The following is a 57,671-nucleotide window of genomic DNA, read 5'->3' on the forward strand; positions in this document are numbered from 1 at the left end:
CAGTTTCTGGGTTTAAGTACTTATTAAGCACCCTCTTTCATCACCATTAATTTTAATACCAGGCAAAGATCCGTTTATTGAGATAGGTTATGAAATTAAACGTTTGTTGTATTTAAAGGTGTATTTAAAGCTTTTTTTTTGATGTGTTTTTCTGAAAAATTCATCCGTTTGAAAATAGTGAATACAAGAAAAGAAAGATAAAGAAATGAAAGGCACCACCCTACTTTGAATGATATTAGGTTTTTGTTTTCTAAAAACCTAAATAGAGCCGAGCTTGCGAGACAAAAGCTTTAGCTGACCCTTTAGGGTGAGGCGTAGCCGAATAATTTATGCAGAGCTAGGGCCTTTTTATTTCGCCGTTTGAAATAACCAAAAGAACTTATTAAGAGGCTACTGCTTGGCTGAAGCCATACGGAATCCATGCCAAAGTATCACAAAATATGATCAAACAACCCTGTTTCATATCGATCAAATTACCTCAGCCTTATTCGCAAAATACGTAACTACATACGCACATCTACGGATTAAAAACGGCTGGATTTAACCTTACAATCTCTACTGAAAGTAACTTAGAGATATAAGGAAATAACATGAAAAAGTTAGCAATAGCGGTATGTGTTTTGGCGGCAGTTAATCTCACTGCGTGTACACAATACAAAAGCATGAAACATGAGAAGCAAAAAGAGTATCTGATTGAGGATACAATTAATGCGACAGATCCAAGCGATCGAGCAGCGATCATCACCAGTAAAATGGTTGAAGCGCTCGGACTGAATGAAGCGCAAAGAGTTAAAGTGGCACTGCTCAACGAAGACTTTTCAAATCGTTATAGTGTTCTTGCGGCGTCTAACAACCCCAAAATCAACAAACGTAAAGAATTTATTAAACTCACCGATGAGAAGAACCAAGAACTTAAAAAGGTTTTCAATAATGCTCAGGTGACAAAGTGGAATGAAATCCGAAAAGAATTTTGGGATGAATATCGCATGCTTTAACTAATCGAATTCTTACAGTAATAGCAATCAGCACACACCAAGATATTTGGTGTGTGCTGATTTTTTATAGGTGAAAGCTTTTTTAATCAGTACTTTTTTAATTAATACTATGTGTAATTAATAAAAAGACAAATAAGTAATAACGCTAAACTATGCTTTCTTCTTTTTTTTCTTGTTACCTGACATCGCTTCAAAGCTTGCAATAATATCGAGCAACTCATTAGTTATGATGTCTTGACGCGCCTGGCGATACTCGCCACCCAATTCCTCTATGTGTTCATCCAGGTTTTTCTCCGCAGCTTGCATCGCAGTGAGACGACTGCCGTGTTCAGCCGATTGACTCTCGGCACAGGCACGAAACAGTGAGATGAAAAAGTATTGGTTTAGTAATGATGAGAGTAATGACTCTCGGTTCATTGTATAGGTTGGTAAACTCCTGCCTGGCCAGTCCTTGATATTAAAATTGCTAAATTGGTCTAATTGTAACGGCAATAAATGAAATTTAGTTGGATGGTATGAAGCTCTATTTTTAGGTCGATTGTGATACAGAAATAGATTTTTTATCCCTGATTTTTCACGCCAGCTATCGATATACATCAATATTTGCTGAACACTCGAGGCTATCTGATTGGCTGTTCCCGGTAAGGTTAGTACCTCATCAACCGGTTGTCCTGCACGTTCTAGTAAATCCCCTGCCCGTAAGCCCAAACAAAGCACTTTAGGCTTAACACCACTCGGCAAGGTTTTGAAATGCTTCAGCATATAGCCTGTAACATCTTCATTAAAGCGACCACACATACCATGATCTGACCCAAAGACCACGGCAGCCATGCCACCGTTAAGTGAAGGCACGATATGTCTTGGATTGAGCTCATCACGCATCACAACACGCAAGCCGAGTTCTACGGTATGCCAATAGTCTGTCAGTGATTCAATAGACTGTTCATACTGATGAATATTCGACGCAGACAAGGCTTTCATGGTTGCAACTATATTGTGCAACCCTTCCATGCTTTTGATTTGTTCTTGTAAGCGTTCAGGCGTTTCCATGACTTTTTATCACTGTTTGATAATCCCGCTGAGAAAATCTACTAACGACTGCCAATCTTCATCACTGAGCTTTTCACCAGATTCGATTTTCGTCGCCAGTGGCTTCATCTGTTGTTGAAGTGCATCGGCAATTTTTTTCTGTGTTACTGATATTTGGTTCAGTGCTAGCCCATCGAACAAGCCTTCATTCACCGCTTTGAGCATCGCTATTTGCTGAATAACCGTGAGTGGCTGATGCTCGCCCTGCTTTAACACCTCACGCACGCGTCGACCACGATTAATCGCCGCCTGACTGGCGTCATCAAGACGCGTTGCAAAGCGTGCAAACGATTCAAGCTCTTCAAACTGTGAATAGGCGAGTCTAAGATCACCCGCGACAGCTCTGTATGCTGGCAATTGTGCCTTGCCTCCCACACGTGAAACTGATTTACCAGTATCCACCGCTGGCAATAATCCCTTGCGGAATAACCCGGGCGATAAGTAAATTTGGCCATCGGTAATCGAGACCAAATTAGTCGGGATATAGGCTGAGATGTCTTCTGCCTGAGTTTCAATAATTGGCAACGCAGTAAGAGAACCACCACCCAATGCTTCACTCAATTGGGTAGAGCGTTCAAGTAAACGTGAATGTATGTAAAAGATATCACCGGGAAAAGCTTCGCGTCCCGGAGCGCGTCTCAATAACAACGACAATTCGCGATAAGCACGCGCATGTCGGATCAAATCATCGTAAACAATCAGTACGTGTTTACCCTGATCACGAAACCATTCTGCCATGGTAGTGGCTGCATACGGTGTCATATATTGTAATCCTGGCTGATCTTCACCTGAAGTAACAACCACGATAGTTTGTTCTAACATCTCCGCGTCGCGCAGTGTTTCAACGACTCTGGCAACGGCTGTACCGCGTTGTCCTATGGCACAATAAATACAAATCATACCTGTGCCGCGCTGATTGATAATGGTATCCACGGCCACCGAGGTTTTTCCCGTTTGGCGATCACCTACGATTAATTCACGCTGACCATGACCAATCGGAATTAACGCATCTATGGATTTAATGCCCGTTTGTAAAGGCACCTTTACTGGCGCCCTTTCCATAATTTTGGGGGCTTCGCGCTCCATTGGCATGCGTGTGTGGATATTTAGCGGTGAACCACCATCCAACACTTTACCGGTAGCATCGATTACCCGCCCCAATAAGGCATCACCCACAGGTGTATCGGCGATATGCCCGGTTCGTTTGACGGATGCTCCTGCTTTAATTAAAGGATCATCAGCCAGTAAAATTACGCCTATCTCATCTTCCCCAAGATCAATGGCAATACCGGGCACATTTCCCGGAAATAACAGAATTTCTTCAGACTGCGTTTTGGGTAAACCTTCCACGTGAGCAATGCCACCTCCGACAAAAGTGATAATACCCGTTTCGGTCAGAATCAAATCAGAAGAAGGCTTAGATAGAGCCTCGTCATACATTGACTCTACTTGGCCAAGTGTTTGCTTGAGGTTTTGTTTCAGGCTTTGTTTCAAGTCGCTTTGCTCTAAATTCGCATCAGTCATTGGTCTTAGACTCATAATCAGAATTATAATTAAGGCTTTTTAATAAGCGTTGATCAAACTCTTTCAAGTACTCATCGATATTCCAGCCTACCTGATATCCACCGGTATCCAGAGAAATCCCGCAGAGCAAATCACTCGATACGATGTAATTCACGTTGGCGGAATCGTTAATATTTTTATGGATGGCTTGTGTGATTTTTTGTTTCATCGGCGCTTCAAGTTCAAAAGCGCTAACGATATGAAAATCGCTGGTTGAGGCTTTTAGATGCTTCAATAAATCATCATCCAGATCGTGCAAACGCTTCAGAAATACGGTGATAATCTGTGTTTCGAGTGAGGAATCAGATAAGTCAGAAAATACCCGTCGCCCAGTATCCTGAATCGCTTTTACAGTCGTTTTACTCAAATCATCAAGATAATTCTTTTGCTCTTGGTGCAAGTGTTTTTGCCACAATTCCTTTTGCTGCTGTACATCTTTACGCGCAGCTTCTTCCAGCGCGAGACGTTTCTCTTGCGCTGCCGCTTCAGCTTCTTGCATCAACTTTGTTTTGTCTTGTTCCAGAGCTGCAATTTTATTTTCGTAATCCTGCATGGTTAATTGCGCTTTATGATCACGATCTTTGGCTTCATTGATATTATCCGCGATACCTTTCTGGCGTCGATCCATTGCATCAATGATTGGCTTATAAAGAAAACGCTTTAACAGCCATACCAGAACCAGGAAGTTGACGATCTGAGCACTAACTGTCAACCAGTCGATTTCCATCTTAGTTGCCTGCTGCCGTTTTTGCGAATTCCCAGAAAGGGTTTGCGAAGATCAGAATCATTGAAACCACAAAACAATAAATAGCCACTGATTCAATCATCGCCAATCCCACAAACAGTGTTCGGGTAATGGTGCTAGAGGCATCTGGTTGCTGGGCAATGGCACTTAAAGCTTGAGAAACCGCACGTCCCTCACCGAGTGCAGGCCCTACTGAGCCGATTGCGATTGTTAGACCTGCCGTAATAATTGAGGCTACGGCGATGATGCTAAAACTGTCCATTTTTATTCTCCTTTCTAAAGTTAATTAGGATTTGATTCGGGTTTAATGTCTGATTCACTGGGCTTGTTTGGCTCGTCAGAATTTTTTGTTTTATTGATCGCACTGGCTCTGGTTTTATCATGGGCAGCTGTTGCCGATGCAATGTAAACCATCGCCAGCATGGCAAAGATATATGCCTGAACAGTACCAGTGATAAGTCCCAGCAATTGCATAACCAGTGGAAAGAAAAACGGAGTCAGGCTTAATAAAATGCCGACAATCACTGTGCCGCTCATAATGTTGCCGTATAGCCTAACAGCCAGAGAAATAGTGCGTGTGAGTTCACCAATGATATTAAATGGCATCATCAGAATGGTTGGCTGAATATATTGTTTTAGGTAGCCACCGATTCCATCATTCGCGATACCAAATAAAGGCACGGCTACAAACACACTTATTGCGAGCGCAGTGGTTGTAGATAATGAGCCCGTAGGAGCAACAAAACCGGGAATATTCTCCAACAAATTAGAACTCAAAATATAGAGAAACAAGGTGCCAATAAATGGCAGGTATCGACTTGAGTCCTTACCACTTGCATCGCTAATTTGATCATTAATGGTAGTAACGATGACTTCTAGTAGATTCTGCCAACGAGGAATTTCGGCCTCAATCGTCAGTTTTCGGGTAATTATCCATGAACCACCCACCAACACAAACATGACGACCCATGTAAAAACCATAGTCTCATTGATATGCAGCCATTCCCACTGCCACAAAATTGATTGATCAGGGGTGATATTCATATCGGTTTTGCTGTATCAACTCTATCAACTGCAGCTACCGTTGCAGCTTGTTTTACAGATTGATTTACAGGCTCTGGCTTGTATTTTCTGGTGAGAATAAAGCGAACCACGATAAGTCCTAATAGCGCGATCAACAGTCCCTGCCAACCAATATTTCGCATGATCAGATAAAAAATGAACATCACAAAAGCCATGCGTAAGATCAAACTGGATAGCATTAATAATGCGGGATTATTACTTATTGTTAATTTTTTTAGCGTTAACCAAAGCCCGAAAAAATAGACAAATCCAGCAAATCCACCCACTAAAAAAGCCATTAGCCAAGCTGACCAGTTTGCAAATGTATTTATCGCTTCAAAATTTATAGATTCAATCATCATTGTTACTTTCCTTTTTCACCCAAACCCAGGCATTGATACAACCCGCTATTAAGCCAATAATGAGCAGATTTAATGTCCATGAAACTGGCCCAGGCCAGTGCTTGTCAATCCATACGCCCAATGCAACACCAATCAACGTAGGAACGACCACAGCCCACCCGACAAGACCAAACATTCCTAGACCAAACCACACAGAATGATTTTTTTCCCGTTGCGCACGCAATTTAAGGTCTGCCTTGCGATCGACAGATTTCTCAAAATGTTCCTGCGGTTTTGGTTTTTGATTAGCCATAACGTTGTTTTTCAAGTTGAATTAAGTTGCGCATGACCCCTGCCTCTAAACGTGCCAAAGCACTTCGGGTAATTCGTTGTTGTTCATCGAGCAAAATAAAATGTTCCTTAACCAAATGATGGAGTTGCTCAAGATCATCACCACGAACGGCATTGAAAACGGATACCAGAACCTGATTGCCGTGTTTGATCAATGTCCCGATATCGACGGCGACATATTGTTCCTTTGCTTGTTCCTTTGCATTGTTGTGATCGCTTTCTTGTGAACCTTTTTGCATATCTTGTTGAGTAAAAGTAAGAATGCCCGGTACCAGCGCTGCAACAAAATCGACGTGATTAGGAAGCAGACAAAAGCTACCGTTTTGGGCCTCCGCGACAACTTTTGTTACCTGTTCTTCCAGTAACACTTTTGTTGGCAATAACAACTTCAAGGTCAAGGAAGTCTCATTAAGTGAGTTCTCAGTACTTGCACTCTCTGCGCCTTCCGTATTTGCATTGTCTGTAGCAGCTGACTGAATCATGACTTTTTCACAGCCTCATCGATTGAGCCAATCATATATAAAGCCTGTTCTGGGTAGTCTGCAAACTCATCTGCAAGAATACGTTCACAACCTTCGATAGTGTCTTCAAGCGAGACAGTTCGCCCTGTGTTACCCGTAAATTGTTCCGTGGTATGAAAAGGCTGTGTTAGAAAACGTTCTAAATGACGCGCCCTGCTGACTACTTTGCGATCCTCCGTCGATAATTCCTCGACGCCCAACATCGCGATAATATCTTTGAGATCTTCATATTCAGCCAATGAGCTTCGTACAGACTGAGCCACATCAAAATGACGTTGTCCAACCACACCGGGACTTAGCATTTTAGAATTGGACTGTAGTGGATCCATCGCCGGATAAAATCCCTGCGATGCGCGTTTACGCGATAACACCACAGACGCAGAGAGATGCGCGAAGGTATGTGTTGCCGAAGGATCAGTCAGATCATCTGCAGGAACATACACTGCCTGCACTGAGGTAATCGCCGCCGATGCTGTACTACAAATGCGTTCTTCTAGTTCAGACAACTCAGAAGCCAAGGTAGGCTGATAGCCAACGCGTGAGGGAATACGCCCCATCAAGCCAGATACCTCGGTGCCTGATTGAATGAAACGAAAAATATTATCAACCATCAACAATACATCACGCTTCGCCACATCTCTGAAATATTCAGCAACACTTAAAGCCGCATGCCCTACACGAAAACGAGCTCCCGGGGGTTCATTCATTTGGCCGAAAACTAAAGCCGTATTTTGCAACACGCCCGCTGCATCCATTTCACGATAGAGTTCTTCAGCCTCACGGCTGCGCTCACCAATTCCACAAAACAGGCTGATGCCCTGATATTGTCCTGCAGTATTATTGATGAGCTCGGTAATAAGCACCGTTTTACCGACACCCGCACCACCAAATAAACCTGATTTTCCACCACGCTCCAACGGAGCCAATAAATCTATGGCTTTGATACCCGTCATAAACACTTCTTGCTTAGTGACTCTTTCAGATAGTGGTAATGGTGCTTTATGGATAGAGCTAAAATGCTTTGTTTTAAAAGGTTCGCCGTTATCTACTGGCTGACCAAACACATTGATCATCCGTCCCAATAACTCTTCGCCGACAGGAACTTGCAAAGGTCCACCCGTATCAATTACTTCGGTGCCCCTTGCTAAGCCTCTGGTAGCGGCTAATGCTATGCACCTGACTACCGTTTCACTCACATGGGTTTGCACCTCGAGCATCAACGGAAAACTTTCACCAATGTCTACACTTAGTGCTTGACGACGCGCGGGTAAAACCCCTGCAAAAGAAACATCAACAACGCTTCCGTGAACCGCATGGATATGCCCCACTTTTAATGAACTTTCAGGTTTAGATGTGCCAGTTTGTGTAGTCATTTTATGGATTGTTTATTACCTAATAAGTCAATCTGTATATCGGTATGTTTGTCTCGTAAAGATTGAACGAGTTTTCAAAACTAATTTCGGGAAACCTGTTAGCAACAAATTCCCCGAAAATATTTTGGTCGTTAATCTACTTTCACTTTATGTCGCTTGGTGGCTTCCACTTTAGGAATTGTTACCTCCAACATACCGTCCTTAAATTTCGCTTTGGCTTTGTCGCAGACTACTTCACAGGGCAAAGGTAACGTTCGTGAATAACTTCCACTACAAGTCTCACGACGGTAATAGTCACCCTTCTCTTCTTCCTTATCATGCTGAACACTACCCTTGATGGTAATGCTGTTATTGGTAACCGATAGATCAACATCTTCCTTTTTCATTCCAGCGACTTCTGCTCGAACCAGAACTTCATCATCACGATCTATAATATCCACCGATGGAGATTGGGTATTAAGTAGACTTGGAAAGTTTCCCCATGCCGGAAAGTTGTTCTGAAAACGATTCATCCACTGTGCCGGAAACATATTTTCAAACCATTGGTCCATATCTTTGCTTGAAACTGGCCAAGCCATCTCAGAACCCTTACTTTTTTGCATAGGTTTAGTTAACGTTTTATCTTCGTTTTTCATCTGATTTCTCCCTAATTAAAAGTTAGTAGGTATATGCAATTTATTGCAGTGACATAGTCTCACCAAGTGAGCGTATTTGTGAATCCGTAGATAAACGTATCTGGGGTGTGGGATATACTTAGAGAAATTAAAAAACAGTACAAATGAGAAGATCAGGTAAACAGAAAACGCTTAATTCCAGTCAAAGCCATCTGCGCCCCCATGACGACCAGAATAAATCCCATGAATTTCAGAAAGATTCGTTGTCCTCGCTCACTTACTCTTTTTTCTACCCAAACTGAAGCGGAAAGAACAATAAACATCAGAACAGCCTCGGTAACCACTGCCAATGTCACACTGATATGGCCCATTACCGTAGGATTATGGGCAGCCAAAGTCATCACTGTCGCTATCGAGCCTGGACCTGCAATTAATGGCATCGCAAGTGGTACTAACAGTTGATCCGTTTCATCATCTTGAAGGCTTTCATGCTGTACGTGCGTCGGTCTGCCCTTCATCATTTCCAGCCCCATTAACAAAACGATAAGACCACCACCCGCCTGAAATGCAGATAATGAAATGCCAAATAGTTTTAATAAACCACTTCCTGCCAAAGTTGCAACGAACAGGATGATGAAAATATACAGTGAAACGCGTAAAGCGGCGTATCTTCGTTTAACAGGATCGACATCTCCCACAAGCGCAAGAAAGACTGGTGCAGCTCCCAATGGATTTGAGATTGCCACAATGGCAATAGTCGCTTGAATAAAGTGCTCTATATTTGCGGAGAATACGCTGTTCATGGTTAGGTTACTTTTTAGATTAAACGACTAATAAATCGTATTCTTAAGCGGCATCTGCATGCACGACCAGAACGTCACACGGTGCTTTTTGCTGTACTTTTTTGGTATCAAGCTCTGGTGAAATGGATACACTATTTTCTTCGTGTTCTCCCATAATAACGAGATCAGCCTTGATATCTCGGGCAACCTTTATGATCACATCCTCAGTCGATTCCTTAGACAAAGTGATCATGGGTATCATCCGCAAAATAGGAATTGAACGCGCAAAAGCTTCAAGACGTTGGCGATTGTCAGCAATGATATTTTTATTGAGATCTTCGTCTTTACTGGATTCCAGGGTTTCGTTAGCCTGAGTGTTTTCCTGCGGATACTCCTTCACCACATGCAACAAGGTAATTCTTGCGTTGAAATGGCCTGCAAGAGTAACGGCTTTTCGTGCGACAACTTCACTGAATTTCGAAAAATCTGTGGTCAGTAAAATGTGTTGATAAGCTTTCATTTTATTTTTCCACTGTCTCCTATATAAATTTCTAACCATCGATTCGATTAAATCGACGCCTCCTTCATTCGCTAATCACTAGTGACTAGTCTCTAGTCACTAATCACTAATCACTAATGATTTTTTGTTCGTTCTTTTTAATGAATTATCAGATATATACAGTAAAGACTAAATGCGGAGTTATTCGTAGATGCGGTGTGGAAACTACTTAGTTTTCACTACCGACTATCTGGAAAGGGAATTTCTGGAATGAAATTGGCACCCCCCTACTTAGAGGCGTTTTTTTTTGTATGTTTTTTTGTATGTTTTTTTTACTTCATCATTACGCATGAATTACATATTCAAAACTACGTAGTTATCACAGCTTTTCTAAGCACATCTCCGAATATTGTATGCACCCCAATATTGTTAATGTAAGTCTAGGTTATTCGACAAATAAACAAATAGTTTAGCCCGGATTCATAGGCCTTCCTTCCTATTGAATCTTTTAATCATCTTCTGATCTTTAGAAGGTGATTTTTTTATGGTGTCGATTTAATGCTTGTTTAGATGTTTTACTTTTCAAAACTTGTCTTACGGGGTTTGTCTTTCTGGTTTTAATGATAGAGATGGGACTATGAAAAATCACTTGATACCAGCGTTTGGCGCAGACAATGAGCTGTTCTACGTTAAGGGTAATCCGAATAATAATCTGGTCGCTTTCGTTGACTATACCTGCCCTTATTCACGTCGCCTTCGATCTGTTTTAGAAAGATCATCCGAGAAGTTCAAACACCTGAATCTTACTTTAGCTATCCGCTTGGCACCAACTGAACAGCGTCGTACTGAATCTGCTGAATTAGCCATACGAGCCGCTATTGCCGCAAACAAACAGGGTAAGTTTCCAGCGATGCATGATGCGCTGTTTGAGGAACAACCAGAGTATTCACAAGACAGTTTAATTAAACTCGCAGAACATTTGGGGCTGAGCATTGACCAGTTTCTAACCGACATGATGTCGCCTGAGACTGATGAGAAAATAAAACACGATCAACAATCCGCAGCCGCATCAGCCGTCCTACCGCAGACACCGATGCTGTTTATAGACGGCCGCCTTTACCGTGGTGTATGGGACGACACTGCCATTTTGGAGTCCGTTGAACGTCCGCTGGGAGTTCGACTGCGCATTGCCAGCAACGAATTCTTTGAATGGGCGGCATCCGCAGGGCTTGTTTTAGTGATTGCGACACTTGCCGCCTTGCTGATCGTCAATCTTGGCTGGGAACAACCCTACGAAAATATCCGAAAATCATTAATAGGCATCTACTTCGGTCAAAATTTTCAACTTGAATTGACGCTAGAGGCTTTCATCAATGACGCATTGATGGCTATTTTCTTCTTGATAGTAGGCATTGAAATCAAACGAGAAATACTCGATGGGGAATTATCAAATCCAGCCAGTGCAGCATTACCTCTGTTTGCAGCGGTTGGCGGTATGCTGATACCTGCCGCTATCTATTACTTGATAAACGCAGGACAAACCACGGCACATGGCTGGGGAATACCGATGTCGACCGATATTGCATTCACCCTAGGCATTTTGGCCTTACTGGGTAGCCTTGTACCAACGTCGTTGAAGGTATTCGTTTCGGCACTCGCAATAGCAGATGATATTGGCGCTATTCTTGTTATCGCACTTTTTTATAGTAATGGGTTCCACTTCGATTCCTTTCTATTTGCAGCTGGTATTTTTGCAGTAATGATAGCGATGAATAGTGCGCGTATTTATTCATGCACGCCCTATATTATTCTGGGTGTTGTGCTGTGGTATTTTATTTATGAAAGCGGTATTCACGCGACATTGGCTGGTGTATTAACAGCGATCGCTATTCCGTCGAGACCATCTGCGCAAGTCATCGGAGCTGCAGCCCAGGCCGATGCACTAATCAAACATGAAATAAACAAAGGCGGAACGACAATAGGATCAAAAACCGTTCTGATACTCGAAAATATTGTCGAACGGCTTAGAGGCCCCGGGTTTCATCTGCAATATGCATTAGAGAACTGGAATAATTTTTTCGTGCTTCCTCTATTCGCATTTTTTAATACCGGCATCTTAATTATCGGCGCTCAGTTTTCCATCCTCCAACCGGAAGTACTCGGGGCGATGCTGGGTCTGGTTTTGGGAAAACCCATTGGCATATTATTGTTTGTCTTCATTTCCTTAAAATTTGGCTTCGCAAAACTCTCTCCTGAAATCAACTGGCTGCATTTACTTGGTGCAGGTTGTCTTGCAGGCGTCGGTTTTACCATGTCGATATTCATCGCTTCAGCTTCATTTTCGGGTGAACAACTACAGGCTGTAAAACTAGGCGTACTCATTGCATCGCTGATAGACGCCAATATCGGTATCGTCATTTTATTATTTGCCGCGAAAAAAAGCCGTAACTCCGCCAGCCCTGCGCTTGAGATTCCAGAGGCAATCCTGGAAGAGATCAAAGAAAAAGAACAGACAAACGAACAGATTACAAAAAATAGCACTGAAAATGGTACTGAAAAAGACACAAAGAAAAGCCAATAATTTACTTAAAAGCCCCCCCCCCTACCTTGGGGAGTTTTTTATAACATTTGATTAATAGAATCAAAACTACGTAGTTATCACAGCTTTTCTAAGCATATCTCCGAATATTAAGACAAATCAACAATCGGTATTCTAAAAACCATTGATTCATCTTTACTCTCAAGCGAAGCATGAATCATGTCAGATTGGTTTTTTACTCTCACAAAGGAATGAACACATGGATAACTTGATGAACCAGGTTTTAAATAATATACCTGAGATATTAAAACGTGCAGATGAACCTTCAACGACGATTGCAGATAAGGATTATTCCTTTGAGAAGTGGCAACCCTTGATGGCTACGATGAAACCTTTTCTAAACGAAGAAGTAACGCGTCTGGGCATATCGACAGAAGGAAAATCTGAAATGGATTTGGTGAAAGAAGTATTCACGACTCAAGAAAAACTGAGTATGTGACTTTACTATTTTTTCTAAGCCATATTTCCAAACCAAATAAGACCATTTAACTAAACCTTGATGAACTGGATAAAAAGTCAACATCCTGTAATGCGGATGACATTGCTGAGTATCGTACTCGGATTCATTGGTGCATTTTCAGGGTTGGCTTTTATCTGGATGCTGGTTCAGGCGCAAACGTATTTACTAAGTGGTATTGGACATTACACCCCACCTACCGTTTTAGACACCACACAAACCGCCCTACCTGTTGAATTATGGTGGATTCCGGTGGTTACCACGCTCGGGGGATTAATCTCTGGGGTGATTGTGTTTCTGTTTGCGCCTGAAGCAGAAGGTCACGGAACCGATGCCTTTATCAAATCGTTCCATCAAGATGCTGGTTATATTCGTGGTCGTGTCCCGATCGTAAAAGCCGTTGCGAGTGCAATCACTATCGGTTCGGGAGGCTCAGCAGGCCGCGAAGGTCCAGTGGCGCAAATCGCTGCCGGAACTGCCTCCAGATTATCTGACGGATTAGGTTTAACCGTACAGGAACGACGGCAAATGACCGTCATAGGGACTGCTGCGGGATTAGCTGCAATTTTTAAAAGCCCTTTGGGAACCGCGCTGTTTGCGATTAAAGTGTTGTACTCGGGCTCTGCTTTTGAAACGTCGGTACTTTACTACTCCATTATTGCCACCGCAGTTGCCTATTCCGTTATCGGTTTGTTTAACGGCTGGTCACCCTTATTTATCTTGCCCGAAGGTTTAGCCTTCGAACACCCCTTGGAACTTCTCTGGTTTGCTGCGCTTGGTCTGGCCGTGGGTGTCGCAGGCGCGTTGGTCCCCACCATTTTTTATGGAACACGAGACATTTTTCGTGCCTTACCCATTTCTCCCTATTTAAAACCCGCCCTGGGTGGTTTGATATTAGGTGTTATGGCGATGTTTTTGCCTGAAGTTCTCGGTGGTGGTTATGGCTGGATTCAGCTTGCCATCAACGATAAATTACCACTGGTTTTACTCGCCACTCTGGTCATTGCCAAAACACTGGCGATGGCATTAACAGTAGGTTCGGGTGGCTCTGGCGGAATCTTTGCACCGACATTGTTTATTGGCGCCATGCTGGGTGGCGTTCTCGCATCACTGGTGAGCCAGACGGGATATTTTGTACCAGAGCATGCAGGCTTTGTCGTAATCTCCACTGCCGCATTATTTGGCTGTGCCTCCCGAGCACCTGTAGCTAGTCTGATTATGATTATAGAAATGACAGGCAGTTATAAATTAGCCGTACCCGCGATGATTACGGTTGTGATCAGTTTATTGGTGCAACAGTTTTTAACGCGTAACGCCAAGTACCCTAGTCTTTATGAAGCACAAGTTGTTTCACCCACCGATAGCCCTGCGCATCAGGCAGAATATCTGGAAACGGTGATCAATAATTTACACCAGAAAAAAGTCCAATTGCCTGCCAATTTAGTCACAGAAGAAGCAAGTCGTTTCCTTGCGGCTGGTGGTTCCATCTCCCTACCTAATGGAAAAAAACTAGCCACACTACAAGTTGATCCTAAATCGGTTTCCAATGGAAAATTACTCAACGACCTTGGTTTAATGGCAGATATTCAAGTGATCGCCATATTTCAGGGAGAAACAATGATTTCCCAGTTTGAGAAGCATCAATTACAAGCGGGTGATTTGTTGGTAGTTGTAGCATCCAGAACAGGACTTTCAAAAGCAGAGCAATGTCTTTTCAATAACCCTGACACTAATACCAACAGCTAAACCTAGGGTAAGCATGCATTATTTCATCTTTTTAATACTGGCAATCATCATGCTTGCCGGCTTATTTTTTATCGCTATTCATTTAGGTTTCCGCGCACCCAGAAATAAAGAAACGAGTAATCCCAAAGATCTGCTTGGTATTGATTACCTTCAGTTACACATACCTATTTCTTCTAACAAACATCAAAACGACAAAAAACTTTTTGGCTGGTTACTTCCCGTATCCGGTTCTACAGAAACACTGATTATTCTGCATGGCTGGGGTGGCAATGCAGAAGTCATGTTGCCGCTTGCCACACCCTTTTACAAAGCAGGTATCAACGTCCTGCTTTTCGATACCAGAAGTCATGGCAGTAGTGATTCGGATACCTTCTCATCATTACCCCGGTTCGCAGAAGACCTGGGGAATGTGATTGATTGGTTAAAACAACACCATCCCGAAAAATCTAAAAGGATTGCCCTTTTAGGACATTCAGTCGGGGCAGGCGCGGTATTGTTTGAAGCCTCGAAACGCAAGGATATTGCAGCAGTAATCAGTATTTCTGCATTCGCACACCCTGAATGGATGATGCAACGATTTTTAAAACGTTTCTATTTACCTGCCGTTATCAGAAAGCTCGTGATGCGTTATGTGGAATGGGTCATCGGACACCGCTTTGCGACATTCGCGCCGCTTGCTACAGTTTGTAAAATAAACTGCCCCATACTGATCGTGCATGGCAAAGAAGATACAACCATTCCCGTTGAAGACGCCAGAGCAATTATAGAAAACTGCCCCGAACCGCATTTAAGCTTGCTAGAAATAGAAGATGCAAAGCATGATTCAGTCGAGAAAATAGAACTACATTGTGAAAAACTGATTAAATTTCTTCGTACATCTGGATTTCAGGTTTAATGTCGTAATTACTTTAATCTTAGTCACCCCCCTACTTAGAGGCAGTTTTTTAAAGATCGAATAGATTTAAACAATCATTCAAATCAGGGATGTTCTAATTAAGTTGTTCTCATTAAGCTGTTCTCATTAAGCTTTTTAACGATTACTTAATCAGCGGCAAAATCTGTTTAAACTCCGCTCGGCGAGCATCTTTAATCAACTCATACAGGCACATTTCGACACTCGTAAGACTAGCCCCACTTTGCTCTAGCTTATTTATCGCTAAATCAATATTGGCTTTAGAGCGGGATGAAATACCATCAGTCACCACCTCAACCTGATAATCCCTGGATAACAAACCCAAAGCAGTTTGATACAAACAGATATGCGCTTCAATACCGCAAACAAGCCATTGCTGCATACCACTATCCGCTATGGCTTTTTCAAAGCTGCTGCTTTCACAGGCATTAAAGGTAAACTTTTCCAGTGGTTGATTCGGCGCTAATAACTCACTTAATTCAGGAACAGTCTGCCCCAACCCCTGCGGATTCTGCTCCACCCAAACAATCGGAAGCTTCAGAATCTGGCACCCTTGAATCAACGCCTGAATATTCCGAATTAAAGCCTCGCTTTCATGCACAATACGCGCAAGCTTGCCTTGAACATCGACTATAACCAAACCGGTATTTTCCTGATTTAACACATCAACCTACTCCCAGATGTTTCTCTAGTTTTTCATTAGATCTCTTGAATGATTTACACCATATTAATATTCAAACCCTCATTTAGATAGTGGTAGAGGCAATTGATAACATTTGTAAGCCACCCCCCTACTTATAGAGGCTTTTGATGATCTTTTTGTTTAAGTAAAAATGAAACCTAATTTCTCAGAAGTTGAGACTGATGAATTTCTTTGATTGTGATATAAACTATTTACTTAGGAAGGGCTCTAAATGAAACCAAATCAAAAGCAAGTTTTATACTTGATAAACTATCGAGAAGGTTTTGGACCGTCTTAATATATTGTCATATCTGAAAAAGTCAGACAGAATCACCTACATTTCTGTAATAAATATAGAGGGTTTTATATGTCAATCCATGAAGAAATAAAAGAACTTAAATATCTAGCCATCACAGGGTTTGCGTTAATAGATTTCGCTGAAAGTATATCCGATGGTGGAAAATTCGAACTTAACAATAAACGATGGGTTATTCGTCCAAAAAATTTCGTTACACTTCAACCTCATTGGAAGCAAACATTAAACATTGCAATAAGTCTAAGGGGGAATCCACATGAGTTTGCTGAACTAACGGAACTACCGTTAAAAGAAGGGATGTCTGGATATAGTGAATGTAAAGTTACATTACCAACTCAACTTGCAGCTGCAACTTTTTATATTAGGAGAGCAAAAGAACTTTATACCAAAGGAAATAGAAGAATTCAAAAACAACAAATTTTAAAAGAAATATAACAAGTAAATAAAATTTCAATCTAACCTTATAATCTTTAACCCACCTCTCTACTATAAAAAAACTGCCTATAAGTATAGGGGTGGCAATGAAAATGTCTGTTTCAACTTCATTTAATACAGTGAAAAACTCAAGAAAAAATGGTCCAGGATGAAGGTTGTTTGAGTGAGGAACGAGCGAGTTTCCTTCATCCCCATTGTTTCGCCTCTGAACTAAACAATATGATGTAGTGAAATTTACAGCTTTTTATTCGACTACGTCTCAACCTAACTAACAATTCTCGCACTCAGTGATTTGAATTCTCTCCAACCCATATATATCCCCATAGCCACTATAAATATAACGACAGGAATCAATATCCAGACATAGGTTTCCAGATATGCTGCGATGATTGTTGCAATAGCGATGAAAACACCCAGCACTAGAAAGCGCCAGCCGATATAAATACCTGCGAGAAACGTCGATAAACTCATCACCATCATTAATACAAAAGCGGTGGCGTTATTGGGTAATCGACCGAGTTGCAACAGGATGAAGATCACTTTCACTGCTATAAACACAGCGGTCCAATGCAAGATTTGTTGGCGTATAAAATGAAAACCATCGATATCGCCTTTAATGTATCGCGACCATTCCAGAATGATCGCGGCAACAGCAAATACAGGAATCATCCATAGCCAGAAGTTGATACTTAAGGCTCCCACCACGTCGGTATAGGCGATGCCTACAAAACACAATATGAGTAAGATACTCAGAATCGCTTCGCTGATAAAAATCCGGTGAAACCATCCATCGGGATGATGTAAAAGCGTGGGTTCGGGTTTGTTTGCAGTTTTATCTGCTTTTTTGTTCATGATTTTTACCCTGTTTTTTCAGCCTTCTCTATCTCTGCCAAACCAGTATGTATCGCTTTGAAAATGAGCCTGTCTGCTTCGACAGGGTCATTTTCTGGTACATCCCACGCCATTATCTCCCGATATTTTTCTATCAGATGACGCAAGTCTTTAACGATGTTTCCTTGATAGCGTTCGATTTCTATATTTTGTATATCGCTCATCTTTAGATACCTTTAAATGCTCTCTTAGAACGTTAAATCCTGAAGGGGGACGATCAGCATTTCACAACGGCTATTGCTCTGAACATATTGCGGAATAGTGCCGATGAGTTTGTTTAGGCCTTTTTTCTTTCTTGCGCCAAATACCACAAGGTCAGCATCTTGCGCTTCCAGGAAGGTGACGATACCGCTTTTTGTTTCACCGCAAATGACTTTGCTGATAATGGGATAATCGGTGTCTAGCTCACTGGTGAACGCTTTCATTTGTGCTTCTGACGCTTCCATCCTTGCTTGATTTTGTTCTTCAATAATCGCTTCATCAATCAGGTAAGCGCCCATTGCATCGCCATACGCAGAATACGGTACGTACTCTAAAGCGACATTGAGCAAGGTGAGTGATGCTTTGTAGTGTTTAGCCAATTCAATCGCACGCTTGCAGGCATGTTTGGCATAGGCTGAATAATCTACCGCTACTACGATATTTTTGTAGGGCTGGATTTGTTCTGCCAGCTTTTCAAGGTCTTCCCTTTCGCGTAGCCAATCCCATGCATCTTGTAGATTTTCACGGTTAAAGTATTTTACTTCACCAGAGATTAAAAACGGCTTGGCGATGAAAGACATCCAGCGTTCCCATGCCTTGTCACCCACCATTGCGATGCGTTCAAAGTTTTCGAGATGCTTCATGCCAAATTTGAAATCATCTTTGACCGCATCTAAATCCCATCCTGTGAAATTATCGAATTCGAACAGTAAGGTGATTTTTTCATGCTCTTCAATATGCTTTTCTAATTCAGGTATGAATTTTTGATAATCTTCATGACTTAACTTTCCTGAAGCTCTCACTGCGATGGTGTTACCTTCGTATACGGGTATTATTTGCAACATGATAAATTCCTTTTTTCAGTGGATTTTTAATGTGTAGCTTGGCGAGTTTCTTTGTAGAGCTTATTCACCAATGACATCATTGCGAAATGATGCTTTCTCATGGTGTCGTGCAATTCTGCATGTTGTTGGTGCTCTTGCTTTTCTTGCTCATGTACCGCTACTTTCGCTTCATCCTTCACTTCAAACACATGGCTGGTTGGATCTTTCTCTGCTTTCGCCATAGTCTCTTCGTGCTCATGTTCACGCGCTTCGTGGGCTGTTATAGCCTGAGCGTGTTCATCTAACAGTTGAGAGTGCTGATCGATTGCTGTTTCAATGGTGTGTAATTTATCCAATGCTTCTGCATGTTCTTTTTTCCACAGTGCGATTTCCGCACGCCATAACGCATGCTCAGAATCCCATTGCGTATGCTCCTGGTGTTCGGTGAGATGGTCATCACTTTTTATCGCATCAACACGGTCTTTCAGATTCTTTTCGAAAGCTATTAATTGCGCGGTATTGGTGTTCATTATGGCTAGTAGTTTGCTCCAGACAGAATCTGTAACGTAAGCCGCTTCTTTTTTGAATTCTTCTTTATACGCTTCTCTGGATTCATTTAAATTTTCATCCAGCTTTTTGAAATCATGCTTAAGCTCTGTGGTAATTTCTTCCACTTCTGCCTGGCTTAATTCCTTCCATTCGCTCAATTGTTCTTCGGCTGTATGTAATGCCTGTTGTAAGTTTTCGCCCTGATTGACGACCAAGTCTTCAACCGTATCTACCATAGTCTGGTATGCCTGTTTTAGGTCTTTATTCATTTCTTCGATTCTCATGACGTTTCTCCATCAAAAAGATTATTAATTACGACTATGATAATTGCGCACTCACCCACAACATACAATTCGGTCTACTACGTAATTAATTGCGGTAAATACGTAAAACGAATGTGTTTTTTTATATGAATCAACGTTCTAAAAAAGACGAAGCCATCCCCCTACTTTGGAGGACTTTTTTGAGGGTTGGAAAGATTGCCTGATACGAGGAACGGGCAGCGTACTCTTGAAAGCTGAATAATTATTGAGAGAGTGTTTGAGTGTTTGAGAAAGATTGAAGAGTGGAGTGAAAAGAAAGGAGAGGAGAAAAAGGAGAGGAGGAAAAGGAAAGAAGAAAAAGAAATCTGGAAAAGCCGAAACAAATAAAAACAGCTAAAGCTAACTTGCGTAGCTTTAGCTGTGATATTTATGAAACCATTTTGACGTCGTAACGCTTATAAATAAACGGTTAATTAATCCCGCAACAAAACATTCAAATGATCGACAACAACGGCCCAGTCCGAATCTTCTGCTATCGATTCTTTTAAAAAATCTGCCTGAGACTTGCTCCAGAATTCCGCTTCATAAAGCTCCATATCCTCTGGGATCGGCTTGTGCGTGATGATGAAGTTTTCGATACTTTCGTTGCTTTCTTCCAAGCCTAATTGTGCAAATAAAGCGTTCATATCATGAATTGATGTTTCCATTGTTATCTCCACAGTAATTTAAAAAAGTATTTGGTTTATCTTTATAAGATAAGGCTTAGGTTTAACAGGTTTATCCATGAAAAGCAGTTAACCGTATAATGATAAGGCATTAGCAAACCATCATACGGAACGGTTTCTCCGGCAAATTCAGTTGATGTATCAGCCTTGTACTTTCCAGCTGCCATCGGCTTGACGACACGCTCTGCCGTATATCTTTTCTTTTTTACCACCAATAATCGCGTCTACCGTATATTCGCGACAAGGTTGTGCAGAGTTCACCGTATAGGTTCTTGTAGGGACTACACTGTAGTGATTATGTGTGTCTGGATTGTTCCAGGTTGTAGGCACCCCAGTTCGCACTGTTTCCAGTGAATGGGCTATTTTTAAGCGATCGGTATCATCCATAGATCGACCAATTGATCCACCAATCTGTGAGCCCACAAGCGTACCAACTATCGTCGCGACCGTTCTACCATGTCCTTTGCCGATTTGGTTACCTGCAACACCACCTAACACACTACCAATAATAATCCCGGCTTGTTCATTAGGGGCGCCATTGCCTGTGCAGCCAGCCGCTGCAATACTTGCGACTAATACTGATGTCATCAAAAACGTTTTTTTCATTGTTATATCCAGATACTTTTTCATAATCTTTACTCAGTTCTATTTTTTTTTGCCAACAGGACCACTGTTAACTGGCTCTGTTGGCTTTTACTAAAACTCCGTTAATGGCTAATAAATAAGCCACCATTGACAGGAATTAAAGCGCCAGTTGTGTAACTATTTTTCTCATCTGCCAGCCATAAAACTGCCGATGCAATCTCTGCTGGATGACCCATTCTTCCCATCGGAATACCACTAATAATTGATTCCAATACTTTCTCTGGCATATCTGCGGTCATTGCCGTTTCAGAATAACCAGGCGCAACGGTATTTACGGTCACGCCTTTACGTGCGCCTTCATACGCAGCAGACATGGTAAAACCATGGATACCCGCTTTCGCTGCCGAGTAGTTTGGCTGTCCAAATTGACCGCGTTGTCCGTTTACCGATGAAATATTGATAATGCGTCCGTAACCGCGTTCAGTCATTCCCAACATCACAGGTTTAGTAACATTGAATGCGCTGGTTAGGTTGGTATCAATGACTGCTTTCCACTGGTCTATCGTCATGTGTTTGATAGATGCATCACGAGTGATACCCGCACAGTTAACTAATACATCGATGGGGCCAATTCTGCTTTCGATATCAGTAATCATTGCACCTGTTTCATCAAAATCTGATACGTCTGCTGGAGCGATTTCGATATCAAACCCCGCTGCTTTTTGCTCGACTTGCCATTTTTCTGAGTGTTCTTTATCAGCAGGATAGTAGTTTGCGACTACCTTGCAACCTGAGGTAAATAACTGTCGACAGATTTCACCGCCGAGCCCGCCTGTTCCGCCTGTTACTAGTGCAACTTTATTCTTACTCATGTTTATATACTCCATGTTTGATTTAAGTTTTATTCAGAAATACTCAAAATCTATTCGTAAATTCTATTATTCGATTGTGTAAATATAATGAATCAACATGAGTTTTGTTACTGGGGTTTAACGTAATTTCACTGTGGAATATACGTAATTTTTATCCTGTGCTTATGAGAAAACAGCGCCCCAATGCTCGTCTGCTAATCTACCAAACTACTAAGCGCTACTGGTCATTAGTGATCAAACATTCTCGAAACAATGATCAGCTTCATCGCAGGCGATAGTCTCAAGCTGGATAGTTGAATGATTAATACCAAAATCTTCTTTGAGTGTATGAGAAATCCGATGGATCAAAGCATCACCATCATCCCCTTTCCAGACCAGATGCACCGACAACGCTGTGCGAGTTGTGGAAAGCGCCCAGATATGTAAATCATGTACGCTTGTGATTTCGGGTTGATTGATCAACCAGTCTGAGATGGCGTTACGGTCTACATTCTCGGGCACGCCATCAAGCTCCAGCCTCAATGAATCCCGCAGTAATCCCCAGGCAGTGACTGTAATCACGAGACTTACGCCAATAGCCACCACTGGATCTAACCAGTTCCAGCCCGTCAACATAATACCTGCAGCAGCGACGACGACTGCACCTGAAACAATTGCATCTGCCGCCATGTGCAAATACGCGCCTTTGGCGTTAAGGTCTTCTTTTTGCGAACGCATAAATAACAATGCCGATCCTGCATTAACCGCAATCCCAATCAATGCAACCCAAAGAATTGTTGCCCCTGGCAGATCGACCGTTGTACCGAAGCGGTGGGCCGCTTCCCAAATTACCAGTACTACGCCTATTAAAATGGCGATAGCATTTAGCATAGCGGCTAAAATTGTGGCGCGACCATAACCGAAGGTATAACTTCCCGTGCCTACACGTTTAGCCAGAACCATTGCACCCCAGGCAATTAGCAGCCCAGCAACATCGGTTAAATTGTGTGCGGCATCTGCCAGCAGAGCGAGCGAGCCAGTGATGAACCCTGCCGCGCCCTCGACTATGACATAACTGGTATTAAGCCCCACCGCCCAACGAAAAGCAGGCCCCAGATCCTTTGAGGTTATAGTCTCAATTCCGTGCGTATGTCCGTGTTTATCTGGCATTACGAACTCCTAAATGGATTCCTTTGCTTGATCGACTCAAGTGCAAGAATGATGCATTGATAAAATAACACCGAGCTTTTCACATCGAATATTGAACTCCATCCATGTTTTATTGCTTAGCGATCCACTGCGAAATCTCGGGCCAGGTCTCGCGCAAAGTACGTGATCCCATAAACAAGCCAATATGTCCGCCCGGAACGGTTTTCTTGCGGATATCTTTAGCTGGCGTACTGATTAACTGTTCAGCCGCAAGGACCTGTTCGGGGGTTGTGATGTCGTCATCTTTACCCGCGAGTAAATACGTTGGACAGCTTATCGCATTGAGATTCAACACACGCCCTAGCCCAACAAACTCACCTTTGGCAAACCGGTTCTCTTTGAATAGCTGTTGAATGACTTGCAGATACCAACGTCCTGGTAGATCGATAGGATTCTCATACCAGCTTTCGAAGCTTTCTTCTTTGCTCAAATATTCTGGGTCGTCAATGTGCTCGTAAAGTGAGACGTAATTTTTGAAGTAATGCTCTTCTGGGTGCATATTTTTCCAGCCTTGCAACATGTAACGACCAGGCATTAATCCTCCACTTGTTGCGACCATATCCTCATAAAAAGACATCGGAGATTCCTGCGCCATGTTTTTAATCGGCCCATCTCCTGCGTTGGTATCGATAGGCGCGCCAGCGAGTACTAAAGAATTTACTTTATCGGGGAAGCGTGAAGCTATCATGGCTGACACCCAGCCTCCCTGACAAAGCCCGACCAGATTGACTTTTCCACCCAGGTCTTCAATGACTGTCAGCATTTCTTCCAGATAGTTATCCACTTCTAGATTCGCCATATCTGGCGTGGCTGATTTCCAGTCGGTTAATAAGACATGTGGATGTCCATTGGCCATTAATGTTTCAATTAAACTCTGACCCTTGTGATAATCGGCAATCATCGATGTATGACCCGCGTGTGGTGCATCAACGAGTGTTGGAATATTACCCTCGACAGGTTTTCCATATTCCCGCAGTGCCATTGTGCGCAAATCTAATCTAAGAGTATTCGGGGTTGCGAGTTTGGGCGTAAGATCATGTTCGAGTTTCATTTCCTCAGAAACGAATTTAATATTATCTGAGGCTACTTTCATGCCTTCTTCGATCATTGCTTGCTGATACTGCAAGGGCCAGAAAAACGGTACGGAGAGTGAAGATGGCTGGGTGATACTCTGCTCAGCCTTTTGCTTATGTGTCATGGTATCTACCTTGAGTGTTAGATTTAATTTAAGAGGTATTAATAATCCTTAAAAAAATCGAGAGTGATAAGTCGCTCTTGTGCTTAGACACTATGTGGAAAATACGTAGTTTTACGGGGTACCTTGTGTAGATGAATTGACACCCCCCTACTTTGGAGCACTTTTTTTTAGTCATTAACCCCTGGTGGGACTTTCTTCCATACGTCCTTTTTCAGACCTTGTTCATATCCCTTTTTAAACAATCTATTCATTTCTTTTCGATCAAATTCATCACTCTCTGTGGGCTCATATTCTTCAGGCAGTGCAACCCAATTGAAATCCAGACCTTGTGTTTTCGCCAGCCCATAGACTCTATTCAAGTCATTGAGAGCCTGCGATTTGATCATAGAAGAAAGTGCGCGTTCGGATATTTTGGTAAGGTTTCTGGGGACTTGTTTTAATTCGGGACCTATCTCGGCATTCCGAATAATGTAAATACTCATCTTTCGATTAGGCTCTTCCACCAGATTCAATTTTTTCCTGAAGTCGGTTAAATCCAATGTTGCTGCAAGAAAGAATAATTGCGCTTTAACACCGCCATCGACATGCATTTCATCATAGGATGTACCACCAACCTCGACTTTGATTAGCACAGGTGGAAATGCGACAGGCACAGAAGATGATGCGAGTATGATCTGTTGAAAAAGCTCCAATGCCTTGGGGTGTCCACTATTAGCAATGGCCCCCATATTCCACACAACCAGTCGATCTGCGTCTAAATTTGTGGTTCCGATAAATAGACGTCGACCCTGACGGTGAGCCAAAGCGACTTTATTTAAAACATCGTTTGTAATATAGCGTTTGATCAAACGGAGTAAGGGTGCTGTGTCGGTGAAGGAATCACTCCACATAAAACTTATCCAACGCGGAAAGTAAATATTGTTCGCATCAATCGTGGTGAAGGCTTCCTGTAAGGTGGGGTCATACTCGGGACCAATAAAGGCAAACGGAGCAATCAACGCGCCGGTACTAATCCCTGTTACTAATTTAAAGGTGGGACGGGTTCCTGTTTTCGTCCAGCCCTGCAAAAAGCCAGCCCCAAAGGCGCCGTTATCGCCACCACCGGAAAGTGTCAAGACGCTAGAAGCGGGTAATTTAACAAGACTGCTAGCGGCTAAATGGCTCTTTTCCTGTTTTATTGAGAGTAATAAATCAGACTCGAAATCTTTACTAAATGTCCCTGACCAGGCTCTTACCCCTGACATTCCTGAAATTTTTGCGCTTAACATTTTGTCCAAAGGCGCAGGATGACGGGGCAAAGTGCTGCATGCGCTTAACGTCGCAAAACAGACAAGGATGACAACATTACGGATGATAATTTTCATCAAGGTCTCTGGTATCAAGATCAAACCTGCTAATCATCTTTACATCCTATTCAACGGTTTTTAGATACATTTATTATTCACACGCGAAAGCTACGCTTATAACGTCCTGTTATTAATATCGACTAAATGAACACTAATTTCATAAAAAAATACATTAACCGGGAGAAAAGTAAAAACTTAATGACAAAAGTCAAAAACAGATAAAACTATTCACTTTTGTTAGCAATAAACTTGTACTTTGAGGCTGAAACATCTCCGACATCATTAAGAAAAGGTAAATGCAAATGGTTTCTAAACAACAGCATGAAGAGCATCAACAATGGGACAGCGATCATGAAATGTGGTTAGTCGATATTGCAATGTGGCAAAAAGAACAACAAAGCTCGGAGGAGAAATTACTCGCTATTCAAGACGCTATTCGCAAACAAAGTGAAACGTTACAGAAGCATGCACAAACCATTCATGCTCATCAACGTTATGATCATCATCATGAAACACTGCAAACAGAAGCCGAAGCTGCGATAAGCGACAAAACCCATCAGGAAATGGCGTTGAAACATTCAACCGAAACACAAATCCATGAGCATATTAAGCAACAGCATAAAGAAGCCGTGATTCTTATAGACAAGCTGTATAAGCTTTTGAAAAAGTAAATTTGCGACTATTCAGTGGTGTTTTACCATTCTATCTGTTCGCAAAAACAATCAAAAATACTCAAAGCCACCCCCCTACTTATAAGCGTTTTTTTAAGTAGGTGTGGCTGTCTCCGTATCTCACATTGAAAACGGTTTAAGCGCCTTCTTAAACCCAAATCAACAATCATTAACTAGGTATTTACCACATCGAAATTAAGCACATGTTCTAGCTATTTTTTTAATCACTGACTGTTAGTGTTGCTGTTGAGATATATCAAAACGCTTTGTGTATTTTGTGAATAAAATCAGCAACACAGAGAAGGGATTAAAAGCGAGAACAGCAGGTAAATAACAAATGAATCAACCTAATAAAGAGATACAAGCGATCAGTGACAGTTGTCAGGATTCCGTATCGCAATACAAAGCTATTGACCATGCATTTAAAGCTAACCTTGCAAAATTCACCTTTGGATTAAGTCCTGCAGGGCTTTTACGCGATTATTTTGATTGGGCTTCGCATCTGGCACTGTCACCAGGAAAGCAATTAGAGCTCACTGAAAAAGAGTTTCAAAAAGGCGCCAAGCTGTTACGTTACTCTATTCAATCTGCGTTAAACCCTGATTTAGAGCCTTGTATAAAGCCACTACCTCAGGATCACCGCTTTACGGATAAGGGCTGGCAGTCCTGGCCTTATAATATTTATTACCAATCTTTTTTGTTGAACCAGCAATGGTGGCACAACGCTACGACAGATATTGATGGCTTGTCCAACAAGAGTGAAAATGTCATTTCATTTATCGCCAGACAAATACTGGATAAATGGGCGCCCTCTAACTTCCCTTTGTTGAACCCTGAAATTACACGCGAAACTTTTTCATCATTTGGTGCAAACCTTGTTCAGGGTGAAAAAAATCTACTGGAAGATGCAGATAGATTAATTGCAGGCAAACCTGCTGCTGGTATTGAAAATTTCGCTGTGGGACAAAACCTTGCGATCACACCCGGCAAAGTGGTTTACCAGAACCATTTAATTGAATTAATTCAATATACGCCAACTACCAAAAAAGTGTATGCCGAGCCAATTTTGATCGTACCTGCGTGGATAATGAAATATTACATATTGGATCTATCCGCTGAAAATTCGATGGTGAAATACCTCGTCGATAAAGGGCATACCGTGTACATGATTTCATGGCGCAACCCAGGCTCTGAAGACAGAGAATTGCATCTGGAAGATTACCGTCGCATGGGACCTATGGCCGCTTTAGATGCTATTTCATCCATAATTCCCGATCAGAAGATACATGCGACTGGCTATTGTCTGGGTGGCACATTGCTCTCTATTGCCGCGGCTGCAATGGCACGCGATGGTGATGATCGTCTTGCCTCAATGACAACCTTAGCGACACAAGTTGATTTTACTGAAGCGGGGGAATTGACCTTATTTATTGGTGAAAGCGAAGTATCTTATCTTGAAGATATGATGCAGGAACAAGGCTATCTTGATGGCTACCAAATGGCTGGGGCTTTCCAGATATTACGTTCAAATGATTTGGTTTGGTCACGCATGGTACACGATTACATGCTGGGTAAACGCCGTCCTATGAATGATTTAATGGCATGGAATACAGACCTTACCCGTATGCCTTATAGAATGCATTCTGAATACCTCCGTAAGTTATTTTTAAATAACGATCTTGCCAGTGGACGCTATCAAGTAAGCGGTCGTCCTGTGGTCATCAAAGATATTCATACTCCAATATTTGCGGTTTCTACGGTTAAGGATCACGTCGCACCGTGGAAATCAGTCTACAAAATAAATCTATTGGCTGATGCTGATGAAGTCACTTTTGTGCTCACCAGTGGTGGTCATAATGCCGGTATCGTTAGTGAGCCTGGTCATCCTCATCGTAAATTTCAGGTGGCGACCCACTATGAAGGTGAAACCTATATTGATCCAGACACATGGCAACAGGAAACACCTTATCAAGAGGGTTCCTGGTGGCCAGTTTGGGAACAATGGTTATGTGAACGTTCATCTAAAAAAACCGAAACGCCAACCATGGGAAATGCGGAATACCCTCCCCTCATGGATGCCCCGGGTAAATACGTAATGATGACGTAATCTGCAGACTGCACTTAAAAAAATTATCACTTATCACATGTACAAAGGAATTATTTAAAATGGACGCCTCACTCCCCTTACTAAAAGGTAAAAAAGGAATCGTAGTCGGCATTGCTAACGAAAATAGTATTGCTTATGGCTGCGCAAAAGAAATACATAATACAGGTGCTGAACTACTACTAGGTTACGGCACTGAAAAGTCTGAACCTTATATTCAACCATTATTAGCAGATCTAGGTAACCCTGATTTAGTACTGTGTGATGTTACCGACGATGAACAACTGGAAAACTTATTTCAGCATGCTAAGGACAAATGGGGAAAAATAGATTTTCTGGTACATTGCATTGCATTTTGTCCAAAGGATGATTTATTTGGCAGGGTAACCGATTGCTCTCGTGAAGGATTTAAAATAGCGATGGATATTTCCTGCTATTCCTTTATTCGTATGGCACATCTTGCTGAACCTCTTATGACAGATGGCGGCACATTGTTGACCATGACCTATTACGGATCTGAAAAAGTGGTTCCTAATTACAACATCATGGGGCCTGTTAAAGCTGCGTTGGAATCATCGGTGCGTTACCTCGCCAGTGATCTCGGCTCTAAAGGCATTCGTGTACACGCCTTATCACCCGGCCCTATTAAAACGCGTGCAGCAAGTGGTATCGATCATTTTGAGGCTCTACTTAATGCAAGTGCTGAGCACACACCTATTCAACAACAAGTGACCATCGAAGATGTGGGTGATGTGGCTGTTGGCATGATTAGCGACTCAGCAAAATCTCTAACGGGTCACATCGCATACGTCGATTCTGGTTACCATATTTTAGGTTAATGTTGATTGTTATTTGTTTAAAAAATTTTTTAAACAAATTTTAAACAAAATGATGACTCATTTCTTTATTTCACTTTTTATTTTTATTCCTGGGGTCCTATCCTATGAGCACTAAATCCACACTAAAAACAATCAGTACCGTGGTCATTCTGGCATTAGTCGCCGGTGGTGGATGGTATGCCTGGCAAGTTCTAAAATCGGATGAAATTCCGGAAAAACTAGAACCTTACTCAGAAGTCATTAATGAGGTAAAAAGCCATATTAAAACGACTGAAGAATTGCCTGATTATATTGCTTCAGGTAATGGACGTATCGAAGCGACAGAATATGATATCGCCACAAAAATTGCAGGTCGTTTAACTAAGGTTCTCGCTGAAGAGGGAGATACGGTAGAAGCTGGCCAAACGCTTGCTGTGATTGATACTGATGACCTTAATGCGCAACTACGCGAAGCAAATGCCAGTTATAAAGAGGCTGTTGAAGCACGTAAATACGCGATAGCAATTGTTGAGCAATATAAGAGTGAACTGACTTATGCGCAGACTGAATTACGCCGATTCCTTGAATTGTCGAAAAAAGGTCATGTCTCACAAGAAAATGTTGACCAGAAACGGACTGCTTTTAAATCAGCCGATGCCGCACTTAAAGCTGCCAATATCAAAGTCGTTCAATCTGCATCTGGCATAGAAGCTGCAGAAGCACGCATTCAAAGATTAAAGGCGAATATTGATGACAGCACACTTAAAGCGCCTATAAAAGGTCGTGTACTTTATCGACTTGCAGAACCCGGAGAAGTCCTTGCCAGTGGTGGTAAAGTCATGACAGTTCTGGATTTAACAGATGTTTATATGAGTATTTTTCTTCCTACTGCCGAGGCTGGCAAAGTCACTATAGGCGCTGAAGCTCGTATGATTATTGATGCTATTCCTCAATACACGATTCCCGCAAAAGTAACCTTTGTTGCTGCGGAAGCACAGTTCACCCCGCGTTCTGTGGAAACTCGCGCTGAACGTGACAAATTGATGTTCCGCGTTAAGGTGAAAATTGATTCTGCCTTACTTAAAAAGCATATCCAAAAAGTAAAAACAGGTGTGCCCGGCGTTACATATATTTCACTCGATCCTGAAAAAGGATGGACGGATAAATTAGAGTTGAGACTTCCTGAATGAATTCAGAGGACACATCTGTTATCGAGGTTAATGACACCGATAACAATGCCGTTAAAATTCAAAACTTAACGCATTGTTATGCGGAGAATCATGCATTAGATGATATTAACCTGGATTTACCTGCCGGATGCATGGTGGGTTTAATCGGCCCTGATGGCGTGGGAAAATCCACACTGTTAGCGCTGATTGCGGGTGCACGAAAAATCCAGACAGGTGAGATACAAGTACTAGACGGTAATATGAAAAGCAGTCGTTTTCGTTCGACTATTTCTCCTCGTATTGCCTATATGCCGCAAGGTTTGGGTAAAAACCTTTACCCTACTTTATCGGTGTTTGAAAACGTGGATTTCTTTGGTCGTCTGTTTGGTCAAAGCCGAAAAGAACGTAAACAACGGATTACAGATTTACTTGAAAGTACCGGACTAGAAGCCTTTGCTGATCGCCCTGCGAATAAACTATCAGGCGGGATGAAACAGAAGCTCGGTTTGTGTTGCGCATTGATTCATGACCCACAATTACTCATTCTGGATGAGCCAACTACCGGGGTCGATCCGCTCTCAAGACGTCAGTTCTGGGAGTTAATCGATCGCATTCGTAGTCGTGAAAAAGACATGAGTGTCTTGGTCGCAACGGCTTACATGGAAGAAGCGAATAACTTCGACTTTTTAGTCGCTATTGATGATGGAAAAGTAATCGGCACCGGTGCGCCCGAAGCATTAAAAACCCAAACAAATCAGGACACTCTGGATGAAGCCTTTATTTCATTACTTCCAGAAGAGAAGCGTCACGACCATAAGCAATTGGTTGTTCCGCCACGAGAAAAAGCTGATGGGAAAATAGAAGCCGCCATTACTGCGACCGATCTGACGAAACGTTTTGGTGATTTCACTGCGGTCGATAAAGTCAGCCTAAACATAGAGCGCGGTGAAATATTCGGTTTTCTCGGTTCCAACGGCTGCGGCAAAACCACTACCATGAAAATGTTGACTGGTTTACAACCTGTAACCAGCGGAGAAGCCTTGTTATTCGGTAAAAAGGTAGATGCCAATAATATTGAAACACGCAAACGCGTGGGTTATATGTCGCAGGCATTCTCGCTTTACAATGAATTAACGGTGCAGCAAAACTTAATGCTTCATGCGCGCCTATTTCATTTACCCCCGAATAAAATCAAACCACGCATCAAACAATTAACCGAACGTTTTAATCTTGGTGAATACAGTGATGACTACCCTTCTGAGTTACCTTTAGGTATCCGTCAGCGACTTTCTTTAGCGGTTGCGGTGGTTCATGACCCCGATATTTTGATACTCGATGAACCAACATCAGGCGTTGACCCTGTTGCACGCGATAATTTTTGGGAGCTACTAATCGAGTTATCACGCGACCAAGGTGTGACAATATTTATCTCTACCCATTTCATGGATGAAGCAGCACGGTGTGACAGAATATCGTTGATGCATGCGGGAAAAGTACTTGCCAGTGATACGCCTGCCGCATTACGCGAGTCACGTAATGCGGATACTCTTGAAGAGGCTTTTATTGCTTATCTGGAAGAAGCGGTAACAAAATCGTCTAAATCTAACAAGAAAAATGACAACGCCGTATCCAGTAAGAATAAACAAAACGCTGATATAAAAGACATAAATAACGATGAACAAAGTGACAAGGCGCTTGATAAAGAAAATACGGATTCTTCACCACTCGTTTCAAGCACAATCCAGAAAAGTGACATTAAGCCACCCAAAGCATTCAGCCTTTTGCGCTTATTTGGCTATGCACACCGGGAAACACTAGAGTTATGGCGTGACCCTATTCGTCTTACTTTCGCTTTACTTGGCTCTATCATCCTGATGTTTATCCTTGGTTATGGCATTACCTTAGATGTTGAAGATCTCAGTTTCGCCGTACTGGATCACGACCAAACACCTGAAAGTCAAAGCTATATTGAGAATTTATCCGGTTCTCGTTATTTCATTCAAAGAGCAGATATAAAAGACTCCGATGAACTCGATAGAAGAATGCGCAGCGGTGAACTCAGCTTTACTGTAGAAATTCCTCCTAACTTTGGCCATCAATTAAAACGCAGTAGAGCACCTGAAGTAGCAGTAAGGGTTGATGGTTCAATGCCTTTTAGAGCAGAAACAATATCTAGTTATCTTACTGCCAACCACCTCGCTTATTTGAGTGATTTGTCATTACGAACTTATGGGATTGTGCCCACTCTGGTTCCCGCTGATATAGAATCCCGGTATCGCTACAATCAGGACTTTAAGAGTCTAGAAGCAATGGTACCTGCAGTCATACCCTTGTTACTGGTATTTATTCCCGCCATTTTAATGGCTTTGGGTGTGGTTCGTGAAAAGGAACTCGGTTCAATCACCAACCTTTATGTTACCCCCGTTACCAGACTGGAATTTTTAATAGGTAAACAATTGCCTTACATTTTAGTCAGTATGGTGAGTTTCTTTGGTCTTGTAATGCTCGCTATCTTTATCTTTGGTGTGCCTTTAAAAGGCAGCTTTTTCGCCTTAAGTCTACTTGCGCTGTGTTATGTGACAGCAACCACAGGTATTGGCTTATTAATTTCAGCTTTTACTAATACACAAATTTCGGCGCTAGCTGGAACTGCTGTCATCATATTAATGATAGCGGTAAATTTCTGTGGACTGATTGATCCTGTCGCATCACTGGAAGGCGCTGGCGCCATTATTGGAAAATTGTTCCCCACCACTTACTTTCTTGAAGCAAGTCGTGGTGCATTCAATAAAGCCCTTGGTCTATCTGACCTCTCTCAATACTTTCTTCCGATGATTGCATTCATTCCTGTGCTGACAATTGTTAGCGTTTTCTCACTACGTAGTCAGGACAGATGATATGAAACATCGTGGCAATATCCTACAACTTGGCATCAAGGAATTACGCAGTCTATGGCGCGATAAAGCATTGTTATTATTTGTTGCTTTTGCATTTACCGGCTTAATTTATGTCGTTTCATCTGCTACCTCTCAAGAGTTGAATAACGCCCCAATCGCAGTCGTGGATGAAGACCAGTCTCCTTTATCAAAACGCATCATCAATGCTTTTTACGGTCCTTATTTTAAGACGCCTGATATCATCTCACTGCCTGAAGTTGACCCTGCGATGGATAATGGTAGTTACACTTTTGTGATCAATATACCGCCCTACTTTGAGCGTGATGTTCTGGCAGGCAAGCAGCCCGACTTACAAGTGAATATCGATGCTACACGAATGACACAGGCATTCATCGGCGACGGATATATTCAAAATATCATTGGAACTGAAATCAACGAGTTTGTGAAAGGCTATCGTGCGACGTACGTGTACCCTGTTCAGCTAACGAGTAGAATTAAATTTAATCCGAACCTGACCAGTGTCTGGTTTGGAAGTGTGATGGAGCTGATGAATGTCATCACCATGATTTCTATCATTCTAACTGGCGCAGCGGTCATTCGCGAACGTGAACACGGTACGCTGGAGCATCTATTGGTAATGCCACTCACGCCATTTGAAATTGTTGTCGCCAAAATCTGGGCTAATGGCCTGGTGATATTACTCGCAGCGGCTTTCTCCCTGTTTGTGGTGATTGAAGGCTTTTTGCATGTGCCAATTCACGGCTCAGCAGCCCTGTTCTTATTCGGCGCAGCGATTCATCTATTTGCGACAACATCCTTGGGTATTTTATTGGGAACTCAAGCGCGAACCATGCCTCAACTTGGTCTATTGATCATCTTGATTCTACTGCCCCTACAAATGTTATCTGGCGGTATCACACCCAGAGAGAGCATGCCTGATATCGTGCAAAACATTATGCTGGTTGCGCCCACCACGCACTTCGTTAAATTTGCACAGGCGATACTTTATAGGGGCGCGGGTTGGGAAGTTGTTTGGCCTTATTTCCTGGCATTACTCGCCATAGGTACCGTATTTTTTCTTTTTGCATTGGCGCGCTTCCGTAAATCTGTGGCTCAAAGCTAAGTCGAGCTCAGCTATGTTCTAACAAGAAACTCTATACAGTAAGATCAATGTAAATAGATAGATAGTAGGTCACCCCCCTACTTATAAGGAGTTTTTCTTTTTGACAAAGGGCTATCTATGCCAGACCTTTACCATTAGAATATTTGATAATAAACATCATTGAAATCTTCTTATCTAACTGGCATCTTTATGAATAACAACCCTTATGAACCACCACAATCAAACGTATCTGGCTCTGCCGGAGACCTGAGCATCAGACCTAAATCACCTAAGGTAATCGGAATTATTTTATTAATTTTTTCGATTTTAGGATTACTTAGCATGGCGTCGCTTATTTTCTCCATGTTCGCAATTACAGACGAGACGTTAAAAGCGAGCATGTTCCCTTACGGAGAAACCTATTCATTAGTTACTTTTGTGATTGGTGCAATCTCTACCCTATTTGCTTTTTATATTTCGATTTTACTCATTAAATATAAAGATAAAGGAAGACGATTCTTCAATTATCTGATGATTTATAGCGTTATTTCATCAATTATATCATTAGGTTATATTCTATTTTTTGTACTAGACGATTTTACATCCAGTGTTGCAATTTCAGCCATAACCAGCACAGCGTTAGGCTTAGCTCTGTATTTAATCATTTGGTACATCATCAATAAACCAAAGGTAAAAGCTAGCTTAAACTAACTGAGAAACTCTCCTTTGTTAATGTAAGATTCAAACTGCCGATAATTTCACCGCACAATATTTCACTTCTGCAATTTTCGCGGCAGGATCCAAGGCTGCATTGGTCAGCACATTAGCAGCTGCTTCGAAATAACAAAACGGCATAAACACAGTACCAACCGGAGAATTATCGCTAACCTTGATTTTCGCTTGAAGCTCACCGCGTCTGGTTTCGAGTTTGAGGATATCACCATCCTCTAAACCTAATTTCAACGCATCACTCATATTCACCGAGATCCATGGTTCTGGTTCCAGGCTGTCTAATACGGTTGCACGGCGCGTCATACTGCCGGTGTGCCAATGTTCTAATTGACGACCTGTGATAAGTACAAAAGGGTATTCTTCATCAGGTTGCTCATCGGGAGATACGATATCCGCAGGGACTAGTTTTACTTTGCCACTGACTGTGGGGAAATCTTTCTTGAAGATCACGGGCTCACCTGCATCCCCTTCATTTTCACACGGATAAGTCACACTTTCGTTTTCTAAACGTTCCCAGGTAATACCTGCGATAGAGTCCATTGCCTGTCGCATTTCATTGAAAATATCTTTCGGCCCCTGGTAGTTCCAATCCAGACCCAGGCGCTTCGCTATTTCCTGGATAATCCACCAGTCCTGTTTTGCTTCTCCTGGAGGATTGATAGCCTGACGCCCCATTTGCACAGCACGATCAGAGTTACTATAAGTCCCCGTTTTTTCTGGATTTGCCGCAGCAGGAAGCACAACATCGGCATAGAATGCCGTTTCTGTCAGGAACAAATCTTGCACCACAAAGTGCTCTAACTTTGCCATTGCCTCACGCGCATGTAACACATCAGGATCAGACATAGCCGGATTCTCACCTTCGACATACATCCCTTTGATGATGCCATCGTAGGCAGCATTCATCATCTCGACGGTAGTAATACCCGGCTTGTCATCGAGCGCTTCTACATTCCAGAGTTTTCTAAAGCGATCTTGATTTTCTTCGAGTGTCACTGGCTGATAGTCTGGGAATACCATAGGAATCAAACCAACATCTGATGCGCCCTGCACATTATTTTGTCCGCGTAACGGATGTAAGCCTGTACCGTCTCGACCAATTTGCCCTGTGATCATACACAGTGAAATCAAACAACGCGCATTATCGGTGCCATGCACGTGTTGTGAGATACCCATACCCCATAGAATCATGGCGTTGTTTGCGTTTGCATACATGCGTGCGACATCACGAATTTGTTCTGCACTAACACCACATATAGGCGACATCACCTCTGGCGAATAATCCTGTAGATGTTCTTTTAGTGTTAGGAAATCTTCCGTACGCGTTTCTATAAATTCTTTATCGGTCAGTCCTTCTGTGACAATTACATGCATCATCGCATTGAGTAATGCAACGTCAGATGACGGTTTGAATTGCACATGCTGAGCAGCGTGTCGCTTCATCTCTGAACCACGTGGATCCATTAAAATCAACTTCGTACCATTCTTGATGGCGTTCTTCATCCACGTCGCACCCACTGGATGGTTTACCGTTGGATTAGCGCCGATAATGATAATCACATCTGCTTTTTGCACATCAGCCATTGGGTTTGAAACTGCCCCCGAACCAAAACCTTCCAGCATTGCAGTCACCGAAGAAGCATGACAAAGACGCGTACAATGATCGACGTTATTCGTTTGAAAACCGGTGCGGATTAACTTCTGGAAGATATACGCTTCTTCGTTACTACCCTTGGCGGAACCCAATCCTGCGAGTGCATATTTGCCGTCTTTTGCGATGATTTTCTTTAAACCTTCAGCGGCAAAATCGAGTGCTTCATCCCACGTTGCTTCGCGGAAAATCTCAAAAGGCTTGCCAGGATCAAAATCCAGTAAGGCTGTTTTAGGAACATCATCACGACGAATCAAAGGAACCGTAAGTCGTTCTGGACTGTGAATATAATCAAAGCCATAACGACCTTTGACGCACAAGCGTCCTTTATTCGCGATTCCATTTCTGCCTTCGACATGCAGAATTTTATTGTCTTTGACGTTGTAAGTCAGCAAACAGCCAACACCACAATAAGGACAGACCGAATCGACTTTCTTGTCCGGCACAATCATGCCGACACCGTTAGCGGGCATTAACGCACCCGTAGGACAGGCTTGCACACATTCGCCACAACCAACACAGGTACTTTCACCCATGGCATCATCGACATCGAAGACAATTTTTGTTTCGCCGCCGCGTTTTGCCAAACCAATTACATCATTCACTTGCACATCACGACAGGCGCGTAAACAACGCGTACAGTGAATACAGGCATCAAGATTTACACCAATAGCCGGGTGTGAGAAGTCATGTTCAACTTTAGTGCGGGATTCAAAACGTGATGCTTGTACATCCAGCCTTTTTGACCAGTGCTGTAACTCGTTATCCAGTTTGTATTGCTCTTCTGGCATATCGGCATTGAGTAATTCCAACACCATTTTTTGCGCTTTTACTGCACGCTCATTATTTGTTGAAACCTTCATATCCTGACTCGGATTACGACAGCATGAAGGCGCTAAAACTCGTTCTCCATCAATCTCAACCATGCAAGCACGACAGTTTCCGACTTCTTCAAGACCATCTTTGTAACACAAGGTTGGAATCTCAACACCGTTGCGCTGGGCTGCTTTTAGGATAGTTTCGTCTTTATCCGCGGTAATTCTTTTTCCGTTGAGTTCGAATTCGATAGTTGTTTTTGAGCTTGTAGTTGTTGTAGCTGTAGTAGCAGAACTCATTTTGACACCCCCCCACTTTCAGGCACTTTTTTTGTTTTACTGGAGGTTTCATTCGGGAAATAGTTAATCACACTGTTCATAGGATTAGGTGCTGCTTGCCCTAGACCACAGATCGATGCATCCATCATTACCGTGGATAATTCCCCCATTAACTCAGTATCCCATTCTTCTTGTTGCATTAGTTTTACAGCCTTCTCAGTACCGACACGGCAAGGTGTGCATTGCCCACAAGATTCATGTCTGAAGAAATTCATCGCATTGATTGCGGCATCACGGGCTGAATCTTTATCTGATAATACAATCACCGCCGCAGAACCGATAAACGCACCGTGCTCATTTAAAGTATCGAAATCTAACGGAATGTCAGCCATGCGTTCGGGCAAAATCCCACCTGAGGCACCACCGGGAAAGTAGCCATAGAGTTCCTGACCATCCTGCATCCCACCGCAATATTCATTGACCAATTCACGTAATGTGATGCCAGCTGGCGCCAGATAAACACCGGGGTTTTTAACACGCCCGCTAACCGAGAAAGAGCGCAATCCCTGTCTACCATTTTTACCATGTGAGGTAAACCAGTCAGCCCCTTTTTCTACAATTTCACGAACCCAGTAAAGCGATTCCATATTGTGTTCAAGCGTTGGGCGACCAAACAAACCGACTTCCGCAAGATACGGTGGACGCAAGCGTGGCATGCCTCGTTTGCCTTCGATGGATTCGATCATTGCCGATTCTTCACCACAGATATAAGCACCTGCACCTCTGCGTAAATAGATTGGCGGCACGTCTGGAAGTTTGTCTTTTATAACGGCTAATTCTTGTTCGAGTAATTCTCGTAAGCCTGCATATTCATCACGTAAATAAATGTAGATGGCCGCTGTGCCTACGACTTCAGAAGCAATTAACATGCCTTCAAAAAAACGATGTGGATCACGCTCTAAATAATAGCGATCCTTAAACGTACCGGGCTCACCTTCATCGATATTGACTGCCATCAGTCTCGGTGCGGGTTGTTCCTTAACAATGCGCCATTTACGACCGACAGGAAATCCTGCCCCCCCCAAACCACGCAGACCTGAGTCGTCTTTGGCAGATAGAATATCTTCGTGGTGATGCTCTTTCTCTACGACTCGTTTATATAATTCATAGCCTCCGTCTTTTACGTATTGTTCATAACGAATGGCATTTTCTGGCGCTATATCAGCGGTATTACCTGCTTCAACATCCTCTATGACTTTTTCTGAAGTGGCAAACTGAATAGGTTTAGTGCCGACGACTGCGACAGGTGCTGACTCACAACGGCCCACACAGGGCACTCGTTGTACGCGTACTTTTTTACCAATTGCAGATTCTAATGTGTCTATTAAAACTTCAGCGCCCGTTAATTCACAACTGATAGAATCACACACGCGCACCGTTAGGCTTGCTGGTTTTTGATCGCCTTCTTTGACGATATCAAAGTGATGATAAAAACTCGCAACTTCGTAAACTTCTGTCTGGCTGATTTTTAATATGGTAGCCAGTGCATGCAGGTGCTCAACGGCTAAACATTGATACTTATCCTGTATCAGGTGTAAATACTCGATCAATAAATCACGCTGCAAAGGCATGTCTTTTAAAAGAGTCTGAACGTCTAGTAACGCCTCGTTAGATAAAGGACGTCCTCTTCTTTTAATATTTTTTCTCTTTTTCATCTACATCTCTGCCTTTGTCAAAGCTAAATTAGTTTTATATACATTGTGAACTGTCGGAGGGTAATTCTGAAGTGCGCTAATATTCGAGCGAATTTATCAGTAAATCTACCCTTATTATCTTACGAATAATCTAATAAAAATTATCATTTAATAACGATTCCAATCATAGCCGACTATAGCGAAAAACAATCGCATGAATGTTTTAATTGCGAACATAATAGTTCGATTAACCACCTTAAACTCAAGATGATTAACCGATTCTGGAGAATGCGTTACACAGTAAGAATAACTGTATCGCTATTAGCTTCTTAGTTGTTTCTCATGAAATGCTAAGTGTTCACCAATAAATGTAGAGATGAAATGATAGCTATGATCATAACCATCCTGCATTCTCAAGGTAATTGGAAAATCTGCCGCATCGCACGCCGCTTGTAAATTCTGAGGATATAATTGATCGGCAAGGAATTCATCATCCAGACCACTATCAATTAACACTGGTAATTTTTCAGCGCCATTTTTCACTAATTCGGTTGCATCGTATGCGTTCCAGATACTTTTATCATCCCCCAGATACGCACCAAAACAGCCTTCACCCCAAGCGCAATTTACGGGATTACAGATAGGTGCAAACGCGGATACTGATTGATACATTCCTGCATTTTTAAACGCACAGATTAACGCGCCGTGACCACCCATTGAATGCCCTGTTATCGAACGAACGCCAGGAATAATCGGGAAGTTTTGTTCTGCTAACTCGACCAGTTCTTTGGTTACATAATCGTACATCTGATAATTTTTAGACCATGGCTCTTGTGTTGCATTAACGTAGAAACCAGCACCTTTACCGAGATCATAACGATCTTCTTCATCCGGAACATCATCACCACGAGGACTTGTATCTGGAATAATTAAGGCTATGCCCAATTCAGAAGCGTAACGTTGCGCGCCAGCTTTGGTACGAAAGTTATCATCAGTACAGGTTAAACCTGATAACCAGTAAACGGCTGGCACTTTTTCTGTTTCTGCTAATGGTGGTAAATAAACCGAGAAAGTCATTTCACAGTTACAGCTTGATGATTGATGCGTATAGCGTTTTAAAAAACCACCAAACTCTTTGACACTTTCAGTTTCTTGAATAGACATATTTACTCTATTTCCTTCTTAATTCTTTTGTTATTACATATGTAGATAAACCAGGAGGACGCCAATAAATAATAATGGCACCCCCCTACTTTGAGGCATTTTTTTAATTCAATTAGAACTAGAATTAAAACTCAATAACAGAACGAATACTCTCGCCGCTATGCATTAAATCAAATGCTCTATTGATGTCTTCTAATGGCATCTTGTGAGTAACCAAACTATCTAGCTCGATCTCTCCTGCCATGTAACGATCAACATAACCCGGAAGTTCAGTTCTGCCTTTTACACCACCGAATGCCGTTCCCATCCAGGTACGACCAACAACCAGGTTGAATGGACGCGTTTGAATGACCTGACCAGCGCCAGCTACACCAATTACCACTGACTTACCCCAACCCATGTGCGTACACTCTAGTGCATCACGCATAACGTGGACATTACCAATACACTCGAATGAGTAATCTGGGCCACCATCAAAGGTATCCTGCATATATTCTACAAAGCCACCTTCTGGAATATCTTTAGGGTTTACAAAATCAGTACAACCTAATTGTTTAGCGAACTCGAACTTATCAGGGTTGATATCGATACCGATGATACGCTTAGCACCCGCCATTACCGCACCTTGAATACACGATAAACCAATACCACCCAGTCCAAATACTGCCACGGTAGAGCCTGCTTCAACTTTAGCTGTATTCAGCACAGCGCCGATACCTGTTGTAACACCACAACCTAACAAACAAGCCTTATCCAAAGGTGCGGCTTTATTTATTTTTGCCAGTGCGATTTCTGGAACAACCGTGTACTCAGAAAACGTCGAACAGCCCATGTAATGGAAGATGTCTTTACCGCCCTGAGAGAAACGACGTGTACCATCAGGCATATAACCGGTCCAGATAGTTGGTGCTATTGTCTGACATAAATTCGACTTGGTTGAATTACAGTATTCACAATCACCACATTCAGCGATGTAAAGTGGAATTACATGATCACCGACTTCCAGGTTCTTAACTCCGGGACCTAACTCAACAACTTCACAACCCCCTTCGTGTCCTAAAATACAAGGAAACGAACCTTCAGGATCATCCCCAGAAAGTGTGAATGCATCGGTATGACATACGCCAGACGCGATGACTTTAAGGAGAACTTCGCCCTCTTTTGGTCCCATTACTTCTACTTCCTCTATGACTAGAGGCTTTTTTGGTTCCCATGCTACTGCTGCTTTACATTTCATTTGAATAATTCTCCGTTTTAAAATGCTAATTTAAAATATGTATAGTATGTTTTGACTAAAGATTACAAAAAATCTTTAGAGTTTGTTAATTTCGTTTTTTATCACACGTAAAATATGATCTGTCGGTAGTCCAAAAGGTATGATATTTAATAACTTACCGTCGGCGCCTAAAACGTATAAATTAGCCGAATGGTCTACCAGATAATAATCACTCCCTTTTTTCTTTGAATGAATTTTGGTTTGTACCTTATACGCATCAGCAACCGCACTTATTTCATCAATACTCCCTGTAAGCCCAATTAAATCAGGGCTAAAAAAAGGAACATAGTTTTTCAACTTATCGGGAGTATCACGTTCTGGATCTACCGAAATGAATAATGCGCTCACATTATCAGCATCATCGCCGAGGGATCTTAACACCTTGGCTAATGAAGATAACTCGCTTGGGCAAATATCGGGGCAAAAAGTATAACCAAAGAAAATCAATACCAACTTGCCACGTAACTGCTTTAGTTCAAACGGTTTTCCATCATGGTCTGTTAACGTAAAGTCACCACCAACACGAGTCGTTTCACTGGCATAAACAATTCCAGTGCCGGATTGTAAAGTCATACTTAAAAGCATGACAAGTCCTGAAAACCCAAGTTTGTTTAATATGCTCCTCACTAATTATTTGCTCCATCGTGCGCCCAATTCGGGTCACTATTAGTAAGGTCGCCAATGGGTGCATCGAAAGCATCTGACACCAGCATATCGACATTACTTCCGGTTAGTGCTTTCAGGAATGACACCAAATCACTCTGTTCTTGTTCTGATAAACCCAACGGTGTGATCAACGGATCTAACAGTTTATTTTTCACCCCGCCTTTATTGTAAAAACTGACGACATCATAGAGTGTCTGTAATGAGCCATTGTGCATATATGGTGCGGTTAAACTAATATTTCGCAGGCTCGGCGTTTTATATTTCCAGCGATCATCCGGGTTTTGTGTTATTTCATATAACCCCGTATCAGCTGCTTTCTTTTCGCCGACAGAATCCAGTATCGCACTATCAACCTCAACGAATACACCTGGGGCTAAAACAACCCGTTCTGTAACCGGTTTAATACCCATCGCTTCGTTGTAACCAATACCGGTGTTATGCAATTTATTGTCGGTAAATAAAGCATGATCTTCACTAATGGTATGGCAGCTACTGCAGCGGCCTTTCCCTGTGAAAATCTGAAATCCGCGTTGTGCTTTTTTACTTAAAGCGCCTTCTTGTTTACCAAAGTACCAACGATCAAAGGAAGAGTCTGCAGATACCAATGTTCTCTGATAATCAGCTAATGCACGACCTAGATTTCGCATATTCACGCCACCGCCATCAAATGCTTTTTCAAACAAACCTTTGTAGTCAGGCATTTGTTTAATCTTATTGATGACATGACCAATCGAAGGATTAGACATTTCATTATGTGCTAATAACGGCCCCCATATTTGTTGTTCCAAGGTCTGTTCACGACCATCGTGGAACAGACTAGTGTTGTAAGCGACATTGTACAAAGTGGGGGAATTACGCCGATGACTTCGACCCTCAATGCCTATTGCCATCGCTAGTTCATTATTGGCAAACCCTTGCTCAGGGATATGGCAAATAGCGCAAGAAAAAGTATCGTTGAACGATAATCTCCGATCAAAAAACAACCTACGACCTAGCTCTATTTTTTCTGTGGTTAATCGATTAGTTTCTGGCTCTGGAACTGCTGGTAAACCTAATGGTGGGTTTTTAGCTAATGCCAATAAATCTGCTTTGGCGCCGCGACGTGCGCTGATAGATTTACTTCGGGTGACATAATCACCTGTTTCGTAGCCGCTTTTGTCATCACCCGGAACAGATAATATGGGAACTAGGTGATTATCTTTTTCTGTATTTTCATTACTCGCAATCTTGTATGAATCATCTTCCAGAATCAGTGTTTTAATATCCGTTATTATTAAATCAGGATGTAAAAAACCCAGACTATATATATTACGAATTTTTAATTTCGGGTCGATCAGAAACACTCTTAATATATGCGAAATATCCCCAGTTTCTTCACCGTTAACGCTCATTTCACGTTGAATATCCTGATTATAATCTTGCAGGATTGGTTCAAGCGCCGACAAAGAGGACGTCGTTAAAAAACGCCACTCTCCCTTATCACCAGCAAACTTGAAATTTGCTCCGTATAGACGCATTACTTCGGGCGAATCGTGTTCTGGATCAAAACTCAGGCTGGCTAAACGTAATTTACTCGCAAGCACAGGATCTGTTTTCATTTCTGCTTTTAATTTATAAAAAACATAAGAAGCCAAAGGACAGCCATTCACATCTTTACAGTTACTGTAGATAAAACTTAAGAGTGTGTATTTCCCCTCGTAAATATCATGTAACGAATTTTCTCGACCTTGTTCATCCAGAATTTTACCGTCAGGCGCATTGCCTAATGGTGGAAGTTTATAGCTTCCTGCCGCGGCCATTTTATAGCCTAAAGAACCGTAACCCGGAGCCAGTGGAATTGTATTATTTATTTTTGATGTAGCATTATTCTCAAGCGATGCAGCACTAATCTCAAACATAGCAAGGAAACAACTAAACAGAATTACCCCCGCACTAAATACTTTCATTGTCTAACACCTTGAATACTGTAATTAAATCGAATCAGTTTTGCCACATGGACAAAACTGATTCTAAAAACCTCACAGATTATGAGGAGCCAGAAGACTTTATTTTCTTATTATTAAATAACTCATTATTGCTTTGTGATACTGGCTACTTTTTTTACCTCGCTCATTTCTGGCTTCTTTTTGCTATATAAAGAATAAGCTCCAAAACGCATCTGATGAGCTCTTCCTAATTTTAAGGCATTGAAATCGATACTGAATTTCTCATCCAGCTCTTTTCCATTCCAGACATAGCTTTTAAAATACTGCGAATTATCATCCCCTTTCTTATCCCAGTTAGCTAACAACGAAGAGGTGTAATAAACTCGTTTTCCATCCCAGCTAGAAGATGCCATATTCACTTGTTTGTCGATTTGCTTCTCGTAAGTTTGCTTAGGCGCATTGATGTTAGAAAGATCAAAATAACGTGTCTTGCCGTCCATAAAGGTATTCACCCAAAGACCTGAATCATCTGATGTCAGAGAGATATCTACCGGTAGTGGAATTTTTGACGCATCACCAATATCTGCCACATCCTTCGCTTGCCATTCACCTTTATCATCTTCATAGATTAACCAGATTTTTGAGGTTAAAGCTGTGGTAGTTAAACACCAGTTATGATTTGGCTGCCATGCACAACGAACTTCAAGAGGAGCACCCGGAACATCTAAAACTTTCTTTGGCTTTCTGGTATGCAAATCCCAAATAACCACGGTATTTCCGAAACGTTTCATTGCTTCTGGATCTTTTACCATTTTACCGAGATCCATCATGTAATTAGACCAACCAGTAAACGATGATGTCACCATTACATTTCGTCTAGGTAAGGCACGTAAGTCGTAGCCATAACCATCTGCGTACTTTCCAGATTTCTTCGCTCCATTGAGGTTTTCATCCGTTGGCATCCAGTGAGTTGCCACATATTTACCTTCATTGGTGTATTCCACCATTGCCGTTCTTCCACCGTGATCAGCATTATTTGATAAACCGGTAACCATCATTCGTCCTGGTAATGCATAAGTTGTATGAGGCCCAACAACGCCACCACTGGCTGATACAAAATCGGTGATAACCTTGTTCAAAGTTGGTTTGGCAGGATCAGTATGAACATCAAATACAAAGATTTTATTGGTATCTAAACCACCTGCCCAAAGGTATTTGCGGTCATCAGTTAAACCAGAGTGATGTGCTTCATTTCGACCACCTACTGAAAGTGTTTCGATAACTTTTCCGTATTTAGGTGAATTAGGATTAACATCAACAGTAACCAGCTTGTCTTGGCCATCCCCCAAACCTTCAACCCCAAGCGTCCAGATATAAACAAAATCTTCCTGCCCTACGATTTTAGCCATATAGGGAGACATACACGTTTCATCGGCTTGTGTTGTAGATACTATTCCACCCACACCCAATAACAATGTTGATATCGTAAACGTTTTAGCTATATTCTTGCAGATTGGTCCGAAAATATTCCTCTTCATTTCTCACTCCTTAGCTGATAAGTTATTCTTCATTTTTATTGTTATTGGCAACTTACAAAAAAATATTTGTAAAATGTTGCTATAATACAAAATAGAATGAATGTTCATTTTTGTCAAATTTTAAAATAGATATAGCGAATAAACTTACATATGCCCTATTTAAAAAGAGAAGCCCCAAACCCGGAACCAATTGACTGTAGAATTTTAACTGCAGCGTTGGATTTATTTGTGAACTCTGGTTATCACAACGTATCTGTTCATGAAATTCAAAAGCAAGCGGATGTCAGTATTGGTTCAATCTACAAGCACTTTGGTGGTAAAGACGGCATCGCAAAAGCCTTGTATAAACATATACTAAATGAAATGGACGAGCTGGTTGATGATGTTATGAATGAACATAAATCACCCAAAAAACAATGCGAAGAAATCATCAGGTTACTGTGCGGATACACCGAAACACATTACGATATTATGGCATTTATATTTCATGCAAAACACACCGAATTTGTCCCGGATGAACCTCTAATTTGTAACACCCTACCCTTTATAAAAATTCGAGAAATAGTCAAAAGTGGAATGGAATGCGGAGAATTTAGAGAAATTAATTCCTGGGTAGCCGCATCAACAATCTTCGGTGGCGTCATAAGAATGATCCAGCTAAGACTGGATAATATGATCGAAGAACCATTACCCACTTATTTCGAGACACTCATAGATGCTTCACTAAATGGAGTTCTTACCAGTGATACAACAAAGACTGATAATAAGATATCTGCGGTTTTATAAAATGCAATTTCAAACAAGAAACCTCCTAATAAAGTGACGTTTCACTTTGTTTAAATGCTTATTTATTTTTTACACCCCCCTACTTTGGGGCACTTTTTTTAAAACATAAAAAAACCCGAGACAAGCTCGGGTTTTTAAATTGGTGGAGGCGGCGGGGATCGAACCCGCGTCCGCAAATAGTCCATCTGAAGGCGCTACATGTTTAGTCTAGCTATTAATTTAACTCTTATCTAACCACTAGACAGGATTGAAAAGAGCGATTCCGGTAAAAGTTTTAACGGCTCCGTCCCAGACGTACTTCACCGCGATCCCGTATAAATGATCCCGAACACTTGCCCTACAGGCGAGGAAAGGTCAGGAGTCTAGTGATGCTTATTAAGCAGCTAGAGCGTAGTTGTCATCATTGGCAACTAAAGTTTTTTAGATAGTGTTTAAGTGCTCACTAAACGCACTACATGCTCCTTAGGTTTCGTGATCCACGTCGAAGCCAGAATCGCCCCCAAAGGTTGAGAATAAATTCTCTATGATGATAGGATGACTTTCAGCATCCCTGTAACTATGACATTCTACAGACTGTTTTAGTTCCTGTCTGCATAGTTTTTATTTAGTTAAGATTATATACAGTTTGCTTCACTTATAATCGAAGTAAATAAAAATAATCATCTACGTCATGTATCGCAAACTATTTTTCTTGGCATTCTCGCTTACTCCTTTTTTAGCCAGCGCTTATCCCATTACGTCTTATCTGGAAATGGTGAAAGTTGCCAGCGTGGGCAGTGCATGGCAAACCTTGGCTTTATCAAATTCTTACAGTAATCCTGTTGTCGCTTGCACCTATAATCTTCCTTCTTCTGCCAGCAACGAGGCTGCAGTTAGGGTTCAAGTAATTGGCTCAAGCATTCAGGTTAAAATTCAACAGCCTTTAAACTCAACGGCAATTACTGCTTCGGCGGTATATTGCACAATATCACAAGCTGGTTCTTATACTTATCCGATTAAATATGAAGCACATACAGTAAATTCAACGTTAACAAATTATGGAAGTAACTGGAATGCTACACAAATGGTTAATGTGTCTTCTAGCCCATATAAAGTGCAAAACTATACTAAGCCAGTCGTTACTGGACAGGTGATGAGTTACAACAATCCTAATTTTTCTGTTTTCTGGAGTAATAACTGTGCAAGCCGCTCAACTCCTCCAAGTAATTCTGCTATTTGTGTGGGCAAACATACGGGGCAAACGACACCTACTTCCCCAACTACTGAGATTTTAGGATATTTCATTGCTGAAGAAGGCGAGTATATTCAAGCTAGTTCCTATGTGAAAATTGCTCTAGGCACCGATACTGTCGCAGGTACTAAAAATACACCACCTTATAATTATAATCTTGGACAGAATTATACTTACGCAACGGCTACTCAGTCAGCGGAAGACGGCGGAAACGGAAGCTGGGCTGTTCTCTACGGTAGTTCGCCAGTATCCACACAATTAGGACTTGCGGTTGAAGAGGAAACAGTCACAGGAGATAAATCAAGAACTCATACAAATGAACAAGTAGCCTACTGGGCAATGGAACCTATCAATAAAACGTACGCTGATCTTAGAATAAATGAAATTCTATACCGTCAAAATGGAACAGTTTTAAGAGAATTCATAGAATTTACTGTATTAAGTGGTGGCAGTATTCTTAATTATTTAGTCAGTAGTCAGGATGGAACAGGACAAAATTACCGTTTACCAGATATCACCGTCAATACTGGAGATTACGTTATCCTTCATTCCAATACAGGTACTCCCAGTAGTTCTGGGGGAGTGCATCATGTATATACTGGCAGCACATCAACACCTTTGAATAATACAGCCGATGACGTAGTCTTGTTAAAACCTTCTGATAGTGATGCAACAACACTTGTAGGATCTGGAACGCATAATGTAATTCCAGTGGATTATGTTTCTTATGGAACTGCCTCAGGTGTTGATCCTGTACCTGTCAGTAACAATGGGGTCACAGTATCCTGGAATAGTGTTGATAATGCGAGATTAGATGGTGCTGCGTTGGGTCAATCTATAAGCCTGACGCCAAATGGCGTTGATTCTAATACCAGTGCGTGCTGGGAACTAACAAGCAGTGGGGATGCGAGCGGATGTCCTAGCTATATTATTACATCCGATACTGACTCTTCCGCGAATATTAATAGTCAGGGCATGAACAATAATTTAGCGCCGGAAATAAGCTTAACGAAAACAGTAACGACAATTTACGACCCATATAATGGCGCGAGTAATCCTAAAGCGATACCGGGCAGTGTACTTGAATACAGCATTACAGCCACAAACGATGGACCTTCGGCCGCCGATAACAACTCCATTAAATTATCAGACATCATTCCTGCAAACACTAAACTATGCGTAAGCAATACTGGAAACTGTAGAGCCCCCTATTTTGTTAATGGCTCGCCTTCAAGCGGCTTAAGCTTAGGAACTGTTACTTATTTAGATAACTCAAATACTGTTATTGCCTCATCGCCTGATTCCGATGGAGCTAACAGCAATGTCGCCAAACTAGAAGCGGCTATGAATGGAAGTTTTGCTGCTAAAAGCGCTACTACAGGACCTAATTTCAGTCTTAAATTTAGAATAGTTGTTGAATAGTCGTAGAAATACTTTGTAAGTCACCCCCCTACTTTGAGGGGCTTTTTTAGATAATGATCAATTTTAAATCTATTGGGAATGACACCAATAGATTTAAACAAATTATTACAGGACTACTTAAAGACCTAAGATAGAAAATGGCGCTGTCACAGCTGGCAAGTATTCCAGAACTTTCTTTTCTCTTACTTTTGCACTGTCTTGCATAACCACTATTCGATCATCTCCGCGAAGACCCGGATCAGCGATTGTGCCATTTCTGACTAAATCAAGATTTACCAGATGACGTGTTCCATCTCTATAAAAGAAAACACCACGTGAATCACCAACCTCAGTTAGCCCTTGCGCAAGCGCTATTGCTTGTAAGAAACTCATATTACCTTTGATAGGAAATACACCAGGAGACTTTACAGCGCCTTCAACAGTGACACGATTTTCAATCGCTTTATTGGTTCTACTGATGCTCACCTGAGGGTCTTGCATGAACTCTTTTAGTCGTTGTGTGATTTTTTGTTCTGCCTGAGCTATCGTCAATCCGGCCACTTGAACAGTACCAACTAATGGTAACGAAATAGCTCCACTGGCTTCTACGGTCAAATCTCTTGCTGATAAATCAGGCACTTTAAATACATTTACATCAAGTTTGTCTTCCGTTGAAATTCTATCTGAAGCCGTAGGAACTCGTTTGTAGCTTGGTGCACGATTATTACTGTAATTACTTGTAGCAGGTGCTGTGGCAGCATAAGAACCAGACTGTGCATTCAATGCATCAACTGAATTTGCTGCTGCAGTTGTTTCTGCAGGTGTGGGCACATAAGGACTTGAACTAGTACATGCTGTGAGTACTAATAAAGGTAGTAATGCTGATAAAGTTTTGTTTTTCACTGAATATCCTCTTTAACCAATTGCAATTAAGCTATTGCTTCTTTAGTTTTGTTATTTGTTTTGTAGCCCATTGGGTTATTACTTTGCCAACGCCAGGTATCATCACACATTTCTTGAATACCACAGGTTGCCTCCCAATCTAGCAATTGCTTGGCAAGGGTTGGGTCTGCGTAACAACATGCAATATCACCCGATCTTCTCTCGACAATTCTATATGCCACTTTTTTACCAGAGGCATGTGAAAATGCTTCAACCATTTCTAATACAGAATAACCCTTACCAGTTCCAAGGTTGACAGTGTAAAGGTTATCTACGTTACTATTCTCAAAGGCTTGTAATGCCTTTACGTGGCCTTTCGCCAGATCAACCACATGAATATAGTCTCTAACACCGGTGCCATCTGGTGTAGCATAATCTCCACCAAAAACGGAAAGTTGCTCGTAACGCCCTACTGCAACTCCAGAGACATAAGGCATCAGATTATTTGGTATATCATTCGGATCTTCACCTATCAAACCACTAGGATGAGCACCGACAGGATTAAAATAACGTAGCAAAGCGATATTCCAGCTTTTATCGGAAATAAATATATCCCGCAATATCTCTTCTATATGAAGTTTGGAACGTCCATAAGGATTGGTAGCACTTACTGGAAAACTCTCGAGTATCGGGACTGTTTCAGGGTCACCATACACAGTGGCAGATGAGCTAAAAATAACACGCTTCACATTATTGCGATTCATTGCACTAAAAAGGCTTATGCTTCCAGCTATATTGTTATCGTAATACATTAATGGCTTTTCTACGGATTCACCTACTGCTTTCAAGCCTGCAAAATGAATCACACCATAGATATCGTGTTTCTGAAAAACTTGATCAAGAAGGTCAGAATCTCTGATATCACCTTCTATAAAAGTGATCGTTTGTCCGGTAATTTCTTTAACTCTATCAAGAGAAACCGTTGAACTATTGCATAAATTATCAAAAACTATGGGGGTATATCCTGCTGCGAGCAGTTCTATACATGTGTGTGAACCTATATATCCGGCGCCACCGGTAACTAATATATTCATCTAATTATTTTAATCTGTTTGTATGAATTTAAAAGAAGATTACCTTTCTGTATAAAAAATAGCCAGTTTTCTCGAAAGAAACTGGCTATTCCGTACTTATTAACCGACGGCCTGCAAGGTCAAAATATTAAACCCTGGAGAGCTCGTCTTAAGTAATTAACTACTTTTTATCTTTAGTTGTTTTCTTTTTAGTAGTTTTCTTCTTAGTTGGTTTCTTTTTAGTTGTTTTTGTCTTAGTAGACGTTTTCTTACTGGTAGTTTTCTTCTTAGGAGTTGCCTTTTTAGAGTCAGTCTTTTTACTTGTTGATGATTTCTTTGAAGACTTTTTCTTAGTAGAAGCTTTCTTATCCGTTTCTGCTATTTTTGAAGACTTGTTTTTAGAAGAAGTAGATGACGTTTTTGAGCTAGAAGAGCTTGATGACTTCTTTGTTGTTTTCTTTTTTGATGAAGAGCTATTTGCTTTACCCATTTTATAACCATCAGGAGCAACGCTTTTACCTCGTGAAGTAGATACGTTCTTCTTCATATCTTTATAGGTTTCTTCACCAATTCCTGGGACATTTTTTAAATCATCAATTTTTTTAAAACTACCATTAGATTTACGGTATTTAACAATCGCTTCCGCTTTAGTTGGCCCCACACCTTTCAAATAAGCAGCTAATGTTGATGCATTAGCTTTATTGATATTAACTGTTTCTGTACCTTTGTATTCCGTCGATGCCGAAACTAAAGCAGGAATAAGCATCACAGAAAATATTACACCCATAAGCGCTTTACGAACAGTAGAACTAAAATTTAAACCCATTTTTTTATCCTCTATTGACATGTTATTTACCACTTAGGGTATTTACAATACTAATTGGTTCAAATTCAATATAGGCAACAATATCGATAGAACGATTAGTAGCACAACAGCACCCATGACTAAAATAAGCACAGGCTCAAATATGCCTAACATATTGGTCAACATCGCATCAGTTTCTCTTTCCTGCTGCATTGCTGCACGTTCCAGCATATCGTCGAGGCGCCCACTACTCTCACCACTTGCAATAAGGTAAACAGTCATAGGTGGGAAATATCCAGATTGCTCGAGGGCACGATTAATTGTCATACCTTCTCGAACCTTGATCGCAGCATCTGTTACAGCCTGTCGCATCGGCATATTTTGAACAACCTGGGCAGAAATAGACATGGCATCAAGAATAGGAACGCCACTAGACGCTAAAATACTCAAGGTTCTGGCAAAGCGAGCTGTATTCAAGCCTCTTACCATCTTTTTAATCAAAGGAACTTTCAATAAAAATGAATGATAACGGTATTTCCATTTTGGGATTTTTATCATTTGTTTAAACACGATAAATAGAACCACAAGCAACACGGCAATATAAATACCATAGGCTCTTACAAAATCACTAATCGCTATAAGCACCTGAGTCATCGCAGGCAATTCTTGCCCCACATTATCAAACACATCAACGATTTTAGGAACGATAAACGCCAAAAGTCCGGCAACAATTGCTACCGATAAAATAGTTAAAATAACAGGATAGAACATTGCCGTAGATATGCGCTGCTGAGTTTCCTGTCGTGATTCTGTGTAATCTGCCATTCGCTCTAACACAGCATCCAAGTGACCTGATTGTTCACCTGCAGCAACAGTCGCTCGATACATGTCTGGAAATACTGAGGGATATGTTTTCAAGCCATCAGCAAAAGAAAAGCCTTCCACAACTTTTGAACGAACCGCTGATAGAATATGCTTAATATTTCGTTTTTCACTCTGCTTAGCAGTAGTCGCTAAAGCTTCTTCGAGCGGAGAACCCGATTGCACCAACGTAGCTAGCTGACGCGTTAAAAGTGCAAGTTCGGACGCTTTTACTTTACCGGCTCTTCTGGTTTTTACTTTATTGTTATTTTCAGATTTTTCTACCTGATTAACCTCTAAAGGAGTGAGATTGCCATCACGTAGAATTTGTCTTATTTGCTTGGCGTTATCCGCCTCGAGCATCCCTTTTTCTTCTTGACCTTTTGCATCAAGGGCGATGTATTCAAATGCTGGCATACGCTATAAACTTTTAAGCCTGTTTGGTTTGATCAGTTTGTTTTGGCTGATCTTCACGCGTAACACGCAAAACTTCTTCTAATGAAGTTCTACCTGCCAAAACCAGTCGAACACCATCTTGTCTAATTGTAGGTACATTCTGATGAACATATTCCTCAACAGTTTGCTCACTTGCGCCATCATGAATTAAATTACGAGTGGTATTATCAATTTCTACAAATTCATAAATACCATTTCTGCCAACATAACCTGAGTGGTTACATACAGCACAACCTTTATGACGGAAAAGCGTTGGTGGATTGTTACTATCTACATGAATGAGATCACATTGTGCTGCATCAGCTATATATGGCTCTCGACACTCCTGACATAATAACCTAACCAGTCTTTGAGCAATAACACCGATTAAACTTGAGGAAAGTAAGAAAGGCTCCACACCCATATCTCGCAAACGTGTTACTGCGCCTACCGCTGTATTAGTATGTAATGTAGAAAAAACCAAATGCCCAGTTAATGACGCCTGCACTGCAATTTCTGCGGTTTCCAAATCTCGGATTTCACCAATCATTACTACATCGGGATCTTGTCGTAATATTGCCCTTAAACCACGAGCAAAACTCATATCGACTTTATTATTTACCTGGGTTTGCCCTATCCCATCAATGTAATACTCAATCGGATCTTCTACAGTAAGAATATTTCGAGTGCTTTCGTTTAGATTCGTTAAAGCGGCATATAATGTAGTAGTCTTACCTGAACCTGTTGGACCTGTTACTAGAATGATTCCATGAGGCTTCTTGATTAATTCTTTCAAGCGTTCATGTGTTGCAGGATCCATTCCCAGATGTTCTAGATTCAATCTACCCGCTGACTTATCCAGTAAACGCATTACGATGCGCTCATTGTGCCCTGAAGGTAAGGTAGAAACACGAACATCAACACCACGACCTGCGACACGTAAAGAGATACGACCATCTTGAGGAATACGCTTTTCAGCAATATCAAGCTTCGCCATTACCTTGATACGAGATATCACCAATGCAGCCAATGTTCTTGGTGGTTCTAAAATCTCTCGAAGTACCCCATCGACACGCATTCGAACAATCATACGATTTTCAAAGGTTTCTATGTGAATATCAGAAGCATTTTCTTTAACGGCTTGCGTCAAGATTGCATTGATCAAACGAATAATAGGAGCATCGTCTTCAGACTCTAATAAGTCTTCTGGCTCTGGCAAAGAATCAGCGACATCATGTAAATCAAAGCCTTCACCAAAGTCTTCCATCATGGCGCTTGCACCAGCAGCACCACTATTATCATATTGACGCGCTAACATATGTTCAAACGCATCGTTATCGATTTCTTTGAAAACAACTTTTTGATTTAAAAAACGATTAACTTCACTCGCAATAACAGGGGTTAAGCCTTGTTTATAGTAAACAGTAAGTTCAGCATCATCATCACGGACACCACGCTGAAGCACAACCCCATTTCTCTTTGCAAAGCTATAAGGAAAGTCCAGAGCTTGTTCAGCCTCTTCTTGTCCTTGTGCTTCCAGGTCCTCAAATTCGACAGGTTTATTCATAGTATCAAAGCCTATTGATTAGGACGTTCGTCTTCCTGATAGCGCCTTTTTACTGGCATTACTTGTTTAAGACGAGCTGGTATCTGCATATTAGCGACAGGTTGCGGCTTAGCAAGAGTGGTTGTGGCAGTCCCATTTCTTCTAGCCTGAAGTGCTGCCGCCTGCTTTTGCTGAGCCAGTTTTGCTTGTTGAATTCTATTTTTATATTCACGTTCACGCTGTTGTTGCTCACGAATAATAATCTGCTTTTTCTGAGCAGGTGTTAATTTCGTCGCAAGATCACGGCGTAAATCAGCAGGGAATTGAGAAGCCTTGTCTTTAAGTATCCCTCTGTTCGTGATATTAGATACTTTTTGCGCTTGTTTTAATTTGTTGTACTTTTGCCTTGTATAATGATCTCCGCTCAAGACATCACGCATTATCATAGGATGAATGAAAACCATCAAATTTGTCTTAGACTTTTCAGTCGTTGTACTTGAAAACAATTTACCCAGAACCGGGATATCACCCAGTAAAGGCACCTTTGACACCTGATCAGTAAATTGGTCTCTCATCAAACCACCAAGAACTAATACCTGATCATCTTCAACCATAACACTCGTAGCAATTGAGCGTTTATTCGTAATTCTATCCTCCGCACTTGTAGAGGATGCAGATATGCTAGACACTTCTTGTTCAATATCCAGACGAACACTACTACCATCATTTATTTGCGGTTTAATCTTTAGGGTTATACCAATATCTTCCCTTTCAACCGTTTGAAATGGGTTTGAAACACTGGTGCCATCACCTGTTGACGTGTAACTACCCGTTACGAAAGGTACTTCTTCACCAATAACAATACTGGCCTCTTCATTATCTAATGCCAAAACCGTAGGAGTTGAGAGCACATTGGTCGCACCGTCTCCAGATAGGGCCTCGACTAACAGCCCAAATTTATTGCTACCAACATTATCAATTAGACCGAGAGTACCGCCATCTCCAGACAAGCCTGTTGCTATATCATCAGAATCTGCTGTAAAAATACTCAGCAATGAACTGACACCAGCAACAGTTCCCGTCGCGCCAATGATTCCTTCAGTACTTGAGATACCTAAGTTTGCACCTAAGGTTTTCGATAAACTTGCAGAAACTTCTGCGATCACAGCTTCAACCATCACCTGCGCTCGTCTAACATCTAAACGGCTAATTACTTTGGCTAGATTTCTTTGCACATCTGGCTCGGCAGTAATTATTAATGAGTTTGATGCTTCATCAGCCTGGATATCTATATCAGCTTTTTGCGTTCCAGCGGCGCCTTTTGTCGTCGCTTTTGTTGTTTTCTGCACAGCAGAAAAACCTGTTAAAACTTTTGCTAAATCAACAGCTTTTGCATACTTCAAATAGATTACTTTGGTCTTTTCTTGAAGTGGTTGACTCGTATCTAGCTTCGCAATAATTTTTCTAACTTGTTGTCTAGACGACTTATCACCACTGATTAACAGACTATTGGTTCTATCATCAGCTGAAATCTTGTTTTTTGTAGGAGCCCCTTTAACTGTTGATTGCTGTAGTGTTTGAATCGTCGCAGCGAGGTCTTTTGCTGAAGCAAATTTTAATGGTATAACTTCTAATTCTTCATCATCTGCTCTATCCATGCGTTTGATGACTTTGATCAAACGCTCAATATTTGCGGCTCTATCAGATATTAATATCGTATTACTTGGGCCGTAGGCCTGAAGTTGACCAGTACTAGGAACTAAAGGACGTAAAATTGGAACCAACATCGCAGCTGGCACATGCTCAACACGAATAACGCGGGTAATTAATTCGTCTGCATCACGTGAACTTTTCTTTTTGCTTTGCTCCTCTTTTTCACCAATCACTGGCACAGGTTGTTGCTTTGCCTGATTAGACGGAACAACTTTCACTAAATTACTGCCTTCTCCTGCTGGTACCGCAGAAAAGCCATGAACCTGAAGAATCGATAAAAATGTTTCATACAATTCATTCTTATCAATATCACTGCTCGTTATTACCGTGACTCTTCCCTTGACTCTTGGGTCGATAATAAAACTTTTACCCGTTATTCTAGAGACTGTTTCAATGAGCGTAGGAATTTCCACATCACGCAAATTTATTTGAGCAGATTCTTCTGCGTAAACAGCGGGAGCAGTAAATGCAACTGATAACGAAATAGCAAACACCAGAGAGCTGGCATTTTTCTTAGATCCTAACAAGCCCCAAAACCCCAATTTATTCTTAGCAAACAATGACCACTCTCCAAAAAAGGCTTTCAAAAAAACCATAATCTAATACTTTTATTTTAAATAAATTAACTTTATTCGTCGACTTACAAACCCTTTAAATACAAATCGACCAGTTATCCGCGTAATACTAACACTTATCAACTTTATACGCTAAA

At 41.6% G+C, this 57,671-nt stretch carries 52 protein-coding genes and 1 other RNA gene; 15 read left to right on the forward strand and 38 right to left on the reverse strand.

Translation table 11 applies throughout. From position 1 onward, the window contains the following. Positions 1 to 590: 590 nt before the first annotated feature. Positions 591 to 995, forward strand: a complete 405-nt coding sequence (locus EV695_RS10435; RefSeq protein ID WP_131905862.1) for a hypothetical protein — start codon at positions 591 to 593, stop codon at positions 993 to 995. A gap of 150 nt (positions 996 to 1,145) precedes the next feature. Here the strand turns inward: EV695_RS10435 and EV695_RS10440 are convergent, their stop codons facing one another. The 12 genes from EV695_RS10440 to EV695_RS10495 all read right to left on the reverse strand — a co-directional run bounded on the left by EV695_RS10440 (position 1,146) and on the right by EV695_RS10495 (position 9,956). Further along, positions 1,146 to 2,045 (reverse strand): F0F1 ATP synthase subunit gamma, encoded by a 900-nt coding sequence (locus EV695_RS10440; RefSeq protein WP_131905863.1) that lies wholly within the window; start codon positions 2,043 to 2,045, stop codon positions 1,146 to 1,148. Positions 2,046 to 2,054: 9 nt separating this feature from the next. Further along, positions 2,055 to 3,608 carry an alternate F1F0 ATPase, F1 subunit alpha gene (locus EV695_RS10445; RefSeq protein WP_131905864.1) on the reverse strand — a complete coding sequence of 518 codons (1,554 nt, stop codon included), beginning with the start codon at positions 3,606 to 3,608 and terminating at the stop codon, positions 2,055 to 2,057. Then, positions 3,601 to 4,374 (reverse strand): F0F1 ATP synthase subunit B family protein, encoded by a 774-nt coding sequence (locus tag EV695_RS10450; RefSeq protein WP_131905865.1) that lies wholly within the window; start codon positions 4,372 to 4,374, stop codon positions 3,601 to 3,603. Before EV695_RS10450 ends, EV695_RS10445 begins: the two co-directional genes overlap by 8 nt. A gap of 1 nt (position 4,375) precedes the next feature. Continuing rightward, the gene (locus EV695_RS10455) at positions 4,376 to 4,654 is read right to left on the reverse strand and encodes a F0F1 ATP synthase subunit C (protein WP_131905866.1); all 279 of its coding nucleotides are present in this window, start codon (positions 4,652 to 4,654) and stop codon (positions 4,376 to 4,378) included. A gap of 20 nt (positions 4,655 to 4,674) precedes the next feature. After that, positions 4,675 to 5,436 (reverse strand): F0F1 ATP synthase subunit A, encoded by a 762-nt coding sequence (locus tag EV695_RS10460; RefSeq protein WP_131905867.1) that lies wholly within the window; start codon positions 5,434 to 5,436, stop codon positions 4,675 to 4,677. Beyond that, positions 5,433 to 5,816: an ATP synthase subunit I gene (locus tag EV695_RS10465; RefSeq protein ID WP_131905868.1), complete on the reverse strand. Its 384-nt coding sequence runs from the start codon at positions 5,814 to 5,816 to the stop codon at positions 5,433 to 5,435. Before EV695_RS10465 ends, EV695_RS10460 begins: the two co-directional genes overlap by 4 nt. Further along, positions 5,806 to 6,123 (reverse strand): AtpZ/AtpI family protein, encoded by a 318-nt coding sequence (locus EV695_RS10470; protein ID WP_207907043.1) that lies wholly within the window; start codon positions 6,121 to 6,123, stop codon positions 5,806 to 5,808. Before EV695_RS10470 ends, EV695_RS10465 begins: the two co-directional genes overlap by 11 nt. Then, positions 6,101 to 6,628, reverse strand: a complete 528-nt coding sequence (locus EV695_RS10475) for a hypothetical protein (RefSeq protein ID WP_207907044.1) — start codon at positions 6,626 to 6,628, stop codon at positions 6,101 to 6,103. Before EV695_RS10475 ends, EV695_RS10470 begins: the two co-directional genes overlap by 23 nt. Further along, positions 6,625 to 8,040: a F0F1 ATP synthase subunit beta gene (gene atpD / locus EV695_RS10480; protein WP_131905869.1), complete on the reverse strand. Its 1,416-nt coding sequence runs from the start codon at positions 8,038 to 8,040 to the stop codon at positions 6,625 to 6,627. The genes EV695_RS10475 and atpD overlap by 4 nt, the downstream gene beginning before the upstream one ends. Positions 8,041 to 8,171: 131 nt before the next feature. Next, entirely contained in the window at positions 8,172 to 8,618 is a 447-nt protein-coding gene (locus tag EV695_RS10485) for an Hsp20/alpha crystallin family protein (RefSeq protein ID WP_165874680.1), read from the reverse strand. Between the two features lie 209 nt (positions 8,619 to 8,827). Next, a complete protein-coding gene (locus tag EV695_RS10490) occupies positions 8,828 to 9,457 on the reverse strand; it encodes a MarC family protein (RefSeq protein WP_131905871.1) in 630 nt (209 codons plus the stop codon). Positions 9,458 to 9,500: 43 nt separating this feature from the next. Beyond that, complete coding sequence (locus tag EV695_RS10495) at positions 9,501 to 9,956, reverse strand: universal stress protein (protein WP_165874681.1); 456 nt, start codon at positions 9,954 to 9,956, stop codon at positions 9,501 to 9,503. Positions 9,957 to 10,572: 616 nt separating this feature from the next. Here EV695_RS10495 and nhaA point away from each other — a divergent pair. The 4 genes from nhaA to EV695_RS10515 all read left to right on the forward strand — a co-directional run bounded on the left by nhaA (position 10,573) and on the right by EV695_RS10515 (position 15,632). After that, positions 10,573 to 12,516 (forward strand): Na+/H+ antiporter NhaA, encoded by a 1,944-nt coding sequence (nhaA, locus tag EV695_RS10500; protein WP_131905873.1) that lies wholly within the window; start codon positions 10,573 to 10,575, stop codon positions 12,514 to 12,516. 217 nt (positions 12,517 to 12,733) lie between these two features. Next, entirely contained in the window at positions 12,734 to 12,973 is a 240-nt protein-coding gene (locus tag EV695_RS10505; protein ID WP_131905874.1) for a hypothetical protein, read from the forward strand. A 60-nt stretch (positions 12,974 to 13,033) separates the two neighbouring features. Then, positions 13,034 to 14,737: a chloride channel protein gene (locus EV695_RS10510; RefSeq protein WP_131905875.1), complete on the forward strand. Its 1,704-nt coding sequence runs from the start codon at positions 13,034 to 13,036 to the stop codon at positions 14,735 to 14,737. A 13-nt stretch (positions 14,738 to 14,750) separates the two neighbouring features. Continuing rightward, positions 14,751 to 15,632 carry an alpha/beta hydrolase gene (locus EV695_RS10515; RefSeq protein ID WP_131905876.1) on the forward strand — a complete coding sequence of 294 codons (882 nt, stop codon included), beginning with the start codon at positions 14,751 to 14,753 and terminating at the stop codon, positions 15,630 to 15,632. Positions 15,633 to 15,774: 142 nt separating this feature from the next. Here EV695_RS10515 and EV695_RS10520 read toward each other — a convergent pair whose 3' ends face one another. Continuing rightward, complete coding sequence (locus EV695_RS10520) at positions 15,775 to 16,314, reverse strand: hydrolase (RefSeq protein ID WP_131905877.1); 540 nt, start codon at positions 16,312 to 16,314, stop codon at positions 15,775 to 15,777. A gap of 385 nt (positions 16,315 to 16,699) precedes the next feature. On the opposite strand from EV695_RS10520, the gene EV695_RS10525 reads away from it, so the two are divergent. Beyond that, complete coding sequence (locus tag EV695_RS10525; RefSeq protein ID WP_131905878.1) at positions 16,700 to 17,083, forward strand: hypothetical protein; 384 nt, start codon at positions 16,700 to 16,702, stop codon at positions 17,081 to 17,083. A gap of 264 nt (positions 17,084 to 17,347) precedes the next feature. Here EV695_RS10525 and EV695_RS10530 read toward each other — a convergent pair whose 3' ends face one another. The 11 genes from EV695_RS10530 to EV695_RS10575 form a co-directional block, all read right to left on the reverse strand. Then, positions 17,348 to 17,935 (reverse strand): hypothetical protein, encoded by a 588-nt coding sequence (locus EV695_RS10530; RefSeq protein WP_131905879.1) that lies wholly within the window; start codon positions 17,933 to 17,935, stop codon positions 17,348 to 17,350. Between the two features lie 5 nt (positions 17,936 to 17,940). Beyond that, positions 17,941 to 18,138, reverse strand: coding sequence for a hypothetical protein (locus EV695_RS10535; protein WP_131905880.1), 198 nt, complete (start codon positions 18,136 to 18,138; stop codon positions 17,941 to 17,943). Positions 18,139 to 18,162: 24 nt separating this feature from the next. Beyond that, a complete protein-coding gene (locus EV695_RS10540) occupies positions 18,163 to 19,020 on the reverse strand; it encodes an STAS/SEC14 domain-containing protein (RefSeq protein WP_131905881.1) in 858 nt (285 codons plus the stop codon). Between the two features lie 26 nt (positions 19,021 to 19,046). Beyond that, positions 19,047 to 19,832 carry a zinc ribbon-containing protein gene (locus EV695_RS10545; protein ID WP_131905882.1) on the reverse strand — a complete coding sequence of 262 codons (786 nt, stop codon included), beginning with the start codon at positions 19,830 to 19,832 and terminating at the stop codon, positions 19,047 to 19,049. A gap of 452 nt (positions 19,833 to 20,284) precedes the next feature. Continuing rightward, complete coding sequence (locus tag EV695_RS10550) at positions 20,285 to 20,518, reverse strand: DUF2789 domain-containing protein (protein WP_131905883.1); 234 nt, start codon at positions 20,516 to 20,518, stop codon at positions 20,285 to 20,287. Between the two features lie 41 nt (positions 20,519 to 20,559). After that, entirely contained in the window at positions 20,560 to 20,703 is a 144-nt protein-coding gene (locus EV695_RS20160; protein WP_165874682.1) for a hypothetical protein, read from the reverse strand. Further along, on the reverse strand, positions 20,678 to 21,142 hold the full coding sequence (locus EV695_RS10555) for a glycine zipper 2TM domain-containing protein (protein ID WP_131905884.1): 465 nt from the start codon (positions 21,140 to 21,142) through the stop codon (positions 20,678 to 20,680). Before EV695_RS10555 ends, EV695_RS20160 begins: the two co-directional genes overlap by 26 nt. Before the next feature lie 101 nt (positions 21,143 to 21,243). Beyond that, positions 21,244 to 21,993 carry an acetoacetyl-CoA reductase gene (gene phbB, locus EV695_RS10560; RefSeq protein WP_131905885.1) on the reverse strand — a complete coding sequence of 250 codons (750 nt, stop codon included), beginning with the start codon at positions 21,991 to 21,993 and terminating at the stop codon, positions 21,244 to 21,246. Between the two features lie 234 nt (positions 21,994 to 22,227). Further along, complete coding sequence (locus EV695_RS10565) at positions 22,228 to 23,142, reverse strand: cation diffusion facilitator family transporter (RefSeq protein ID WP_131905886.1); 915 nt, start codon at positions 23,140 to 23,142, stop codon at positions 22,228 to 22,230. Between the two features lie 109 nt (positions 23,143 to 23,251). Further along, a complete protein-coding gene (locus EV695_RS10570) occupies positions 23,252 to 24,379 on the reverse strand; it encodes an alpha/beta fold hydrolase (protein WP_131905887.1) in 1,128 nt (375 codons plus the stop codon). Positions 24,380 to 24,546: 167 nt separating this feature from the next. Then, positions 24,547 to 25,743, reverse strand: coding sequence for a patatin-like phospholipase family protein (locus tag EV695_RS10575; protein WP_131905888.1), 1,197 nt, complete (start codon positions 25,741 to 25,743; stop codon positions 24,547 to 24,549). A gap of 278 nt (positions 25,744 to 26,021) precedes the next feature. Between EV695_RS10575 and EV695_RS10580 the strand changes: the two genes are divergently transcribed. The 7 genes from EV695_RS10580 to EV695_RS10610 all read left to right on the forward strand — a co-directional run bounded on the left by EV695_RS10580 (position 26,022) and on the right by EV695_RS10610 (position 35,197). After that, positions 26,022 to 26,396, forward strand: coding sequence for a hypothetical protein (locus EV695_RS10580; protein WP_207907045.1), 375 nt, complete (start codon positions 26,022 to 26,024; stop codon positions 26,394 to 26,396). A gap of 337 nt (positions 26,397 to 26,733) precedes the next feature. Beyond that, the gene (locus EV695_RS10585) at positions 26,734 to 28,503 is read left to right on the forward strand and encodes a PHA/PHB synthase family protein (protein ID WP_131905890.1); all 1,770 of its coding nucleotides are present in this window, start codon (positions 26,734 to 26,736) and stop codon (positions 28,501 to 28,503) included. A gap of 59 nt (positions 28,504 to 28,562) precedes the next feature. After that, positions 28,563 to 29,339: an enoyl-ACP reductase FabI gene (gene fabI, locus EV695_RS10590; protein ID WP_131905891.1), complete on the forward strand. Its 777-nt coding sequence runs from the start codon at positions 28,563 to 28,565 to the stop codon at positions 29,337 to 29,339. Between the two features lie 104 nt (positions 29,340 to 29,443). Continuing rightward, the gene (locus tag EV695_RS10595) at positions 29,444 to 30,508 is read left to right on the forward strand and encodes an HlyD family secretion protein (protein ID WP_131905892.1); all 1,065 of its coding nucleotides are present in this window, start codon (positions 29,444 to 29,446) and stop codon (positions 30,506 to 30,508) included. Further along, positions 30,505 to 33,384, forward strand: coding sequence for a ribosome-associated ATPase/putative transporter RbbA (gene rbbA, locus EV695_RS10600; protein ID WP_131905893.1), 2,880 nt, complete (start codon positions 30,505 to 30,507; stop codon positions 33,382 to 33,384). Before EV695_RS10595 ends, rbbA begins: the two co-directional genes overlap by 4 nt. 1 nt (position 33,385) lies before the next feature. Next, entirely contained in the window at positions 33,386 to 34,507 is a 1,122-nt protein-coding gene (locus EV695_RS10605) for an ABC transporter permease (RefSeq protein ID WP_131905894.1), read from the forward strand. A gap of 189 nt (positions 34,508 to 34,696) precedes the next feature. Continuing rightward, entirely contained in the window at positions 34,697 to 35,197 is a 501-nt protein-coding gene (locus tag EV695_RS10610) for a hypothetical protein (RefSeq protein ID WP_131905895.1), read from the forward strand. 30 nt (positions 35,198 to 35,227) lie between these two features. Here the strand turns inward: EV695_RS10610 and fdhF are convergent, their stop codons facing one another. The 7 genes from fdhF to mtoX form a co-directional block, all read right to left on the reverse strand. Next, positions 35,228 to 37,984 carry a formate dehydrogenase subunit alpha gene (gene fdhF / locus EV695_RS10615; protein ID WP_131905896.1) on the reverse strand — a complete coding sequence of 919 codons (2,757 nt, stop codon included), beginning with the start codon at positions 37,982 to 37,984 and terminating at the stop codon, positions 35,228 to 35,230. Next, positions 37,981 to 39,678: an NAD(P)H-dependent oxidoreductase subunit E gene (locus tag EV695_RS10620; RefSeq protein ID WP_131905897.1), complete on the reverse strand. Its 1,698-nt coding sequence runs from the start codon at positions 39,676 to 39,678 to the stop codon at positions 37,981 to 37,983. The genes fdhF and EV695_RS10620 overlap by 4 nt, the downstream gene beginning before the upstream one ends. A gap of 300 nt (positions 39,679 to 39,978) precedes the next feature. Next, entirely contained in the window at positions 39,979 to 40,821 is an 843-nt protein-coding gene (fghA, locus tag EV695_RS10625; RefSeq protein WP_131905898.1) for an S-formylglutathione hydrolase, read from the reverse strand. Positions 40,822 to 40,945: 124 nt separating this feature from the next. Continuing rightward, a complete protein-coding gene (locus tag EV695_RS10630) occupies positions 40,946 to 42,058 on the reverse strand; it encodes an S-(hydroxymethyl)glutathione dehydrogenase/class III alcohol dehydrogenase (RefSeq protein WP_131905899.1) in 1,113 nt (370 codons plus the stop codon). A gap of 75 nt (positions 42,059 to 42,133) precedes the next feature. After that, the gene (locus EV695_RS10635; protein ID WP_131905900.1) at positions 42,134 to 42,682 is read right to left on the reverse strand and encodes an SCO family protein; all 549 of its coding nucleotides are present in this window, start codon (positions 42,680 to 42,682) and stop codon (positions 42,134 to 42,136) included. 41 nt (positions 42,683 to 42,723) lie between these two features. Further along, positions 42,724 to 44,709: a cytochrome c peroxidase gene (locus EV695_RS10640; protein WP_243651554.1), complete on the reverse strand. Its 1,986-nt coding sequence runs from the start codon at positions 44,707 to 44,709 to the stop codon at positions 42,724 to 42,726. Positions 44,710 to 44,834: 125 nt separating this feature from the next. Next, the gene (gene mtoX, locus EV695_RS10645; RefSeq protein ID WP_131905901.1) at positions 44,835 to 46,226 is read right to left on the reverse strand and encodes a methanethiol oxidase; all 1,392 of its coding nucleotides are present in this window, start codon (positions 46,224 to 46,226) and stop codon (positions 44,835 to 44,837) included. 150 nt (positions 46,227 to 46,376) lie between these two features. Here mtoX and EV695_RS10650 point away from each other — a divergent pair, with 150 nt between their 5' ends. Beyond that, positions 46,377 to 47,012 carry a TetR/AcrR family transcriptional regulator gene (locus EV695_RS10650; RefSeq protein WP_131905902.1) on the forward strand — a complete coding sequence of 212 codons (636 nt, stop codon included), beginning with the start codon at positions 46,377 to 46,379 and terminating at the stop codon, positions 47,010 to 47,012. A 140-nt stretch (positions 47,013 to 47,152) separates the two neighbouring features. Here the strand turns inward: EV695_RS10650 and ssrA are convergent. Further along, positions 47,153 to 47,513: a transfer-messenger RNA gene (gene ssrA, locus EV695_RS10655) on the reverse strand. Between the two features lie 169 nt (positions 47,514 to 47,682). Between ssrA and EV695_RS10660 the strand changes: the two genes are divergently transcribed. Further along, positions 47,683 to 49,665, forward strand: coding sequence for a lipoprotein TP_1001-related protein (locus EV695_RS10660; protein WP_131905903.1), 1,983 nt, complete (start codon positions 47,683 to 47,685; stop codon positions 49,663 to 49,665). Between the two features lie 117 nt (positions 49,666 to 49,782). On the opposite strand, the gene EV695_RS10665 is transcribed toward EV695_RS10660, so the two are convergent. The 6 genes from EV695_RS10665 to gspD all read right to left on the reverse strand — a co-directional run bounded on the left by EV695_RS10665 (position 49,783) and on the right by gspD (position 57,555). After that, entirely contained in the window at positions 49,783 to 50,547 is a 765-nt protein-coding gene (locus tag EV695_RS10665) for a polysaccharide biosynthesis/export family protein (protein ID WP_131905904.1), read from the reverse strand. A gap of 26 nt (positions 50,548 to 50,573) precedes the next feature. Then, a complete protein-coding gene (galE, locus tag EV695_RS10670; RefSeq protein WP_131905905.1) occupies positions 50,574 to 51,620 on the reverse strand; it encodes a UDP-glucose 4-epimerase GalE in 1,047 nt (348 codons plus the stop codon). 160 nt (positions 51,621 to 51,780) lie between these two features. Then, positions 51,781 to 52,446 (reverse strand): helix-hairpin-helix domain-containing protein, encoded by a 666-nt coding sequence (locus EV695_RS20495; protein WP_131905906.1) that lies wholly within the window; start codon positions 52,444 to 52,446, stop codon positions 51,781 to 51,783. A gap of 21 nt (positions 52,447 to 52,467) precedes the next feature. Next, positions 52,468 to 53,682, reverse strand: coding sequence for a type II secretion system inner membrane protein GspF (gene gspF, locus EV695_RS10680; protein WP_131905907.1), 1,215 nt, complete (start codon positions 53,680 to 53,682; stop codon positions 52,468 to 52,470). 13 nt (positions 53,683 to 53,695) lie between these two features. Next, positions 53,696 to 55,267: a type II secretion system ATPase GspE gene (gene gspE, locus EV695_RS10685; protein WP_131905908.1), complete on the reverse strand. Its 1,572-nt coding sequence runs from the start codon at positions 55,265 to 55,267 to the stop codon at positions 53,696 to 53,698. An 11-nt stretch (positions 55,268 to 55,278) separates the two neighbouring features. After that, complete coding sequence (gspD, locus tag EV695_RS10690; RefSeq protein WP_131905909.1) at positions 55,279 to 57,555, reverse strand: type II secretion system secretin GspD; 2,277 nt, start codon at positions 57,553 to 57,555, stop codon at positions 55,279 to 55,281. Between the last annotated feature and the right edge of the window lie 116 nt (positions 57,556 to 57,671).

The sequence above is a fragment of the Cocleimonas flava genome, assembly GCF_004339015.1.
Lineage (GTDB): Bacteria > Pseudomonadota > Gammaproteobacteria > Thiotrichales > Thiotrichaceae > Cocleimonas > Cocleimonas flava.

Coding starts and splice junctions, on each gene's coding strand:
- fabI (WP_131905891.1), top strand. CDS start 28,563: ATGGACGCCTCACTCCCCTTACTAAAAGGTAAAAAAGGAATCGTAGTC.
- EV695_RS10530 (WP_131905879.1), bottom strand. CDS start 17,935: ATGAACAAAAAAGCAGATAAAACTGCAAACAAACCCGAACCCACGCTT.
- EV695_RS10555 (WP_131905884.1), bottom strand. CDS start 21,142: ATGAAAAAAACGTTTTTGATGACATCAGTATTAGTCGCAAGTATTGCA.
- EV695_RS10445 (WP_131905864.1), bottom strand. CDS start 3,608: ATGACTGATGCGAATTTAGAGCAAAGCGACTTGAAACAAAGCCTGAAA.
- gspD (WP_131905909.1), bottom strand. CDS start 57,555: ATGGTTTTTTTGAAAGCCTTTTTTGGAGAGTGGTCATTGTTTGCTAAG.
- galE (WP_131905905.1), bottom strand. CDS start 51,620: ATGAATATATTAGTTACCGGTGGCGCCGGATATATAGGTTCACACACA.
- EV695_RS10455 (WP_131905866.1), bottom strand. CDS start 4,654: ATGGACAGTTTTAGCATCATCGCCGTAGCCTCAATTATTACGGCAGGT.
- EV695_RS10635 (WP_131905900.1), bottom strand. CDS start 42,682: ATGCTTTTAAGTATGACTTTACAATCCGGCACTGGAATTGTTTATGCC.
- EV695_RS10465 (WP_131905868.1), bottom strand. CDS start 5,816: ATGATGATTGAATCTATAAATTTTGAAGCGATAAATACATTTGCAAAC.
- rbbA (WP_131905893.1), top strand. CDS start 30,505: ATGAATTCAGAGGACACATCTGTTATCGAGGTTAATGACACCGATAAC.
- nhaA (WP_131905873.1), top strand. CDS start 10,573: ATGAAAAATCACTTGATACCAGCGTTTGGCGCAGACAATGAGCTGTTC.
- EV695_RS10550 (WP_131905883.1), bottom strand. CDS start 20,518: ATGGAAACATCAATTCATGATATGAACGCTTTATTTGCACAATTAGGC.
- EV695_RS10440 (WP_131905863.1), bottom strand. CDS start 2,045: ATGGAAACGCCTGAACGCTTACAAGAACAAATCAAAAGCATGGAAGGG.
- EV695_RS10510 (WP_131905875.1), top strand. CDS start 13,034: ATGAACTGGATAAAAAGTCAACATCCTGTAATGCGGATGACATTGCTG.
- gspF (WP_131905907.1), bottom strand. CDS start 53,682: ATGCCAGCATTTGAATACATCGCCCTTGATGCAAAAGGTCAAGAAGAA.
- EV695_RS10565 (WP_131905886.1), bottom strand. CDS start 23,142: ATGCCAGATAAACACGGACATACGCACGGAATTGAGACTATAACCTCA.
- EV695_RS10540 (WP_131905881.1), bottom strand. CDS start 19,020: ATGTTGCAAATAATACCCGTATACGAAGGTAACACCATCGCAGTGAGA.
- EV695_RS20160 (WP_165874682.1), bottom strand. CDS start 20,703: ATGGCAGCTGGAAAGTACAAGGCTGATACATCAACTGAATTTGCCGGA.
- mtoX (WP_131905901.1), bottom strand. CDS start 46,226: ATGAAGAGGAATATTTTCGGACCAATCTGCAAGAATATAGCTAAAACG.
- EV695_RS10495 (WP_165874681.1), bottom strand. CDS start 9,956: ATGAAAGCTTATCAACACATTTTACTGACCACAGATTTTTCGAAATTC.
- EV695_RS10460 (WP_131905867.1), bottom strand. CDS start 5,436: ATGAATATCACCCCTGATCAATCAATTTTGTGGCAGTGGGAATGGCTG.
- EV695_RS10570 (WP_131905887.1), bottom strand. CDS start 24,379: ATGACACATAAGCAAAAGGCTGAGCAGAGTATCACCCAGCCATCTTCA.
- EV695_RS10585 (WP_131905890.1), top strand. CDS start 26,734: ATGAATCAACCTAATAAAGAGATACAAGCGATCAGTGACAGTTGTCAG.
- atpD (WP_131905869.1), bottom strand. CDS start 8,040: ATGACTACACAAACTGGCACATCTAAACCTGAAAGTTCATTAAAAGTG.
- EV695_RS10580 (WP_207907045.1), top strand. CDS start 26,022: ATGCAAATGGTTTCTAAACAACAGCATGAAGAGCATCAACAATGGGAC.
- EV695_RS10535 (WP_131905880.1), bottom strand. CDS start 18,138: ATGAGCGATATACAAAATATAGAAATCGAACGCTATCAAGGAAACATC.
- EV695_RS10595 (WP_131905892.1), top strand. CDS start 29,444: ATGAGCACTAAATCCACACTAAAAACAATCAGTACCGTGGTCATTCTG.
- EV695_RS10515 (WP_131905876.1), top strand. CDS start 14,751: ATGCATTATTTCATCTTTTTAATACTGGCAATCATCATGCTTGCCGGC.
- fdhF (WP_131905896.1), bottom strand. CDS start 37,984: ATGAGTTCTGCTACTACAGCTACAACAACTACAAGCTCAAAAACAACT.
- EV695_RS10630 (WP_131905899.1), bottom strand. CDS start 42,058: ATGAAATGTAAAGCAGCAGTAGCATGGGAACCAAAAAAGCCTCTAGTC.
- EV695_RS10620 (WP_131905897.1), bottom strand. CDS start 39,678: ATGAAAAAGAGAAAAAATATTAAAAGAAGAGGACGTCCTTTATCTAAC.
- EV695_RS10605 (WP_131905894.1), top strand. CDS start 33,386: ATGAAACATCGTGGCAATATCCTACAACTTGGCATCAAGGAATTACGC.
- EV695_RS10435 (WP_131905862.1), top strand. CDS start 591: ATGAAAAAGTTAGCAATAGCGGTATGTGTTTTGGCGGCAGTTAATCTC.
- EV695_RS10660 (WP_131905903.1), top strand. CDS start 47,683: ATGTATCGCAAACTATTTTTCTTGGCATTCTCGCTTACTCCTTTTTTA.
- EV695_RS10545 (WP_131905882.1), bottom strand. CDS start 19,832: ATGAGAATCGAAGAAATGAATAAAGACCTAAAACAGGCATACCAGACT.
- EV695_RS10640 (WP_243651554.1), bottom strand. CDS start 44,709: ATGAAAGTATTTAGTGCGGGGGTAATTCTGTTTAGTTGTTTCCTTGCT.
- fghA (WP_131905898.1), bottom strand. CDS start 40,821: ATGTCTATTCAAGAAACTGAAAGTGTCAAAGAGTTTGGTGGTTTTTTA.
- EV695_RS10475 (WP_207907044.1), bottom strand. CDS start 6,628: ATGATTCAGTCAGCTGCTACAGACAATGCAAATACGGAAGGCGCAGAG.
- EV695_RS10450 (WP_131905865.1), bottom strand. CDS start 4,374: ATGGAAATCGACTGGTTGACAGTTAGTGCTCAGATCGTCAACTTCCTG.
- EV695_RS10610 (WP_131905895.1), top strand. CDS start 34,697: ATGAATAACAACCCTTATGAACCACCACAATCAAACGTATCTGGCTCT.
- EV695_RS10485 (WP_165874680.1), bottom strand. CDS start 8,618: ATGGCTTGGCCAGTTTCAAGCAAAGATATGGACCAATGGTTTGAAAAT.
- phbB (WP_131905885.1), bottom strand. CDS start 21,993: ATGAGTAAGAATAAAGTTGCACTAGTAACAGGCGGAACAGGCGGGCTC.
- EV695_RS20495 (WP_131905906.1), bottom strand. CDS start 52,446: ATGTCAATAGAGGATAAAAAAATGGGTTTAAATTTTAGTTCTACTGTT.
- EV695_RS10525 (WP_131905878.1), top strand. CDS start 16,700: ATGTCAATCCATGAAGAAATAAAAGAACTTAAATATCTAGCCATCACA.
- EV695_RS10490 (WP_131905871.1), bottom strand. CDS start 9,457: ATGAACAGCGTATTCTCCGCAAATATAGAGCACTTTATTCAAGCGACT.
- EV695_RS10575 (WP_131905888.1), bottom strand. CDS start 25,743: ATGAAAATTATCATCCGTAATGTTGTCATCCTTGTCTGTTTTGCGACG.
- EV695_RS10650 (WP_131905902.1), top strand. CDS start 46,377: ATGCCCTATTTAAAAAGAGAAGCCCCAAACCCGGAACCAATTGACTGT.
- gspE (WP_131905908.1), bottom strand. CDS start 55,267: ATGAATAAACCTGTCGAATTTGAGGACCTGGAAGCACAAGGACAAGAA.
- EV695_RS10505 (WP_131905874.1), top strand. CDS start 12,734: ATGGATAACTTGATGAACCAGGTTTTAAATAATATACCTGAGATATTA.